This is a genomic window from Methylophaga sulfidovorans (genome assembly GCF_900114205.1).
In the GTDB taxonomy this organism is placed as follows: domain Bacteria; phylum Pseudomonadota; class Gammaproteobacteria; order Nitrosococcales; family Methylophagaceae; genus Methylophaga; species Methylophaga sulfidovorans.
The window spans coordinates 57,672-115,342 of sequence record NZ_FOSH01000006.1; the positions used below are offsets into that span (position 1 = coordinate 57,672).

61 protein-coding genes (1 of these 61 only partly in view) are annotated in these 57,671 nt (G+C 43.7%); 14 read left to right on the plus strand and 47 right to left on the minus strand.

What is annotated here, in order from left to right; translation table 11 throughout:
- The 7 genes in view from BM232_RS06360 to BM232_RS06385 are tightly spaced (at most 45 nt apart) and all read right to left on the minus strand, a layout consistent with a single transcriptional unit that may run on beyond the window.
- Positions 1–753 carry the 5' portion of a PfkB family carbohydrate kinase gene (locus tag BM232_RS06360; protein ID WP_091712509.1) on the minus strand. Its footprint begins 108 nt before the window's first position, so the window shows 753 of its 861 coding nt (coding positions 1–753); the start codon lies at positions 751–753; the stop codon falls past the left edge of the window.
- 45 nt (positions 754–798) lie between these two features.
- Positions 799–1,446 (minus strand): adenylate kinase, encoded by a 648-nt coding sequence (locus BM232_RS06365; protein ID WP_091712512.1) that lies wholly within the window; start codon positions 1,444–1,446, stop codon positions 799–801.
- Positions 1,447–1,483: 37 nt separating this feature from the next.
- Positions 1,484–2,335: an HDOD domain-containing protein gene (locus tag BM232_RS06370; RefSeq protein ID WP_091712514.1), complete on the minus strand. Its 852-nt coding sequence runs from the start codon at positions 2,333–2,335 to the stop codon at positions 1,484–1,486.
- Positions 2,332–2,475 (minus strand): hypothetical protein, encoded by a 144-nt coding sequence (locus BM232_RS14890; protein ID WP_177207271.1) that lies wholly within the window; start codon positions 2,473–2,475, stop codon positions 2,332–2,334. Before BM232_RS14890 ends, BM232_RS06370 begins: the two co-directional genes overlap by 4 nt.
- A 1-nt stretch (position 2,476) precedes the next feature.
- Positions 2,477–3,460 (minus strand): S49 family peptidase, encoded by a 984-nt coding sequence (locus BM232_RS06375; RefSeq protein WP_091712517.1) that lies wholly within the window; start codon positions 3,458–3,460, stop codon positions 2,477–2,479.
- Positions 3,461–3,500: 40 nt separating this feature from the next.
- Positions 3,501–4,163, minus strand: a complete 663-nt coding sequence (locus BM232_RS06380) for an HAD-IA family hydrolase (protein WP_091712518.1) — start codon at positions 4,161–4,163, stop codon at positions 3,501–3,503.
- Complete coding sequence (locus BM232_RS06385; RefSeq protein ID WP_091712520.1) at positions 4,160–5,116, minus strand: RluA family pseudouridine synthase; 957 nt, start codon at positions 5,114–5,116, stop codon at positions 4,160–4,162. Before BM232_RS06385 ends, BM232_RS06380 begins: the two co-directional genes overlap by 4 nt.
- A gap of 556 nt (positions 5,117–5,672) precedes the next feature.
- Here BM232_RS06385 and BM232_RS06390 point away from each other — a divergent pair.
- Positions 5,673–8,207 (plus strand): Rne/Rng family ribonuclease, encoded by a 2,535-nt coding sequence (locus BM232_RS06390; protein ID WP_091712522.1) that lies wholly within the window; start codon positions 5,673–5,675, stop codon positions 8,205–8,207.
- Positions 8,191–8,466 (plus strand): hypothetical protein, encoded by a 276-nt coding sequence (locus BM232_RS06395; RefSeq protein WP_007146681.1) that lies wholly within the window; start codon positions 8,191–8,193, stop codon positions 8,464–8,466. The genes BM232_RS06390 and BM232_RS06395 overlap by 17 nt, the downstream gene beginning before the upstream one ends.
- Here the strand turns inward: BM232_RS06395 and kdsB are convergent.
- The 7 genes from kdsB to BM232_RS06430 are packed head-to-tail and all read right to left on the minus strand — an operon-like array spanning position 8,452 to position 15,477.
- The gene (gene kdsB, locus BM232_RS06400) at positions 8,452–9,204 is read right to left on the minus strand and encodes a 3-deoxy-manno-octulosonate cytidylyltransferase (RefSeq protein ID WP_091712524.1); all 753 of its coding nucleotides are present in this window, start codon (positions 9,202–9,204) and stop codon (positions 8,452–8,454) included. The genes BM232_RS06395 and kdsB overlap by 15 nt on opposite strands.
- The gene (locus BM232_RS06405; RefSeq protein WP_091712526.1) at positions 9,205–9,384 is read right to left on the minus strand and encodes a Trm112 family protein; all 180 of its coding nucleotides are present in this window, start codon (positions 9,382–9,384) and stop codon (positions 9,205–9,207) included. It lies immediately after the preceding gene.
- The gene (gene lpxK, locus BM232_RS06410; RefSeq protein ID WP_091712528.1) at positions 9,377–10,360 is read right to left on the minus strand and encodes a tetraacyldisaccharide 4'-kinase; all 984 of its coding nucleotides are present in this window, start codon (positions 10,358–10,360) and stop codon (positions 9,377–9,379) included. The genes BM232_RS06405 and lpxK overlap by 8 nt, the downstream gene beginning before the upstream one ends.
- A gap of 5 nt (positions 10,361–10,365) precedes the next feature.
- Positions 10,366–12,120, minus strand: a complete 1,755-nt coding sequence (gene msbA / locus BM232_RS06415; RefSeq protein WP_091712530.1) for a lipid A export permease/ATP-binding protein MsbA — start codon at positions 12,118–12,120, stop codon at positions 10,366–10,368.
- A 3-nt stretch (positions 12,121–12,123) separates the two neighbouring features.
- Entirely contained in the window at positions 12,124–12,543 is a 420-nt protein-coding gene (locus tag BM232_RS06420) for an ExbD/TolR family protein (protein WP_091712532.1), read from the minus strand.
- On the minus strand, positions 12,518–13,174 hold the full coding sequence (locus tag BM232_RS06425) for a MotA/TolQ/ExbB proton channel family protein (RefSeq protein WP_091712535.1): 657 nt from the start codon (positions 13,172–13,174) through the stop codon (positions 12,518–12,520). The genes BM232_RS06420 and BM232_RS06425 overlap by 26 nt, the downstream gene beginning before the upstream one ends.
- Before the next feature lie 56 nt (positions 13,175–13,230).
- Positions 13,231–15,477 (minus strand): DNA internalization-related competence protein ComEC/Rec2, encoded by a 2,247-nt coding sequence (locus BM232_RS06430; protein ID WP_091712537.1) that lies wholly within the window; start codon positions 15,475–15,477, stop codon positions 13,231–13,233.
- Positions 15,478–15,521: 44 nt separating this feature from the next.
- Between BM232_RS06430 and BM232_RS06435 the strand changes: the two genes are divergently transcribed.
- On the plus strand, positions 15,522–16,058 hold the full coding sequence (locus BM232_RS06435) for a DUF2062 domain-containing protein (RefSeq protein WP_091712540.1): 537 nt from the start codon (positions 15,522–15,524) through the stop codon (positions 16,056–16,058).
- Here the strand turns inward: BM232_RS06435 and lolD are convergent.
- The 3 genes from lolD to rpiA all read right to left on the minus strand — a co-directional run bounded on the left by lolD (position 16,041) and on the right by rpiA (position 18,700).
- Positions 16,041–16,727, minus strand: coding sequence for a lipoprotein-releasing ABC transporter ATP-binding protein LolD (gene lolD / locus BM232_RS06440; RefSeq protein ID WP_091712541.1), 687 nt, complete (start codon positions 16,725–16,727; stop codon positions 16,041–16,043). The two genes, BM232_RS06435 and lolD, sit on opposite strands and share 18 nt — an antisense overlap.
- On the minus strand, positions 16,720–17,967 hold the full coding sequence (locus BM232_RS06445; protein ID WP_091712543.1) for a lipoprotein-releasing ABC transporter permease subunit: 1,248 nt from the start codon (positions 17,965–17,967) through the stop codon (positions 16,720–16,722). The genes lolD and BM232_RS06445 overlap by 8 nt, the downstream gene beginning before the upstream one ends.
- Before the next feature lie 67 nt (positions 17,968–18,034).
- Positions 18,035–18,700, minus strand: coding sequence for a ribose-5-phosphate isomerase RpiA (rpiA, locus tag BM232_RS06450; RefSeq protein WP_091712546.1), 666 nt, complete (start codon positions 18,698–18,700; stop codon positions 18,035–18,037).
- 162 nt (positions 18,701–18,862) lie between these two features.
- Between rpiA and ilvA the strand changes: the two genes are divergently transcribed.
- The gene (ilvA, locus tag BM232_RS06455; protein ID WP_091712548.1) at positions 18,863–20,377 is read left to right on the plus strand and encodes a threonine ammonia-lyase, biosynthetic; all 1,515 of its coding nucleotides are present in this window, start codon (positions 18,863–18,865) and stop codon (positions 20,375–20,377) included.
- A 46-nt stretch (positions 20,378–20,423) separates the two neighbouring features.
- Here the strand turns inward: ilvA and BM232_RS06460 are convergent, their stop codons facing one another.
- Positions 20,424–21,113 carry an SIMPL domain-containing protein gene (locus tag BM232_RS06460; RefSeq protein WP_091712550.1) on the minus strand — a complete coding sequence of 230 codons (690 nt, stop codon included), beginning with the start codon at positions 21,111–21,113 and terminating at the stop codon, positions 20,424–20,426.
- 157 nt (positions 21,114–21,270) lie between these two features.
- Between BM232_RS06460 and pgl the strand changes: the two genes are divergently transcribed.
- The 4 genes from pgl to BM232_RS06480 are packed head-to-tail and all read left to right on the plus strand — an operon-like array spanning position 21,271 to position 23,992.
- The gene (pgl, locus tag BM232_RS06465) at positions 21,271–21,981 is read left to right on the plus strand and encodes a 6-phosphogluconolactonase (RefSeq protein ID WP_091712552.1); all 711 of its coding nucleotides are present in this window, start codon (positions 21,271–21,273) and stop codon (positions 21,979–21,981) included.
- Between the two features lie 2 nt (positions 21,982–21,983).
- Positions 21,984–22,970 (plus strand): glucokinase, encoded by a 987-nt coding sequence (gene glk / locus BM232_RS06470; protein WP_091712555.1) that lies wholly within the window; start codon positions 21,984–21,986, stop codon positions 22,968–22,970.
- Positions 22,971–22,973: 3 nt separating this feature from the next.
- The gene (gene apaG, locus BM232_RS06475) at positions 22,974–23,354 is read left to right on the plus strand and encodes a Co2+/Mg2+ efflux protein ApaG (RefSeq protein ID WP_091712557.1); all 381 of its coding nucleotides are present in this window, start codon (positions 22,974–22,976) and stop codon (positions 23,352–23,354) included.
- 17 nt (positions 23,355–23,371) lie between these two features.
- Complete coding sequence (locus BM232_RS06480) at positions 23,372–23,992, plus strand: DUF2238 domain-containing protein (protein ID WP_091712560.1); 621 nt, start codon at positions 23,372–23,374, stop codon at positions 23,990–23,992.
- Here BM232_RS06480 and BM232_RS06485 read toward each other — a convergent pair.
- Positions 23,981–24,862 (minus strand): pentapeptide repeat-containing protein, encoded by an 882-nt coding sequence (locus BM232_RS06485; protein ID WP_177207272.1) that lies wholly within the window; start codon positions 24,860–24,862, stop codon positions 23,981–23,983. The genes BM232_RS06480 and BM232_RS06485 overlap by 12 nt on opposite strands.
- 65 nt (positions 24,863–24,927) lie before the next feature.
- Between BM232_RS06485 and BM232_RS06490 the strand changes: the two genes are divergently transcribed.
- The 3 genes from BM232_RS06490 (at position 24,928) to BM232_RS06500 (ending at position 28,907) form a co-directional block, all read left to right on the plus strand.
- Positions 24,928–26,613: a flagellar hook-length control protein FliK gene (locus BM232_RS06490; RefSeq protein ID WP_091712565.1), complete on the plus strand. Its 1,686-nt coding sequence runs from the start codon at positions 24,928–24,930 to the stop codon at positions 26,611–26,613.
- Positions 26,610–26,897 (plus strand): EscU/YscU/HrcU family type III secretion system export apparatus switch protein, encoded by a 288-nt coding sequence (locus BM232_RS06495; RefSeq protein WP_091712568.1) that lies wholly within the window; start codon positions 26,610–26,612, stop codon positions 26,895–26,897. The genes BM232_RS06490 and BM232_RS06495 overlap by 4 nt, the downstream gene beginning before the upstream one ends.
- A 192-nt stretch (positions 26,898–27,089) precedes the next feature.
- Entirely contained in the window at positions 27,090–28,907 is a 1,818-nt protein-coding gene (locus BM232_RS06500; RefSeq protein WP_091712570.1) for a putative bifunctional diguanylate cyclase/phosphodiesterase, read from the plus strand.
- On the opposite strand, the gene BM232_RS06505 is transcribed toward BM232_RS06500, so the two are convergent.
- The 24 genes from BM232_RS06505 to BM232_RS06620 all read right to left on the minus strand — a co-directional run bounded on the left by BM232_RS06505 (position 28,904) and on the right by BM232_RS06620 (position 48,188).
- A complete protein-coding gene (locus tag BM232_RS06505) occupies positions 28,904–29,275 on the minus strand; it encodes a DUF2802 domain-containing protein (RefSeq protein ID WP_091712573.1) in 372 nt (123 codons plus the stop codon). The genes BM232_RS06500 and BM232_RS06505 overlap by 4 nt on opposite strands.
- Before the next feature lie 29 nt (positions 29,276–29,304).
- Positions 29,305–29,487 carry a hypothetical protein gene (locus BM232_RS06510; RefSeq protein WP_091712575.1) on the minus strand — a complete coding sequence of 61 codons (183 nt, stop codon included), beginning with the start codon at positions 29,485–29,487 and terminating at the stop codon, positions 29,305–29,307.
- Positions 29,488–29,499: 12 nt separating this feature from the next.
- Positions 29,500–29,973: a chemotaxis protein CheW gene (locus BM232_RS06515; RefSeq protein WP_091712578.1), complete on the minus strand. Its 474-nt coding sequence runs from the start codon at positions 29,971–29,973 to the stop codon at positions 29,500–29,502.
- Between the two features lie 83 nt (positions 29,974–30,056).
- The gene (locus BM232_RS06520; RefSeq protein ID WP_091712580.1) at positions 30,057–30,818 is read right to left on the minus strand and encodes a chemotaxis protein CheW; all 762 of its coding nucleotides are present in this window, start codon (positions 30,816–30,818) and stop codon (positions 30,057–30,059) included.
- Positions 30,811–31,599 (minus strand): ParA family protein, encoded by a 789-nt coding sequence (locus BM232_RS06525; RefSeq protein ID WP_091712582.1) that lies wholly within the window; start codon positions 31,597–31,599, stop codon positions 30,811–30,813. Before BM232_RS06525 ends, BM232_RS06520 begins: the two co-directional genes overlap by 8 nt.
- A 2-nt stretch (positions 31,600–31,601) precedes the next feature.
- Positions 31,602–32,495 (minus strand): flagellar motor protein MotD, encoded by an 894-nt coding sequence (gene motD, locus BM232_RS06530; RefSeq protein ID WP_091712583.1) that lies wholly within the window; start codon positions 32,493–32,495, stop codon positions 31,602–31,604.
- A gap of 10 nt (positions 32,496–32,505) precedes the next feature.
- The gene (locus BM232_RS06535; RefSeq protein WP_091712585.1) at positions 32,506–33,246 is read right to left on the minus strand and encodes a flagellar motor protein; all 741 of its coding nucleotides are present in this window, start codon (positions 33,244–33,246) and stop codon (positions 32,506–32,508) included.
- A gap of 1 nt (position 33,247) precedes the next feature.
- Positions 33,248–34,303: a protein-glutamate methylesterase/protein-glutamine glutaminase gene (locus BM232_RS06540; protein WP_091712587.1), complete on the minus strand. Its 1,056-nt coding sequence runs from the start codon at positions 34,301–34,303 to the stop codon at positions 33,248–33,250.
- A gap of 8 nt (positions 34,304–34,311) precedes the next feature.
- The gene (locus BM232_RS06545) at positions 34,312–36,345 is read right to left on the minus strand and encodes a chemotaxis protein CheA (protein WP_091712589.1); all 2,034 of its coding nucleotides are present in this window, start codon (positions 36,343–36,345) and stop codon (positions 34,312–34,314) included.
- Between the two features lie 11 nt (positions 36,346–36,356).
- Complete coding sequence (locus tag BM232_RS06550) at positions 36,357–37,088, minus strand: protein phosphatase CheZ (RefSeq protein ID WP_091712591.1); 732 nt, start codon at positions 37,086–37,088, stop codon at positions 36,357–36,359.
- Positions 37,089–37,102: 14 nt separating this feature from the next.
- A complete protein-coding gene (gene cheY, locus BM232_RS06555; RefSeq protein WP_040576613.1) occupies positions 37,103–37,480 on the minus strand; it encodes a chemotaxis response regulator CheY in 378 nt (125 codons plus the stop codon).
- A gap of 28 nt (positions 37,481–37,508) precedes the next feature.
- Entirely contained in the window at positions 37,509–38,231 is a 723-nt protein-coding gene (locus BM232_RS06560; RefSeq protein WP_091712593.1) for an RNA polymerase sigma factor FliA, read from the minus strand.
- The gene (locus tag BM232_RS06565; protein ID WP_091712595.1) at positions 38,228–39,100 is read right to left on the minus strand and encodes a MinD/ParA family protein; all 873 of its coding nucleotides are present in this window, start codon (positions 39,098–39,100) and stop codon (positions 38,228–38,230) included. Before BM232_RS06565 ends, BM232_RS06560 begins: the two co-directional genes overlap by 4 nt.
- Positions 39,093–40,301 (minus strand): flagellar biosynthesis GTPase FlhF, encoded by a 1,209-nt coding sequence (flhF, locus tag BM232_RS06570; protein ID WP_091712597.1) that lies wholly within the window; start codon positions 40,299–40,301, stop codon positions 39,093–39,095. The genes BM232_RS06565 and flhF overlap by 8 nt, the downstream gene beginning before the upstream one ends.
- Positions 40,302–40,322: 21 nt before the next feature.
- Positions 40,323–42,410, minus strand: coding sequence for a flagellar biosynthesis protein FlhA (gene flhA, locus BM232_RS06575; RefSeq protein WP_091712599.1), 2,088 nt, complete (start codon positions 42,408–42,410; stop codon positions 40,323–40,325).
- Positions 42,411–42,416: 6 nt separating this feature from the next.
- The gene (gene flhB, locus BM232_RS06580; RefSeq protein WP_091712601.1) at positions 42,417–43,550 is read right to left on the minus strand and encodes a flagellar biosynthesis protein FlhB; all 1,134 of its coding nucleotides are present in this window, start codon (positions 43,548–43,550) and stop codon (positions 42,417–42,419) included.
- Entirely contained in the window at positions 43,543–44,325 is a 783-nt protein-coding gene (fliR, locus tag BM232_RS06585) for a flagellar biosynthetic protein FliR (RefSeq protein ID WP_091712603.1), read from the minus strand. The genes flhB and fliR overlap by 8 nt, the downstream gene beginning before the upstream one ends.
- Before the next feature lie 2 nt (positions 44,326–44,327).
- Positions 44,328–44,597 (minus strand): flagellar biosynthesis protein FliQ, encoded by a 270-nt coding sequence (gene fliQ, locus BM232_RS06590; RefSeq protein ID WP_091712605.1) that lies wholly within the window; start codon positions 44,595–44,597, stop codon positions 44,328–44,330.
- A 2-nt stretch (positions 44,598–44,599) separates the two neighbouring features.
- On the minus strand, positions 44,600–45,334 hold the full coding sequence (gene fliP, locus BM232_RS06595; RefSeq protein WP_091712608.1) for a flagellar type III secretion system pore protein FliP: 735 nt from the start codon (positions 45,332–45,334) through the stop codon (positions 44,600–44,602).
- Entirely contained in the window at positions 45,331–45,753 is a 423-nt protein-coding gene (gene fliO / locus BM232_RS06600) for a flagellar biosynthetic protein FliO (protein WP_091712611.1), read from the minus strand. Before fliO ends, fliP begins: the two co-directional genes overlap by 4 nt.
- On the minus strand, positions 45,753–46,211 hold the full coding sequence (gene fliN, locus BM232_RS06605) for a flagellar motor switch protein FliN (RefSeq protein WP_091712613.1): 459 nt from the start codon (positions 46,209–46,211) through the stop codon (positions 45,753–45,755). The genes fliO and fliN overlap by 1 nt, the downstream gene beginning before the upstream one ends.
- A complete protein-coding gene (gene fliM, locus BM232_RS06610; protein WP_091712616.1) occupies positions 46,208–47,230 on the minus strand; it encodes a flagellar motor switch protein FliM in 1,023 nt (340 codons plus the stop codon). Before fliM ends, fliN begins: the two co-directional genes overlap by 4 nt.
- Positions 47,231–47,232: 2 nt before the next feature.
- Positions 47,233–47,727, minus strand: coding sequence for a flagellar basal body-associated FliL family protein (locus tag BM232_RS06615; protein ID WP_091712618.1), 495 nt, complete (start codon positions 47,725–47,727; stop codon positions 47,233–47,235).
- A 50-nt stretch (positions 47,728–47,777) separates the two neighbouring features.
- Positions 47,778–48,188: a flagellar basal body-associated FliL family protein gene (locus BM232_RS06620; protein ID WP_091712620.1), complete on the minus strand. Its 411-nt coding sequence runs from the start codon at positions 48,186–48,188 to the stop codon at positions 47,778–47,780.
- An 83-nt stretch (positions 48,189–48,271) separates the two neighbouring features.
- Between BM232_RS06620 and asd the strand changes: the two genes are divergently transcribed.
- Positions 48,272–49,162 carry an archaetidylserine decarboxylase gene (gene asd / locus BM232_RS06625; RefSeq protein ID WP_091712623.1) on the plus strand — a complete coding sequence of 297 codons (891 nt, stop codon included), beginning with the start codon at positions 48,272–48,274 and terminating at the stop codon, positions 49,160–49,162.
- A 61-nt stretch (positions 49,163–49,223) separates the two neighbouring features.
- Here the strand turns inward: asd and zwf are convergent, their stop codons facing one another.
- Positions 49,224–50,693: a glucose-6-phosphate dehydrogenase gene (gene zwf, locus BM232_RS06630; RefSeq protein ID WP_177207273.1), complete on the minus strand. Its 1,470-nt coding sequence runs from the start codon at positions 50,691–50,693 to the stop codon at positions 49,224–49,226.
- A 79-nt stretch (positions 50,694–50,772) separates the two neighbouring features.
- Between zwf and glgA the strand changes: the two genes are divergently transcribed.
- Both glgA and ppc read left to right on the plus strand, forming a co-directional pair.
- A complete protein-coding gene (gene glgA, locus BM232_RS06635) occupies positions 50,773–52,236 on the plus strand; it encodes a glycogen synthase GlgA (RefSeq protein ID WP_091712628.1) in 1,464 nt (487 codons plus the stop codon).
- A 4-nt stretch (positions 52,237–52,240) separates the two neighbouring features.
- Complete coding sequence (gene ppc / locus BM232_RS06640) at positions 52,241–55,084, plus strand: phosphoenolpyruvate carboxylase (RefSeq protein WP_091712631.1); 2,844 nt, start codon at positions 52,241–52,243, stop codon at positions 55,082–55,084.
- Here ppc and BM232_RS06645 read toward each other — a convergent pair.
- Genes BM232_RS06645 through BM232_RS06655 form a run of 3 tightly spaced genes read right to left on the minus strand, consistent with a single transcriptional unit; the run spans position 55,081 to position 57,634 of the window.
- Complete coding sequence (locus tag BM232_RS06645) at positions 55,081–55,566, minus strand: paraquat-inducible protein A (RefSeq protein WP_281248275.1); 486 nt, start codon at positions 55,564–55,566, stop codon at positions 55,081–55,083. The two genes, ppc and BM232_RS06645, sit on opposite strands and share 4 nt — an antisense overlap.
- Positions 55,553–56,764, minus strand: a complete 1,212-nt coding sequence (locus BM232_RS06650; RefSeq protein WP_091712635.1) for a DEAD/DEAH box helicase — start codon at positions 56,762–56,764, stop codon at positions 55,553–55,555. Before BM232_RS06650 ends, BM232_RS06645 begins: the two co-directional genes overlap by 14 nt.
- Positions 56,765–57,634 (minus strand): SMP-30/gluconolactonase/LRE family protein, encoded by an 870-nt coding sequence (locus tag BM232_RS06655; protein WP_177207274.1) that lies wholly within the window; start codon positions 57,632–57,634, stop codon positions 56,765–56,767. It lies immediately after the preceding gene.
- Positions 57,635–57,671 lie beyond the last annotated feature (37 nt).

Below are 57,671 nucleotides of genomic sequence, written 5' to 3' on the forward strand. Positions count from 1 at the left end.
AATAATGCCTGCATTAAATGTATCACCAGCAGCTAGCGTATCAACTAGCTGTGGAGGAGGGAAGGCTGGGCTATTAATGATTTTATTGTTAGCTTTCAGCCAGGCGCCTACCTCTCCCCAGGTACAGGTCATAATACTTTCCATTGTTAAACTCTGAAGAAAGGATTGTGCAGACTTAAAACCCTGGTTCATCGCATACGGTTGTGAGAATAGAAGCACATCTGCTAAAGAAAACAGCTGCTCTATGCCATCACGCGGTTTCTCAATTTCCAGAGAGCAAGGCAGATGAGGAAAATGTGTTTTTAACCAGCTCAGCATTTTTTCTAATTCATGCACATTTCGGCCTTCAAAATGTACCCAGTCAAATGCGTTTAAATCGATCTGTGAGAAAAACTCAAAATCCAGTTCAGGGCAGTCCCGATAATGCACAATTGTTCGGCTTCCGCTCGACTCACTGACATTGATATAGGAGGTGGGTAACTTACCGTGAGGGATAACTTTACAATATCGAAGGTCAATCTGATGCTCCGCTAAGTCATTTTTGACAATAGCGGCATCGGTTTCGTCTATTAATACGCCCGACCATGCACATTGATGGCCTAACTGACTTAGTACAACTAGTGTATTGGTCGCATTACCACCACGTCTTATAGTCTGGCTGACGGCCCGAACTTCGTCATCTTCTTTTGGGTAGTGGCTCACACGATTGATAATATCAATCGTGGCGATACCGACAGCTAAAATATTGGCCATAAAGTAAAGCCGGCCCAGAAATGGGCCGGTTTGCGATGCTTACTGTTAAATATTGTCGAAAACAGCGCCAACAGCATTGGTGATTTCATCGATATCACCTGTGCCTGGAATAGCGTGTAGTTTGTGCTGTCTTTGATAGTAACCAACTAAAGGAGCTGTTTGTTCTTCATAGACTTTCAGACGGTTACCAATAGTTTCTTCGTTATCGTCTGCACGTTGAAATAATTCGCCGCCACAACTATCACATTGATCTTCTTTTTTAGGTGGTGACAGGTGAATATTATAAATGGCGCCACAATCTTTACAGGTGCGACGACCAGTTAAACGTTGCATTAACTCTTCAAAAGGCACATCCAGTAACACAACACCTTGTAATGGTTGACCCAGTTGTTCAAGCATACTGTCTAAGGCTTCAGCTTGTGCAATATTACGTGGGAAGCCGTCAAGGATGTAGCCATCTAGGGCATCATCTTCAGATAAACGCTCACGGATCAGACCGATGACGATATCATCAGATACCAGGGCACCCGCATCCATCGCACTTTTAGCTTGTTTACCTAGCTCTGTGCCAGCTTTCACTGCAGCACGTAGTAAGTCACCTGTTGAAATTTGAGGGATATTGAATTTCTTTGATAACACAACACCTTGTGTACCTTTACCGGAGCCTGGTGCACCGAGAAGAACCGTTCTCATTGTAAGCCTCTTGAATAGATTAGTATTATTTTGAAATTTAATGTTCGGTCATCATAACTGATTCCAAACGTTCGATCTGCTTAGCAACTTGTCTGAGCAAATCCGGAATCTGGTATTCATTTAAACCCAGTAAGTCCCATGCTGCTGGATCTAATGGGGGGGTATGACTATCACCACTATGTCCGAAGGGCACGGAAGATACCAAGATGTCAGCAATATGTACAACCGCGGCATCAATCATATATTCATCAGCTTCTGACGGTGAGTGATGGAAGCGGGCCACTTCCTGCAGTGATTTTGGTAAGCGCCATGCTTTTGTGAGTGCTTCACCAACATGGGTGTGATCAAACCCCATTGCTCGTTGTTCTGCTTCATAAATCACTTCATGACCGAACTCGGCACTATTGATGGCTTCGCGTGCTAACTCGGGCACCGTTTGATAGATAACCAAACTACCAATATTGTGCAGAAGGCCAGCAATAAAAAAGCGTTCACTTGAACGTTGACCACATTCTTCTGCCAACATTTTACTGGCAATCGCACTGGCAAAACTATGACGCCAGAACTCATCCATATTGATGAGCGATGTCGGAATTCCCGTGAAGGAGTTGAGTACGGATGTGGCCAGAATCAGGTTGGTTAACTCGCGAGTCCCGATGATGGTGATAGCACGCGAGATTGTATTAATTTGAGATGGAAAGCCATAAAAAGGGCTATTAACAATTTTTAATAAACGTGTGGCTAAGGCTGGGTCTGTATTAATAACAGCACTGATATCATCAATACTGCTGTCTGGATCTTCCATTAACTCATTGAGCTGAGTGTAGGTAGTGGGTGGAGAAACGAGTTCCAATGATTTATTGACCAAGGATTCGGCTGAGAGAGTCATGCTTGCTCCTCCTGCTCGTTCTCTAAATCCAGTTGCATTTCATACAAGGCCTTCATTAGCGGATGCGTCAGATCAACATAACGAAAACGCTCATCGCGTTCTTGTCGTTGGGCTTCGGTTAATTCAATGGTATCTGCCATATCAGTTCACACTCCATGATGCCTTCTCACTGACAAATTGAGAGATTGATGCGCCGAGTTTTCCTGCAAATTGGTCAAGATAGTTTGGACGTGGGGTGTAATCAACAATATCTTCAGCGCCTAAAATATCACGTGCAACGCTACTGGTATTGGCTAAACCGTCAACCAGACCAAGATTGACCGCTTGCTCACCTGACCAGAACAAACCTGAAAATAGATTATCATCCTTTGCTAGTCTATCTCCACGACCTGCTTTTACCACATCAATAAATTGTTGATGAATGGTATCCAGCATCTGGTGAGCATGCTTCAGATCTGATTCTTTCATTGGTAGGAACGGATCTAAAAAGGCTTTATGTTCACCAGCGGTTAGAGAACGTCGTTCAACGCCCACTTTATCAATTAAACCAGTAAAGCCAAAGCCATCCATTCTGACGCCAATCGAACCAACAATACTGGCTTTGTCAGCATAAATTTTATCGGCAGCTACGGCGATATAATAGCCACCTGAAGCACACACATCCTGAATGACAGCATAGACCGGGAAGTCAGGACGTGTTTTTTTCAGACGTTGAATTTCGTCATTCACAATACCTGACTGGACAGGGCTACCACCGGGTGTATTCATTCGCAGGATCAAACCTTTTGCTGACTGATCTTCAAAGGCGTTACGAATACCTGTGACAATATTGTCAGCACTCGCTTCTGAATCACTGGCGATTGGACCACTGATTTCGACCATTGCTGTATGCGGACCAGTTGCCGAAGACAGTTTAGATGGCGAGTAGCTCAGTATTAAAAAAGCGATAAGGTAGAGAAAAAGCAGGCCTTTAAAGACATAACCCCAACGACGTTTATTACGTTGTTCTCTGATTGCTGCAAAAGCTAAATCTCTCAGAACATTGCGTTCCCAGCTATGATCTTCCTTGTCGTTGCCTTTGTTTTCCGTACCGTTATTAGGTGGGAAGTCGCCGAATGTTGCCATATTGATCTATTCCTGAAAAAAACATAAGTATGCCATCATATCAAAACTCTGTGTCAGGGCGAGTTAACCATTTCTCGACTTGATAAAGATTATGCACAATGGCTTTTGGCTTAGCCGCTTTGAGGGTGATTTCTGAATGCGCGCCATGGGTGATACCCAAACTGTGAGCACCAGCATTATGAGCCATCATTAAGTCGAACTCGGTATCACCAATCATCAGGGTTTGTTCGGCATCGACACCAGCAAAATCCATCAGCTCCATCAACATCTGAGGGTGAGGTTTGGAATGACATTCATCTGCACAGCGGGTAGAGATGAATAACTCAGCCAGACCAGTTTGACTCAATGCTCTATCCAGACCTCGTCGACTTTTTCCTGTTGCAACGCCCAGAAATATTTCTTGCTCATTGAGTTGTTTAAGCAGATTTTCAGCATGTTCAAACAGAGGTGTTGTCTCCGGCGTATTTATCCAGGTCTGGCGATAGCAATCGGCTAGTGCATTCCAGGTAGCTGTATCGGCATCAGGGTATAAGGTTTGCACGGCTTCATTTAAGCCCAGGCCGATAATATGACTCACCTGACTGTCACTCAATGGCTCAAGTGATAATGTGTTGATGGCTTGATGCATACAATAAGTGATATGGCCTGTTGAATCCATCAAGGTCCCATCCCAGTCGAACACAATGAGTTGGTAACGGCTCATGACAGCTCCAGTTGTTTGATTACCTGTGCCAGCTTCTCTGGAAGCGGAGCTTCAAGTGATAGTGGCTCCTGAGTGATAGGATGGTGAATACCCAATCGCCAGGCATGCAGGAATAAACGTTTAAGACCAAATGTTTTCATTTGTTTATTAAATTCACGATCGCCATATTTATCGTCGCCAGCTACCGGATGACCAGACCAGGCAGAGTGAACACGAATTTGATGTGTTCTTCCGGTAAACAGTTTGACTTCGCTAAGCTGTGCAATGCCATACCCTTGTCTTTTTATAAACAGTGTCTTTGCTGATTTACCTTCCGGATCGACTTTAACCATACGTTCGCCTGAAGACACAGTGTTTTTTTGTAATGGCTGCTCGATATAAACTTCATCGCTGTTCATTTCATCTTTAAGCAATGTCAGGTAGCGTTTATCAATACCATCTGAAAGCATTTGTTGCTGGAGATTAAGCAGACTTTCGCGACTTTTTGCGATTAACAGGCAGCCTGAAGTATCTCGATCCAGACGATGAACTAATTCGATAAACTCTAATTCGGGTTTTATTAAGCGAAAAGCTTCAATGACACCAACTTGAATTTGTGAACCGGCATGAACAGCAAGACCCGAAGGTTTATTTAAGACGAGCATGGCATCATCTTCAAAAATGATACTGGCCAGTAGTTGTTGTTTCAGTGATTCATTAATCTCGGTGGGCGCCGTTTTTTCTGAAACCTGTAGTGGTGGTACCCGAATAATATCACCAGCCTCAATTTTATAGGTTTGTTTGATGCGTCCTTTATTGACCCGAACTTCTCCTTTACGAATAGCTCGATATATGCGACTTTTGGGCACACCTTTTTCAAGGGTTAGTAAAAAATTGTCGATACGTTGCCCGGCTTGAGAAGCACTTATTTCAAGAAATTGGACTTTTTGTAACTGTGGTTTGTGAGCTGCCATAGAATAGGTTTAATTTTTCAGTTGCTGAGATGGCAATAGACTGCTATATTCGATCGTTGGTCCGTGCGTAAAATGAGGTCAGTATACCTACTTTTGCCCACGTTGACTGATTTTTGCGTCGCGCCCTCCATAAATGAGGTTGATGCGGCGCCCGGTAAACAAATATATCTTGGCTGAACAGGGGTTCAGCAGGCGGACTCATAGGGAGTCCTTGTAAGAATATCAGGTTCCCATGTCTTGATTGCCATCAAAACGAGTAGAAAGACGCATCAGGCAGGACGACAATTTAAAGTAATTAATATAAGAAAAAACGGTTCAGGTACACAAAGCTTGAACAGGCTGAAAACCAATAAAAGTTGCAGAACCTTATTGCAACACGATGAAAGATACAAAGATGAATCATGAATGCCTTGATGGGGGGCACATGAATAAACAATACGATTTACAATTAATTACTGAATAACAGACATCGTCGCTCTGTAAAGCCCGATTGGCTATCGCGTCCGCTACGGTGGTGTGCGGCAGGATATGCGAACCTCAACATTGAGGTTAGTGCATGAAACGAATTTTAATTAACGCAACACATGAAGAAGAGTTGCGTGTGGCAATGGTCGATGGCCAGCGCCTGTTTGATCTGGATATCGATACGCCTTCCAGAGAACAAAAGAAAGGTAATATTTATAAAGGAAAAATCACTCGTGTAGAACCGAGTTTAGAAGCTGTTTTTGTTGATTATGGTGCAGAAAGACAAGGCTTCTTACCACTGAAAGAAATTTCAAAAACCTACTTCAAAAAGCGTGATGATAATGACGACAATAACGGTCGTCTGAATGTTCAGGACGTACTTTCTGTTGGTCAGGAACTGGTTGTCCAAATTGAAAAAGAAGAACGTGGTAATAAAGGTGCTGCGCTGACAACATTCATCAGTCTGGCTGGTCGCTATTTAGTATTAATGCCAAACAGCCCCCGTGCTGGTGGTATTTCACGTCGTATCGAAGGTGATGACCGTGCAGAGCTGCAAGAAGCCCTGCGCTCACTTGAAGTACCTGATGGTATGGGCATGATTGTGCGTACTGCAGGTGTGGGGAAACAACCTGAAGAATTGCAGTGGGATCTTGAATATCTTGTCCAATTATGGACAGCGATTGATGTTGCTGTAAAAGACCGCAGCGCGCCATTCCTTGTCTATCAGGAAAGCAATATTATCATCCGCGCATTACGCGATTATCTGCGTAAAGATATCGGTGAGATTCTGGTCGATTCGCCTGAAGTTTACCAAACAGGCTATGACTTTATGCGTATGGTCATGCCACATGAACTGAACAAGTTTAAGTTGTATCAGGACAAAGTACCGCTATTTACCCGCTATCAGGTTGAAAGCCAGATTGAGAGTGCTTTCCGTCATGAGGTTCGCCTGCCATCGGGCGGTGCATTAGTGATTGACCCGACGGAAGCGTTGATTTCTATCGATGTGAACTCAGCACGCGCTAATAAAGGTGGTGACATTGAGGAAACAGCCTTTAATACTAATCTTGAAGCGGCAGAAGAAATTGCACGCCAGTTAAGATTGCGTGATTTAGGTGGTTTGGTCGTTATTGATTTCATCGATATGGGCCCAAGCCGTAACCAGCGTGAAGTTGAAAATCGTTTACGTGAACATCTGAAAGCCGATCGTGCCCGGGTGCAAGTTGGCCGCATTTCTCGCTTTGGTTTGTTAGAAATGTCACGTCAGCGCTTACGTCCTGCACTGGGTGATGCTCATCAGGAAATCTGTCCTCGTTGTGCGGGTCTTGGCCATGTTCGTGGTGTTGAGTCTCTGGGCTTAGCGGTATTACGCCTTATCGAAGAAGAAGCAACAAAAGACCGTGTATCACAGTTAATTGTGCAGCTACCTGTTCCTGTTGCGACATTCATTCTTAATGACAAACGTACACAGGTCGATATCATTGAGAAGCGTCATGGGGTGAAATTGGTGTTAATTCCAAATCCACACCTGGAGACACCTCACTATGATATCGAACGCATTAAGGATGGCAGTGAGCGTAATGAAGTCAGTCATCAATTAATTTCTCCACCAGAACAGGAAGTACCGGTTGTGCTGCGTGATAAGCCAACGATGGAACAACCTGCGGTGAAAGGGATCTCACCTGCTGCACCAGCTCCGGTGATTGTTCGTGAGAAAGAGCCTGAACAAAAACCAAGCCTGCTTAAACGTCTGTTAAATGTGTTGACAGGAAAAAGTGAGCCAGAAAAGGAAGAAAAGCCAGTAGTGGATACTAAACAAGAAAAAAGCTCACAGGAACAACGTCCGCAGAATCGTCGGGGACGTGGTCGTTCAAAAACTAATGCAGCGGCGAATAATCAAGAGTCCACTGAAAATAACAGTGAGCGTAAAAAACCGCGTCGCAGAAATGATAAAAACACTGATAATACCGAGCAGAAAAAAGCAGAAGTGCCTGCTGCTCCGCCAGTGAAAGAAGATTCGGCAGCAGATAATAACGATGAGAAACAACCCCGTAATAGTAATGGTCGTCGTTCACGTCGTGGTGGTCGCCGTCGTCGTCCTGCACGTGCTGAAAATGGTTCACCTGAGAACAATACGGTTAATTCTACAGAGGTGGATAAAGGCAATATGGCGCCACCGCCGCCGCCAGAAATCGATGGTAACGCTATTCCTGAGCCTGAACCTGAAGTGAATGGCAATCTCATCAAAGCGGATAAAGAGCCGGAAGTGGATGGCAACAAAGTACCTGCCAGTAAGCCTCGTCGACCTCGTTCATCAGGCCCGACAAACAGACGCCGTCGTCCAAGTGATAAGGACAAAGCCGAAGCGGCAGCTGCTAGTGCAGCCAAAGAAGGTGATGTAGCTAAAGCTGCTGCTCCAGCTCCAGCTCCAGCTAAAGAAGGTGATTCTGCTAAACCTGTAGAAAAACCAGCTGCTAGTGATAAGCCAGTTGAAAAACAGGTGGAAAAACAAGCTGAAGAAAAGAAAGTGGTAGTAGAAAAAAGTCCTGCTTCGGATGATAATGGCCCTGAAAAGAAAACCAAGGCCAAATCTGAAGTGAGTGAGACGAATGCCACGCAAGAGTAATATTCTGCACGAAGAACTGCTGGCCTTAATCGGCCAGCAGGTTTCTTATCAACAACATCGTTGTGAGATTATTGAGCTGTTGGATGGCGCTGAATTAATCCTGCAAGTGTTAGAGTCAGGCCATAATATTCAGCCTAATCAATACGGAGAGGGTCACAGGCCTGTCCCGGTCACATATACCTTACCTGTCTTTGATGGTGAAGGAAATTTACACGCTGAACTGATTGCTGCAGGTCTGGATAAGCTACTCTGCCAATAAACGTCTGACTTCAAGTAAGTCTGCTTCTGTATCTACCCCATGTCCGGCACTAATTAAGGCTTCTGACATGTGTATTTTTTTACCGTGAAACAATACTCGCAATTGTTCTAAAGATTCTTCTGTTTCCAGTAAGCAGGGCGTCATTTCAGCATAGTTTTTCAGAAAAGCAGCTCGATACCCATATAAGCCAATATGGCGATAATGAGGGAGTTCTGTAGGCAAGGGTGATTTATGAAAATGATCACGCATCCAGGGGATTGGAGCCCGGCTAAAATATAAAGCATAACCCTGGCTGTCCATGACAACTTTGACCACATTTGGGTCAAACACCTGTTTTTCTTGATGGATTCGACTGAATAGTGAGGCCATATCGGCATCAGCATGCTGAGCAAGATCGGCTGCTACCTGATTAATCAGTAAGGCTGGCAAACAAGGTTCATCACCTTGCACATTAATCACAATATCGTCATCTTCAAGACGACGTTGTTGAACGACTTCCGCTAATCTATCTGTCCCGGAGCGATGAGTGTCTGAAGTCATGCAGACATCAGCATCAAAAGCACTAGCAGCCTCAGCAATGCGCTCATCATCCGTCGCGATAATCACTTTATCGGCATCACTTTCCAAAGCGCGTTCGTAGACATGCTGAATCATAGGTTTGCCAGCAATATCCAATAATGGTTTACCGGGCAAACGGCTCGATGCGAAGCGAGCTGGAATAACTATACTGAAACCCATTTAGACCTCTTCGTCCGCCGGCATTTGGCGTGCTTCTTCTATCAGCATGACCGGGATATCATCTTTGACAGGATAAGCAAGGCGGCAAGCCTTACAGATTAACTCCTGAGACTCTTTTTTATAATGCAGTTTACCTTTGCAGGCAGGGCAGGCGAGTATTTCTAAAAGCGCATTATCCATGAGAACGTTCCTTTAATTTTTGGTGAATAGCCGGAAATAGTGGGCTATCTAGCGTGGCTTCAACTGGTAAGTACCACATGTTTTTATTAGCAAAAGACTGACATTTTACGGCATCTTTCTCGGTCATTAGAATGGGCAGCTCATCATAAAATCTTAGATCTTCAGGTAAATACTGATGATGGTCAGCAAAGGCATGAGGGTGAACAATAATGTCAGTGGCGACTAATGCGTCAAAAAAACGTTTGGGATGACCAATGCCAGCCACAGCATGCACTTCTTTATGACGGAAATGCGTTAACGGCATTGTCACTGTCTCATCATGCACATTAACCCAATGCATGGCTTTTAACTGCATTGAAGGATTGTGCTCATCACCCGAGCCATTATAAATAATGAAATCAACAAAAGTCAGACGAGAGATTGGTTCCCGTAAAGGACCCACTGGCAGACAATGTTTATTACCAAAGCGTCTGCTACCATCAACAAGAATAATCTCTATATCTCGTTGCAATGCATAATGTTGAAGACCATCATCAGAAATCAGCACATCGCAATGATATTGACTCAATAAGTGAATAGCTGCCTGCGGACGGTCCGGATCAACGACAACAGGACAGCCACTGCGCTTAGCAATCAGTAAGGGTTCATCACCACATTGCTTGGCATTACTGTTTTTATGCACTTCCAATGGATATTTTCGACTTGAACCACCATAGCCACGACTAATGATGCCCGGTTTATAACCAGCCAGAGTTAATTGTTCAGCCAGCCAAATTACAAATGGGGTTTTGCCTGTGCCACCTACCGTGATATTACCCACAACAATCACCGGTACCGGCATTTTATGTGTGGTGAATAAGCCTTTACGATAAGCCCACTGACGGCATAGCACGATAAAGCGATATAACCAGCTCAGCGGTAATAAAAACCAGTATTTCGTGGCTGACTGATACCAGCTGTCAGTTAACCAGTGCATTGTGGCTAGTCATCCTGAAATTGCAGGCGATACAATTCAGCATAATGTTTTCCATTCGCTAATAATTCCTGATGTGTGCCTGTTTCAAGAATTTCACCGTCATGCATGACAATAATGATGTCGGCTTTTTCAATAGTGGATAGACGATGGGCGATGACCAGAGTAGTACGTTCACGCATCAATTCTTCAAATGCCGCCTGGATATGGCGCTCTGCTTCGGTATCAAGTGCTGACGTCGCTTCATCCAGAATCAATATTGGTGAATTACGTAACAGTGCCCTGGCAATCGCCAGACGTTGGCGCTGACCACCTGATAGCAGCACACCATTTTCGCCCACTTCAGTTTGCAGGCCTTGTGGCAATTTCTGAATGAACTCCCAGGCATGCGCTGATTTCGCAGCTTTTATGATTGCTTCTTCACTCACTTCACCTGCTTGACCATAACTAATATTGTTGGCGATGGTGTCATTGAATAATACGACCTGCTGATTAACCAATGATAATTGTTTACGTAAATCTTTTAGCGTGAGCTGACTGATATCTACGCCATCAATCAGAATCTGCCCTTTTTCAATATTATAAAAGCGGGCAAGCAGGCTGACTAAAGTCGTCTTACCACTACCAGAGTGGCCAACAAAAGCGATGGTTTGTCCCGGTGCAGCAGTGAAACAAATATCATTCAGAACACTGCCTTTGCCTTCGTCATAACTGAAACTGACATGACGATATTCAATCTGACCTTTGGCACGATCCATTGTCAGTGTGCCGCTGTCATGCTCTGGTTCTTCATCCAGTAAGGTAAAAATACTCTCTGCCGCCGCAATACCTGCTTGTAGTTTAGAGTTGACTTTTGTCAGGCGTTTTAACGGCGTGAGTAGCATAAACATCGCCGTGATAAAGGAAATAAAGCTACCAACAGTAATAGAATTGAGGACTTCAGGTAGGGTTGCCAGATAGATCACCATGGCAAGACCTAACACCGTAATCAATTGAATAACCGGTTCACTGGAAGCATCGGTGGCAATTTTTTTCATCTGTTGCCCACGATTTTTTCTGTTTATGCGATCAAAACGTGCTGTTTCATAAGCTTGACTGCCGAATGTTTTTACCTCTCGGTGTGCTTCAATAATTTCGCCACAAACATGACTGACATTGCCCATCGACCCTTGAATTTCTTTACTGATTCGGCGGAAACGGATACTGACAAAATAAACAAGGACGGCGACAAAAGGCACGGTAACTAAAATAATCAGAGACAGAAAACCGTTCAGGTAAATCATCCAGGCAATCAGACCGATAATCGTTAATGTATCCCTGATAACCGTCAAAATAGCATCGGTAGCGGCCCCAGCGACTTGTTCAACGTCATAAAGTAACTTCGACATGAGCTGGCCGGAGTTATTTTTATCGTAGAAACTGGCAGGCAGAGTAATGAGCTTCTCGAACATTTCTTCACGCAAGGTCTTGATAACATTCCTTGCAATCCAGCCAAGACCATAAGTCGTCAGAAAGTTAGCTACACCTCGAATCAAAAACAGGCCGATCAACATCAGTGGCACATACTTTATGGTGGTGGGATCTTTTTCCACAAAACTACCATCGAGCAGCGGTTTCATTAACGCCGCCATCCCGGTTTCTGTGCCGGCGAAAGCGACCATAGCAATAATGGATATTACAAAAGCCAGCCAGTATGGCTTAACGTAGCTTAATAAACGTTTATATAACTGGACTGCTGTCAGGGTGACAGGTGTTTGACTCATTGATTATTCCGCTGTTGTTTGACGTGTTGCCAGGGTCAGTTTGGTATAGCCCAATTGTTGAGCAGTATCCATGGCTGTGACGATAAGTTGATATTCAGCCTTGGCATCAGCACTGATAATCACATGGGGATCTTTTTGTTCACCGACAACACGTTTTAATGCCTCCGCTAGTGCGGCAGGGGTGACGTTGGCGATAGTCTGATCGTTCACAAGTACTTTACCATCTGCTTGTATCACAATATCTATAGGATCTGCCTGCTCGGCCATTGCTTCACCTGTGGCCTCTGGTAAATCCACTTTTAAAGAGCTTTCACGAATAAAGCTGGTGGAGACCATAAAAAACAATAAAAGTAGGAAAACGACGTCAATCATCGGTGTCAGATTGACATCCGGTTCCTCAGATCGTTTTGGTGATAGATTCACGTCTTGCTTCCTCATCTGGATCATACTGACGATCACCATGCAGAATCTCGATTAACTGCATGGCTTGCTCTTCCATACCAACCACGAGCATATTGATCTTACCGCGAAAATAGCGATAAAAAATAACACTGGGGATGGCAACGGCAAGGCCGGTAGCGGTGGTGATTAAGGCTTCTGAAATACCGCCTGCCAGGATTTCCGGATTTCCGACGCCAGCGGTGGTAATCACGGTGAATACTTTAATCATACCCAGTACCGTACCTAATAAGCCTAATAACGGTGAGATCGCTGCGATTGTTCCCAATGTGTTGAGGTTGCGTTCCAGTGCTACGGTGACATGACGACCAATGTCCTCAATGCTTTCTTTGGTTATTTCCCTTGAGCTATTGCGATTGACGAGTCCGGCAGCGAGAATCTGACCAAGAGGAGAATTGCTTTGCAGGGCTTTGATGCGATGTTCATCAACTTGATTAAATTTTAGCCATTGCCAGATCTGGGTGATCAATTCTTTAGGGGCAATGCGTTTTTTTTGAAGGCTCCAAAAACGTTCTGCGATGATAGCAATGGCGATGACCGAACAGATAAATAGCGGGATCATCAACCAACCGCCAGCTTTAAACAATTCCAGCATGATGTCAGTCTCAGTTGTTTAAACGAAAATAGCGTTCATGATACGTGAAAATTGTCTTACTCAGTAGCTTTCGACGTCCACAAATGTTCTTCATGCTGGCGCCACAAAACAGGAGCATCGCCATTGCGGAACAGGATAGCGCCATTCCAATCAGTTCTAAGAATTTCGCTGCCTACGACTTTGTAGCGCTGAACAATGTCTTTCACCGGAAAACCATAGCGATTACGAAAGCCAACAGAAAAGATGGCGTACCTGGGGGATACGGCATGCACGAATGGCATACTTGAGGAAGTTCTGCTGCCATGATGTGGCACAAGTAAAATATCGGATTTAAGTTCATCTCCATATTGCTGAACTAGTTTTTGCTCACTTTGTTTCTCAATATCACCGGGTAATAGGGCAGATTGATTTTTTCCTTGGATACGTAATACACAGGAACGCTCATTTTCTGAACCAGATTGTTCAGGAAATGGCTGTAATACAGCGAACTCAACACCATCCCACTGCCAGTGTTGCCCAGCACTACATAATAGGGTGTCGACATCACGGATGGTTTGGCTGGACATAATCTGATTCACCTCGGTGTTATTGATGACCCCGTGTAATCCGCCGATATGATCATTATCACCATGACTAATAAGTAAGGTATCAATCTGGTTAATAGCCCGGTAACGCAAGAAGGGGATAACAACAGCCTCACCCGTATTAAAACTATCGCTAAATTGAGGACCGGTATCGAATATTAGTGTGTGATGTTTGGTTTCTATCACCGATGCCAAACCCTGGCCTACATCTAAAACGCTCAGATAAAAATCACCAGAATCCGGGCGTTCGGTTTTATAAAACAGAAGTGGCATTAAAAACACCAACGCCAGATATTTTCCTGGATATCCTCTCGGCAGCAAAATTAATAAGATTGCCAGAATAAGCATGAACAGCAGTGGCCATGGATAAATAGGCGTATTCCAACTGGCAAAAGGCACATCACTTAAAAATGACAAAATATGCCAGAGGATATCGAGTAAAAAGTCAGCGGCGTAAAGCAATATTGCTGCTAATGATGAGCTGATAGGTAAAACGATCATTGCCAGAATAATCAGCGGTACAACCAAGATACTGACCAGTGGTATGGCAATCAGATTAGCTATTGGTGATATCACCGACACATCAGTAAAGAAGAAAACCAGTAGCGGGATTAATCCTAAAGCCATGACAAAGTGAATTTTTAACCAAGCAAGTCGAATAGCTGGAAAACGCTGGGTAAAACACATCAAGATAATGGCTACAGCAGCAAATGATAACCAAAATCCAGCGCTTAATAAGGCAAAAGGGTTAAGCAGCAAAACCATAATGCATGCGAGTGACAAAATATGTGAAGGGTAGACCTGACGTTTCAGAAACAGGGCTAACATGGCGAGACTTACCATTATCAAGGCTCGCTGTGTTGGAATAGATAAACCTGCAAGACAGGCATAAAAAATAGCTACCACCAGTCCAGCTACTGCGCCAATCCGATGTGCTGGTATATGAAAGGTGTTAAACGGTGAGTAACGCCATAGCCAACTTATCAGATAAAAACCCAAACCCGCGGCTAAGCCAATATGTAAGCCCGAAATCGCCATCAGATGACTTGTACCGGTTTGCCGTAAGATTTGCCATTGTGACGGGCTGATATCATCACGTTGACCAATCGCCAGTCCGAGTATCAATGGTAACTGGCTTGCTGCAGGAATAAGGGATTGGATCTGCTGTTGAAGCTGAAATCGCCAGTCGTTAATTTGCCAGTATGTGGATTTAGCCAGTCTCTGGTTGTCTGCTGCTTTTTTGATGTAACCCGTTGCGCCGATGTCTTGACTGAATAACCATTTTTCGTAATCAAAGCCACCAGGATTCATCATGCCAAAAGGTGGTTTCAGTTTAACCGTCAGTTGCCAGCGTTCTCCGGCTTTGGGGTAATGTTCAGGAGGGAAATACCAGCTTAGCTTTATTTTACTGGGTAAATCTGGGGCATCTGGCAGGAATTCAAAGCTAATATGATCAGGAAATGTTTCAGGAATTGAGGCAATAAGCCCTTGTATATGGGATACTTTTGCAGGCGCGTCCGTAGCCAGTTTATTTTCAATGGCGAATTGTGCTTGAAATGCACACCATAATAGTCCGACAATAAAACCCAATATCCATATTTTTCGATAGTAGATAAATGTCACTAAACACAGTAGTAACAAGCTTCCAGTTACTAAAGGATAGCTTACGTACAGACTAAACAATGTGCCGAGCAAAAATGCAATGGCAGTTTTATTCATATATCCCTATAATGACGCCCGACTTAGCATGTTACTGAGACGCCATGCCTCGTAAATTCCTAAAACGCATCATGCCAGATCACAACACGATGCGCGAACATCCACATCTGCGTAAGTTTGGTCAGAGATTAACTGAACCACGTTTATGGCATACCAACCGTCGTTCCATCTCTGGTGGCGTGGCATTGGGTCTATTTGTCGGATTTATGCCGATTCCTGGGCAAATGTTTGTTGCTGCCGCATTAGCGATTCTGTTTAGAGTCAATTTGCCGATTTCTGCAATGGGTGTTTGGATTACCAATCCTTTTACCATGGCTCCTATCTTTTTCTATGCCTATAAACTGGGTGCCTGGGTATTGAACGTGCCGATGGGCACACCTGCCTTTAGTCTGACCTGGGAATGGTTCTCAAAAGAGTTTTTATCGATCTGGCAACCCTTACTGTTGGGATGCACAATTTGTGGTGTGGTATCAGCAATAGCGGGCATTATTTTTGTACGCTTAGGTTGGCGATTAGTTGTTATCCATAGCTGGACACAACGTCAGCGCCAACACAAAAAGAAATCAGGCTCCGGAAGCTAAACAACCATCAATCAAGGTGAGTTGCTGATCCATTTTAGCTGCAAGTCCAGTGTCGTGGGTGACAATCACCAGTGCAGTGCCAAAATCCTCATTTAATTTCAAAATAAGCTCAAAAATACCTTGCGCTGTACGATGATCTAAATTACCGGTAGGTTCATCGGCCAGCAAACAAGCAGGTTCTGTAATTAATGCTCTGGCCAATGCTGCACGTTGGCGTTCGCCACCAGATAACTCGCTGGGTTTATGTTGAAAGCGATGAGATAGTCCAACTTTATCAAGTAACGCTGTCGCTTGTTCTTGTGCTAATGAGGGGGGCATGCCACCAATCACCAACGGCATGGCGACATTTTCAACTGCGGTAAATTCTGGCAACAAGTGATGAAACTGATACACAAAACCTAAGTGTTGATTTCGCAAACGGCTGGCAGCTTTGTTTTTCATGGCATGAATATCATTACCCTGAACCAGCACCTGGCCTTCGGTAGGTGAGTCTAAGCCGCCAAGAATGTGTAATAAGGTACTCTTACCCGAACCAGAACTACCGACAATGGCGATACGATCAGAACGATTGACCGTTAAGTTAATGTTATTCAGGACATCAGTTTTTAACTGACCATCCGTAAATGATTTTGATAATTGGCTGGCAGATAACACTGCTTGATTAGTCATAACGAAGCGCCTCGGCCGGTTTAATCTGTGATGCACGCCATGAAGGGTATAGCGTGGAAAGAATCGATAATACAAATGCCGTGATTGCTATCACACCGACATCACTCCATTCTAATTGTGATGGCAGACTACTGATGTAATAGACATCTGCAGGCATGAATTGATAGCCGATCAATTTTTCTAAACTGGCGATCAAAGACTCAATATTCCAGGCCAACAGCACACCACCAACAACCCCCATAGCGGTACCAATTAAGCCGATTAAAGTGCCCTGAACCATAAATATACCCATCACGCTGCGTGGACTCATGCCTAAGGTACGTAAGATAGCGATATCAGACTGTTTGTCAGTTACCATCATCACTAAGGTCGACACAATATTAAACGCGGCAACTGCCACAATAAGCATCAGGATGACAAACATCACCGTTTTTTCCGTTTTTAAGGCACGGAAGAAATTTGCATGCTGGAATGTCCAGTCAGCCGCACGGTAGTTAACAGGGACATCCTGCATTAATTTGCGTAACAGTTGAGGGGCTTTGAATACATCATCAAATTTTAAGCGCAAGCCGGTCACTCGACCGGGTATTTTGAATAATTTAGCGGCATCATCAATATTCATAACAGCCAGGCCACTGTCATATTCATACATACCTATTTCGAAAATACCCACCACCGTCAGACGTTTCAGTCGAGGTATGACTCCAGCTGGAGTTGGACTGACGTGTGGAGTGATCATGGTGATTTTGTCGCCGGTAGTCACACCCATAGCCGTGGCTAAATCTTTACCGAGCACGATGCCAAAACTGCCATCAGTTAAGTCGGCTAATTTGCCTTGAATAATTTTGTCGCCAATCGTGGAAACGGTTTGTTCCAATTTAGGGTCAATGCCTCGAACCAACGTGCCACGGACGCGACTTCCCTGGCTAAGCATGGCCTGACCTTCGACAAACGGAGCAGAAGCGATGACATCTGGATCATGTTTGATAAGGGTTTGTAATCCCTGCCAGTCTTTTAATGTGCCATCTTCGCCAGTAATAAAGGCATGGGAAGTCATCCCCAGGATGCGATCTTTCAGCTCTTTTTCAAACCCGTTCATCACGGAGAGAACCGTAATTAGTGCTGCAACACCTAAAGCAACACCCAACATGGAGGTTAATGAAATAAAAGAAATGAAATGATTACGACGTTTGGCGCGAGTATAACGCATGCCGATATAGAGACTGAGCGGTCTGAACATAATGTCGCCAATGATGAGAAAAAAGAAAACTGATCCCGCTGAGCAGGATCAGTCCATGTTTAGCCTTTTATGATTTCGCGAATACGGTTTTGGTTCCCTCTGGTGAACCTAGTAACAGAACATCGGCTGGACGCATCGCAAATAAACCGTTTGTTACCACACCAACGATATCGTTTAGTGTTTTTTCTAATTTGATCGGTTCCATGATATCCATACCGTGAACATCCAGAATCACATTACCATTATCGGTGATAACACCTTCACGATAGACCGGTTGACCACCCAGTTTGACGATTTCACGAGCGACATAGCTACGAGCCATTGGAATCACTTCAACAGGTAGCGGGAATTTACCCAATACATCAACCAGTTTTGAAGCGTCAGCAATACACACAAATTGTTTACTGGCTGCGGCAATGATTTTTTCACGTGTCAGAGCACCACCACCACCTTTTACCAGTTCCAGTAAATGATTAGATTCATCTGCACCATCGACATAAACTTCAATTTGATTGCAGTCATTTAAATCAAATACCTTGATGCCATTGGCTTCTAATTTTTGTGTAGAGGCTTCAGAGCTTGATACTGCGCCTTCGATACGATGTTTGATTGTCGCCAGCGCATCAATGAAGTGATTGACTGTTGAGCCGGTACCTACACCGACAATACCATCACCCTTAATGTACTCAAGCGCTGCCCACGCAGCTTGTTTTTTCATTTCATCAGCATTCATATGCAGCTTCCTTTGTTTCAAATCACTTAAAAATTATCCCGGCAATTATAGAGATAAATGGCGGTCAATGGTAACGTAAGCGATTGCTTAGAAAATGATGGCTGGATTTAGCTGTTTATAACTAAGCCTGTTTCTCAACATAACTGATTGATTTGGGCTGAAATGCTGACTGGATACGTAGAAAAAATTCTTAAAGCTCGCGTTTATGATGTAGCGAATGAAACACCTCTTGAGGTGATGCCTCGCCTATCGAAAAGACTTAACAATACGATTTTACTCAAGCGGGAAGACCTTCAGCCGGTTTTTTCATTTAAATTGCGCGGTGCTTACAATCGCATGAGTCAGCTATCTGCTGATGAACGTCAGCGCGGGGTCGTTTGCGCTTCTGCGGGAAATCACGCGCAAGGTGTGGCGCTGGCAGCAAGTAAAATGAATATTCCTGCTTTGATAGTTATGCCCAAAACCACGCCACCGATTAAGGTCGAGTCAGTCCGCGCCTATGGCGCTGAAATTAAATTACATGGCAACAGTTATGACGATGCCAGCACTTATGCCTTATCCGTTGCTGAGAAAGATGGCCGTACCTTTATTCACCCATATGATGATCCGGAAGTCATCGCCGGGCAGGGTACGATTGCGATGGAAATTATCCGTCAGCATCCAGAACCCATTCACGCTGTTTTTGTTCCTGTTGGTGGTGGTGGCCTAATTTCCGGAGTGTCGGCTTATATCAAAGCGTTTTGGCCTGAAATCAAAATCATTGCCGTCGAGCCGGCTGATGCAGCCAGTTTGAAAGCCGCGCTGGATGCAGATGAACGCGTTAAATTGGATCAAGTTGGTTTGTTTGCTGATGGTACTGCGGTCAGACAAATTGGTGTCGAACCTTTCCGAATCTGTCGTGAAACAGTGGACGAAGTCGTGACGGTCAGTAGTGACGAGTTATGTGCCGCCATTATGGATATTTTTCAGGACACACGTTCTATTGCGGAGCCCTCTGGTGCTTTGGCTGTAGCTGGTGTGAAAAAATATTTAGCGAACAACCCGATGGAAAATGAGCAACTCGTTGCCATCAATAGCGGTGCAAATATTAACTTTGATCGTTTACGTCATGTCGCTGAGCGATCCGAAATTGGTGAGCGCAGGGAAGTGCTGTTTGCCACGAAAATCGATGAGCAACCGGGCAGCTTCCAGAAATTCTGTAAAACACTGGGCGAACGAGGTATTACCGAATTTAACTATCGTTATGCTGACGACAAGCAAGCACAGGTATTTGTCGGCGTGCGCATGAATGGTCAGGAAGAAGAGCGCCAACAGTTATTTTCACAGCTGGATAATGCTGGCTATGACTGGGTCGATTTCACTGATAATGAAACTGCAAAATTGCATGTGCGTTATATGGTCGGCGGGCATGCACCTCAGGTCGATAATGAACGGTTAATTCGATTTGAATTTCCAGAGCGCCCCGGCGCCTTACTTCGTTTCCTAACCCGAATTGGGCAGCGCTGGAATATCAGTCTTTTCCATTATCGTAACCATGGAGCTGATTATGGCCGTGTGCTCGTGGGTGTTCAGGTTGGAGAAGACTATAAGCAGGAGTTTCAAACGTTTCTCGATACTTTGGGCTACACCTACTGGGAAGAAACAGATAATCCGGCTTATGAACTGTTTTTGAAATAATAAGGTATCCACGGCAGTGTTATGTACTGCCGTGGATATGAAGACTTTATTGATTAAGTTTGATACTGCCTCGCACATTGACTGAAACTTCGTTGCTACCACCCGCTAATGCGGCGGGAGCACCTTTCATCTGCATATCGGCTGACAGCATATTGGCACGTTCCATCATAGGCATGGGATTAAAGGCATTTCCATCAATCGAGATAGACACTATTTCGTAACCACTGCGATCAAATTCGTGGCTGATCAGTTTCGCTTTATCTTTAAATTTGCTGATTGCTTGTTTGAGTAATTCAGTTTTGACTTTTTCAGCCCGGTCATCCGACACCATAAACTGCATAGATTGGATATTAGCCAGGGTATTGATATCAGCAATAAATTGGCTCATTTGATCAAACTGACGTGTTTCCAGAGTCAGCTGTTGACTGACGCGCCAACTGGCAATTTTGCCATCATCGTAGATAGGCTGGGTGGAGTAGTTAGATGTTTCAGCTTTAATGGCTTTGAAATTTTTAACCGCATCCAGAACAAGGGCTGTTTTTTTATTCACCATATTAGTTAATTTGGCCGGGTCTTTTCCTTGCTCAAAAACCTGTAAACGGGTGATGAGCTCATCATTTTCAACGTCCATGCTGGCGCTGGTATCCAGAGTCACCATGCCCAGTTGTAGGCCGTCTTCAGCAAAACTGAGCGGGCTGATGGCTAAAAGCGAAATGAGTGCCAAAGTTTTTTTCATAGGTCCTTCCTTAATTGAATAAAAAATGCTGCGTCTTTTAAGACTAGCTCAAAAGCGTTAAGTTTTGATATATCATGCTTAAAATTCATTTGAGAACGGTGGTGATTAATCACTACTATTTCAACATAGTTTAAATAATCAGAAATTGAGGAACATAATGAAAGCAGAACAAAAAATCCTGCCTGATGCGACGAGCTTGATTACCGCTGCCGCAGAACATTTTGTCAGTACAGCACGATCAGCGATTGCAAAAAGAGGTGTTTTTTATGTCGCACTAGCAGGTGGTTCTACGCCAAAAGGTTTATATGAAAAATTAGCCACATCGCCATATATCGAACAGATTGACTGGGCCCGGGTACATTTGTTTTTTGGTGATGAGCGTTGTGTGCCTGCCACACATGATGATAGTAATTTTAAGATGGCACGTCAGGCTATGATCGATTTAATACCGATCCCATCAAAAAACGTGCATCGTATGCCAACAGAAAGTGGTGATGCAGCCGACGTGGCTGTGCGTTACGCTGATACCATGAAGACGGTTATGGATAGCGCACCGTTTGATTTAGTGTTGTTAGGCTTAGGCCCCGATGGTCATATTGCTTCACTGTTTCCGGAAACTCCGGCTTTGGAGGTAACTGATACACTTACGGCTAGCCTTTATGTCGAAAAATTTGATTCATGGCGCGTGACTATTACCTATCCCGTTATCAATGCTGCCCGTCAGGTAATTGTGTTTATTGCCGGTGAAGCAAAAGCTGCGATCGTTAAGGATATTACAAGTGATGCTTTATCCGGCTTACCAGTACAGCGCCTGGCGCCAGAAAATGATTATTACTGGTTTATGGATAAAGCCGCTGCGGGTCAGTAGTTATGTCACATATGCTAGCCGTCGATGTAGGTGGAACAAAAACACTGTTTGAGTTATCCGATACTGACGGTAATGTCATATACAAGCTTAGGTTAGATAGTCAACGCTTTGAGAGTTTTGATCTGATTCTCACTGCTTTTTTTGAGCAGATGCCACAAGCATATTCGATTGATTCAGCCTGTATTGCGCTTGCCGGCCCGGTCAGTGGCCAGTACGGACAAGTAACAAAATTACCATGGAAGTTAGATGCCAGCGTGATTGAGAAACAATTCTCAATCAAGCTGGTCACGCTTTGTAATGATTTTGAAGCGGTGGGTCACGGCATTGCCAGTCTTCAGTCTGAGGATTTTGAAACATTACAGAGCGGAGAGTCTAGTCATACATCGCCCCGCGTCGTATTAGGTGCTGGCACCGGATTGGGGCAGGCGATATTGATTCCTGATAATGGTGACTGGCGTGTTTTTCCGACAGAGGGAGGGCATGTTGATTTTGCTCCATTAGACCGGACACAACAGCTTTTTCTGGAGCATTTACAACAACGGCATGGGCATGTGTCTTATGACCGCATTGTCTGTGGTAGCGGGCTAGTCAGTCTTTATCATTTTCTGCGTGACTATAAACAAATCGACGAAAATAATGCCTTACGCCTGGCTATGGTCAATGGTGATGCTGCGTCTGCTATCAGTCAGTTTGCCATAGAACAGAATGATGTTTTAGCGAATGAAGCTCTAGAAATGTTTGTCGATATTTATGCAGCGCAAGCCGGTAATTTAGCGCTGACAACATTAGCCAGAGGCGGTGTATATCTGGTTGGTAATATCCTGCTGAAGAATATTGCTAAGTTCAGAGCGCCATCATTTATCAACAGTTTTGTTGAAAAAGGCCGCATGACGACGTTGATGAAGCAAATACCGGTTCATATTGTACTTGATGATGAAGTCGGTCTGAAAGGTGCGCGCTTATTAGCACAAAAAGCCATGTATAATTAACGCATGAATGAACAAAATAACGATATTTTAGTTGATGTAGAAACGACTTATCTGGATGCAGAGTCCGATCCAGAAAAAGCTCGCTATCTATTCGCTTATACCATCACCATCAAAAATCATAGCCAATCATCTGCAAGGCTCTTGTCGCGTTATTGGAAAATTACCGGTGGCGATGGTCATGAACAAGAAGTGGAAGGGGATGGTGTTGTAGGTCTTCATCCTTATCTTGCCCCTGAGCAGGAGTTCACATATACCAGTGCGGCTATGTTAGATACCCCTGTCGGTATGATGCAAGGTCACTACAAAATGATGGGCGATAATGGCGAACGTTTTGAAGTGAATATTCCTGCATTTACCCTGGCTGCGCCACGTAAACTGCACTAAGCCATAAGCTCTGCACAATGCTGACAAGTCATAATAAAGAAAAACTGATCTGGTTGGGATTAGTTTCTATTGCCTTACTTGTTTCTGCTATTGACCCGGTTGCTGATCGGTTGACCTGGTTTATGGAAACAGTGCCTGTCATGATCGCCATACCTATATTGCTTATCACGCATAAACAATTTCCCCTGACGATTATTTCCATTCGAGCAATTAGTATCTTTGCTTTTATATTGATTATTGGTGGTTATTACACGTATGCAGAAAATCCCTTATTTAACTGGATTCAGCAAGAGTTTGATTTAGCCCGCAACCATTATGATAGGTTGGGGCATTTTATTCAGGGTGTAGTACCTGCTTTGTTAGCCCGGGAAATTTTGCTGAGAAACTCACCGCTACAACGTGGCAAATGGTTATTTTTTCTGGTCTGTTCGGTGAGCTTGGCTATTAGTGCCTGTTACGAGTTTGTAGAATGGGCAGCTGCCGTTATTAATGCTCAGGCGGCTGAGGCATTTCTGGGAACACAAGGTGATAACTGGGATACGCAGTGGGATATGTTCTTAGCCTTAAATGGCAGTATCTTTGCTCAATGGGCTTTTGCTGGTACTCAGGACCGTCAGCTAAAAGAACTATTGCACTGATTGTCGGCATTCACCAACTGAGTCCTTGCCACATATCGTGCCATTAATCCAGATGGCACTATCTAACTTAACGCCTTCCAGATTAGCGCCATTGATATTAGCTCGGGTTAAATCGGCGTATGACAAATCTGCATAAGACAAATCGGCATCACCTAAATCTGCGTCTCTTAAGTTTGCGCCTTTCAGGTCTGCGTTAGTTAATAGGGCGTAACTCAGATTAGCCTTACGCAGATCACTATAAGCCAAATCTGCTCCCGATAAGTCACTATTCATCAAGTTAGTATTACTTAGGTTACTACCACGCATTAACGCCATGGAGAGATTGGTGTTAGTTAGATTTTGGCCTGAGAGCTGACAGTTATTCCAATTAGCCTTCGGTGTTGCTGGTGACTGGCAATCAGATTGTGGGGTAGGCAATGGAGTCGGAAACTCAATGGCTAAAATACTGACAATGGCAAGAACGATTAAAATAGAGACGCTAGGCCAGAATATTTTCTGGTTACGGTTTAAGTAACGGTGCATGAGTATTCGTCGCAGATAACGTCGTTTCAGCTCTATCTCCGCTTCCTCTTCACGCCGTTCGCCTTTACGCTGTTGTAATACTGACTCATCGACTTCGGTATCCGTTGTATTACGCCGATCCAGACCTGTACGCTCATCTAAATAGCCTTTTACAGGCTGATCTTTTGCTGGGGGAGTAGCGAAATCAACAGAATCAGCAAAGCTATGCCAATGACGACGATCACGAGAGACCTCATCTTCTAAAGCAAGACGACCAACTTTTAAGTGATTGCTGATAACGGAAGCGGTAAACGGGCCAGAAATTTTTCCCTGCTTATGAATGTACCATTGTCCATTTTTATGTTTCATTGCCATTGCTCTTAGCAATAACCAGATTGCTATACTAGCATCATGTCGAGTTAGATAGTGACTTTATGCAGATAAATAGATCTCAACAGCCGAATACTGAAGTGATTGTAAATGCCTCTACAAAATTAGCGGATGCACTTCCTGTCGGCCAAAAAGTGGAGGCGACAGTGATCGGAAGAGTTAATGCCGATCAGATTAAACTTCAGCTTGGAGACAAGGTTTTTCAAGTCAATACACAGCAAGAGTTGGCACCAGGGCAAAAAGTCATTCTGCAGAAATCTGTCGACGCTGGTCAGCCAGTCATTCAATTAACCCCAGCTTCTGTACAAAAAGTCGATCTGGAACCGATGACATTGGCAACGCTGTTAAAAGCTAGGCAGGTCATTGCCGCCGATGTGGTTAAAATACTTGCGCAAAATCGCTTGTTAGTCACGCCTAAATTTATTACTGATGCGACGGTGACTCAGCCTCAGGCTAATCAGCTTGCTCAATTAAATAATGCTTTACCTAAGCTAATGGAAATTGATGTCAGTGGCATCAATCAGCTTTTTAAAACGGGGGATAAACTCGCTGTTGAGGTATTAAAGACACTACCGTTATCGGTCAAAATCATGCCGGATGCTGCGACTCGCGAACAGGGGGTGATGAATTATCAGCGAGAATTATTGCCTTTATTACAGAATCTGATAACCAAACCGACAAACCTTAATTTGTCATCGGCTACCACACAATCTCTGCCAGAACCTGTACGACAGGCATTAAGCAGTTTGATACAAAATGTGGTGGATAAGAGCACCTTACAGCAGCCGGAAAAACTGCAGCAAACGATTAATAACAGTGGTGTCTTTCTTGAAAGTCAGTTAAAACAAACAACCGCTCAGCCGGATTTACAGCAGAACCTGAAAGGGAATTTACTACGTTTAGCAGATGTGCTGAGAACACAATTGCAATCACCATTATTACCCAAATTACTGGATAACCCTGAGTTGATAAAACAATTACCGGTGGAGGTGCAAACCGCTATCAGGCAAATATTATCCACACCTCAGGATATGCGAGCTCTCCCGGCACAGGTATCACCGGCACTAGCTAATCGAGGACAAACACCAACGCAGTTACTATTCAGTTTACTGGCAGGATTAACTACAGCGTCCAGCCCAGATAAACCACAAGTACCCGTAGCCACAAGCCCGGCACCGACCACGACCGCACCTATAGTGAATATGGCGACAAATGCACAACAAGCTGTTTCACGAGCAATTGAGTTTCAAATGATGCGTGATTTATTACAGGATGTTGAGTCAGTCACTGCGAAAATTCAGTTTAATCAATTGTCGATGGTGCAAGATAATGATCTCAATACCAACGCCAATGTCTGGTTATTTGATCTTCCGGTTAAGGAAAAGCAGCAACTGGAAATGCTGCAGATGCGGATTGAGCAGCAATATACAGGGAATAGTAAAGATAAGGATTCAGCGATTTGGCAGGTACAACTCAATCTTGAAACTCAGAATTTAGGTCCTATGCAGGCCAGAATCACATTACATGCCTTGGACGTGAGTGTAGTGTTATTAGCTGAACGCCAGCAAAGCGCCACATTATTGACAAGTTATTTAGATCGTTTGGATGGACGTTTAAATGATATAGGGCTTAATGTCAGTCATTTAAGTTGTAGACAAGGGATCGTAAAGCCTGTGACACCGACAGTAATGACAGAGCACAAAGATTATCTGGTGGATATTTCAGTATGAGTGAGAAAGATGTTCTGCATGCCATAGCGCTTCAATATGATGGTGAAAATGCGCCTATTGTTACTGCCAGCGGCCAAGGTGATATTGCCGAAGAAATTATTCGCATAGCTCGCGAACATAATATCCCGTTACGTGAGGATGCGCTGTTGACTGAGTTATTGAGTGAACTCAAGCTTGGGGAAGAAATTCCCCCGATGCTTTATAGAGCAATTGCTGAAGTTATTGCCTATGCGTACTTGGTGTCAGGAAAAGTTCCTGTAAATAAAAGAGAAAATAAAAACTGAAGCTGAAAGTCAGCATTTTTATCCGAGACTATTTTCCATAAACACGCTTATAAACTTTATAATCAGCATTACAAAAATAACATTAAGTGTTGATTTTAATATATATATCCGATATTGTCGGTGCATGTTTAATTTCCGGTCTACATAATGTAGCTCCCCTAACTGATGAAAAATAAAATCAAGGAAACGTTGATGCGTGAGATAGCACTTGATCAGAAATCTGATCTACCTGCTAGCATAGCTTCAGTTACAGAACTCCTTGATGCAAAAATCATCATTGGCGGCCGCCAACCAGCCGAAACGGCATTTACAAAAACCCTGCTTGAGATTAGTGGTTTTAAGCGTATTCAAAGTGCGACTGATACTGATGGTGTTATGTTGTTACTCCGCCAGAGTATCGATAACGATTTGTCAGATATCGACTTACTGATTTTAGATAATGATTTACCTGGAATTTCTACCAAAGATATTCGTATGGTGATGGATCAGTTTGATGAATGGCGCTTAATCCCCATCATTTCTTTATGCAGGCAATCAATCTGGGATCATGCTCAGCTGCTCACTGATTTAGGCCATGGTGTGACTTCGCTGCTTTATCACCCAATGACGGCTGAATCATTGCCTCCAGCGATTATGACGGCATTGGCTGTTAAACGGGAACGCGATAAAACGTTTAAACGACAAACAGAGCTTGAAGATGAGCTTGCTAACCTGAAAGTGATGGAAGCGCGCTTACAGTTTTCTGTTAATCACGATGATTTAACTGGCTTGGCTAATCGACGACGTTTGGAAAATGCACTTGATATGACCTTGAGTCAGGTGCGTAATTTTATGAGCGTCAGTGCGCTTTTTTATATTGATTTAGACAGCTTCAAAGTCCTGAACGATGCCGAAGGGCATGAAGCCGGCGATACGCTGCTAGTACAGGTGGCTAATTCCCTGAGACGTTATTTTAATATCAACGATATTTTGGTACGTATTGGTTCGGATGAGTTTGCTGTACTGGTTAATAATACAAATAAAGAAACAGCGATAAAATTAGCCGAAGATTTACGTAATCTGTTTGACGGTTATGATTTTGAACACCATGGACATCATTATCACCTGTCAGCGAGCATCGGTTTAAAAATTATTGATGCGGATAATGCCACCACGGTAGGTGAAGTGTTATCACATTCTAATCAGGCTTGTTATACCGCGAAAACACGCGGACGTAACAGAGTGCATTTATATAGTCCTGATGATCGTGAAATGCATACCTTACGCCACAGTGTGGAATGGGCACCAAGAATTCGGGCCGCGTTAAAAGAAGGCTTGTTTTTATTGGAGTTCCAGCCAATTTATTCACTGGAGGCTGAACAAGTCTCTCACTATGAGTGCCTGATTCGCATGCGTGGTGAAGGCAACGTTATTTTTTATCCTAAAGAGTTCATTCCTGTTGCCGAAGCAATGGGCTTAATACACCAAATTGATTTTTGGGTGGTAGCGAAAGTCTTTGAGCTTATAGTGAATATGCCGGAGAATCTATCATTTGCTATCAATCTCTCTGGTAATGTATTTCTTGATGAGAATTTATACAAGCTAGTAAGAGATAAACTCAGTCAGACTAAGATAGATCCGAATCGTATTGTATTTGAAATTACCGAAACCTATGCTATATCTAACTTTGAGCAGACGAGAAGGATGGTATCGGATTTGCGGGCACTGGGATGTCGGTTTGCACTTGATGATTTTGGGGCAGGCTTTAACTCGTACAGTTATTTAAAACATTTCCCTGTCGATATTTTGAAAATTGACGGCGGATTTATCACCGATTTGGATAATGACCCGGTCGATCAGCAATTAGTGAAATCCATGATCGATATTGCTCATAGTCTTGGTAAAAAGACGGTGGCCGAGTTTGTCGAAAGAAAAAGCACTTTAGAATTATTAAAAAATTATGGCGTTGATATGGTTCAAGGCTTTTTAGTGGGTAAACCGAGCGCTAAGATACCTAAACCAAAAGATTAATGTACGCTACGCTGTCCATGTAATGTGGTAATCAGATGAGCCTCTTCATCGCTTAGATTACAGTTGTTTATCAGTTGTTGAATATCCGCCCCTTTCTTTGCTAAGCGAATTGCATGATCGTAACCTGGTTGATGGTTAGCGCTCAAATCTAGGCTACGTTGATGATCACGAATTTTGCTCAGTGTTTGTTCGAATTTATGAATACGTTCATCTGTTCCAGCAGCGCCAGAGCATAATGCAGTGATTTGATTTTGCAGGTCATGAATACGTTTAGCTTGTAATTGATGCATTTTCAGCAGGCGCATGGTAGCAAGGCCAATGACCAGGAATACGGCACTCATTACAGTAAATACGACGAAAATAGTCATGGTTTTACTCCTCAGACATCTGTCTGAACTTAAACATACTCATCAATAAACTCGCCTTTATCATCCTCTTTTGGATGCGGTTTCTCATCTTCTTCCGGCGTCTCTTTTTTCTTTTTATGTTGATCCTGTGGAGCAGGCTTATCCTCATCAGAAACAGGATGGATAACCGGCAAGGGTGTGGTCGGCTGGATAGGGTTGATATCATCAGCCATACTCATTATCCCTTAAAAACCAGAGATATCAGCAATCTCTTCATCGTTTAATAATTTATTGACGTCGACCAGAATCAACAAATATTTCTCACGCTTGCAGACACCTTGAATAAAGCGTGAACTGTCATCACTGACGTTCGGCGCAGTGTCAATTTCAGACTGGCGTAAATAAACAACTTCTGCCACACAGTCGACCAGCATACCGATAACGTGACCAGACACTTCTACAACGATAATCCGAGCTCGATCATCAGGTTCAATTGCATTTAAACCAAAGCGCATACGGGTATCAATGACGGTCACCACATTGCCACGTAAATTAATAATACCCAGTACATAAGAAGGCGCACCTGGTACTGGCGCAATTTCGGTCATGCGTAATACTTCCTGCACCTGCATAACGTTAATACCATAGTATTCGTCTTCGAGTTGGTATGTGACCCACTGTAATATAGGGTTTTCGTTACTATTATCTTTCTCGCTCATGTTTTATGACCTTCTGATATGGCTGTCATTTTTATGACAGCGAGCTGCTGATAAAGGATATGCAGACATCATGCCACTTAATATCACTCTAAGGCATTAATGATGGCAGAGATATCCAAAATACTGTGCATTGTTTCGCTCAGTACGCCTGTAAACCATGGTCGCTGACTTGTATCATGTCGCCAGTTAATTTCACCACTGTTTTTATTGATAATTTGCTCAATGTTATCGCATGCGATACCTGTACGTCTGTCATTGACCAGGAGTATATAGTTTGCTTTTAAAGCTGTTTCTTTGTTGGGTGTATGTAACAGCGTTCTTATATCAATAACATTGGTATTTTGACCATTATCGCTAAATAAGCCGACCTCCCATGATTTGCGTCCAGGAATCTGGCTCAAGCCATGTGAAGGCCAGCGAATAATATTATCAAGTGCATCTACTTTGATAGCGACTTTCATGCCACCGATATCACATAATAATATTTTGAGAACGATATTCTGTATCGGTATATCGTCTGCCGGTGTTTCTATCGTGATATCAGTTTGCGTCTGCTGTTCTATTGCTGACTCAGCTTCGCTGTTCACCTCTTCAGATTGAAGTTCCTCGGTGTTTATTGGTGTAGATATAGGCAATAGAGTGGTTGCTGGGGGTACGACGTCGTCAACTGGCTGAATAATGTCTTCTGACGGAAATATGACAGTTTGTTTCAATGTCGGTTTGCTTATAGGCATTTCTGAGCGTTCTACAACGTCCTCACTCGAGGACTGGGTGGAATCTTCCAGCATCTCATTGAAATAAGCAGATAAAGCTTCCCGCTGTTCATAAATTTTTTTCTTAGCCATTGGATATACTCACTTCTGGCTCAGTCAACATATTCAGTAACTGCTTATAGGCTCGTGTGCCCGCGCTATCAGGAGACATTTCTGGTAAAGGTAGTCCAAGCTTACTGGCTTCACGAAAGCCGATATCAACGGGTACAAAACTTTGCCAGACATTATCTCCATAACGTTTATGTAATTCTGCCAAGCAATCGATGGCCGCTTTTGTTCGACCATCATGCATGGTGGGTACTATAAAATAGGGCAGGGCACTTCGACGCGAATGATTAATCATCGAGACGGTATGTAACATATGCTCAAGGCCTTTGAGCGATAAAAACTCAGTCTGTACTGGAATAATCAATTTATCGCAGGCTGCCAGTGCATTGATCATTAAAACCCCAAGCATAGGTGGGCAGTCAATGAGGACGTGCTTAAACCGATCTTTGAAAAAGCTTAATGTTTTGCGAATCACCAAGCCTTTACCCTGTTGTGCACCTAGCTGCCGGTCAAGCGTTGCCATCGCGGTGGATGCGGGTAATAAGAAGATATTATCGTGACGTGTTTTTTTCAGGCTCTTTAAAATAGCTTCTTTTGGTGTGTTATCTAATTGCTGAAACAGGGTGTAAATACTGGTTTCAATGCTGTCAGGATCATAACCAAGATACGTCGTCAGTGAGCCATGAGGATCAAGATCGAGCATCAGCACTGGTTCACCTTTTTGAGCAAGTAAGCTGGCAAGCGACACTACCGTCGTCGTTTTTGCTACACCACCTTTTTGATTACATATTGCCCAGACAGCCATGATTATTGTTCACCTGTATTATTTTGGCCTGACTGGTTTGTGCCAGAACTACTAGTAGTTGATGCTTTCGATGAAGGAGTGCCAGCGCTGGAATCATGGAATACATTGATATCGCGACGACTCAAGTCATTACCCAAAACCACCAATACGACCCGGCGATTTTTCTGCCGGCCTGCTTCAGTGTCATTATTCGCAATCGGTTTATATTCACCATAGCCAATAGCCGACATACGGTCAGGTTGAATACCGTATCTGTCCAGTAGATGCACAACACTGGCAGCACGAGCTGCTGACAATTCCCAGTTTGAAGGAAAGCGCGGTGTATTAATGGGATTATTGTCAGTAAACCCTTCAACCTGAATAGGATTTGCTGATTTTTGTAAGATACTGGCGATCTCGCCCAGAACAGGTATAGCAGGGCGGGCCAGTCTGGCTTCACCACTTTCGAATAAAACCCGGGACTTTATTTCCAGCTCCAGCCAGTCTTCACCTTGTTTTATCGTAACATCGTCAGATTTAATCCAATCGGATAGGGCAGAACTGAACTGTTTGGATAAATCGTTGATAGTTCGGATATCATCATCTGTGGCTTTAGGCGGAAAATTTGAGACGACTTCCGGTAATGGTGTTTCTGGTACTGCTGGTGTGAGAGGTTCAATCACCACCTCACCTTTACCCCGACTCACTTCGCCAATTTGTATTGGATCTTTACTACGGACGGGTTGAGAGAAGACTGCTTCCAGGGTATCTGAAAGTACCCGATACTTACCTTCATTAACGGAAGAGATAGAATACATCACGACAAAAAAAGCAAATAAAAGGGTGATAAAGTCAGCATAAGAAACTAGCCAACGTTCGTGATTTTCATGTTCTTCATGTCTTTTTCGACGAGCCATAGATCATCACTCAGTTTAAATAGGCTTGAAGGCGACTTTCGATGTTTCTTGGATTATCACCATCAGCTACACCAATTAATCCTTCAATCAACATCATTTGAAGACGACTACGTTTATTAATCAGCGCTTTTAGCTTGTTACCTATAGGTAGAAATAATAAGTTAGCGAGGCCTACACCATAAATTGTGGCGACAAAAGCGACAGCAATGCCAGAACCAAGTGAGGCTGGATCTGCCAGATTTCCCATAACATGAATCAGTCCCATAACGGCACCAATAATACCGATAGTAGGTGAGTAGCCACCCATAGCCTCAAACACTTTAGCTGCCTGGAAATCATCTGATTCCTGAATATCCAGATCATTTTCCAAGACTTCCCTCAAAACTTCCGGCTCAATGCCATCCGCAATCAATTGCAGGCCTTTTTGCGTGAAGAGATCGCTTTCTTCAATCGCCATAGATTCCAGTTTGATTAATCCTTCTCGTCGTGCAACCTGATTCCATTCCAGTATTTTTTCTAATTGCAGGCGAGGTGATAATTTGGGTGGTTTGATGATCCATAGAGACATTCGCATGGCGCGCAGAAATGTATTCATCGGTGTTTGCAACATAACTGCACCAAGCGTACCGCCCATCACAATCAATAGAGCAACAGCATTAAGAATGGTGTCTATATGACCACCTTCAAGATACTGACCTATCAGTATGGCACCGAAACCAATGATGAGTCCGATGATACTCAAAATATCCATATCAACTCAGTTCCGCCAGTTGTCGACCAATATCGTTGATATCAAGAATTTTGTCAGCAAGGCCGGCTTTAGCGACAGCCATTGGCATGCCATAAATCGTACTGCTTTCTTGATCCTGAGCCCAGACAGTGCCGGTTTTTTTCTTGATATTTTCACAGCCATTACGGCCATCACTACCCATGCCCGTTAAAATCACAGCCAGAGTTTTCGCCCCGCAAATACTCGCAACAGAATCAAATGTCAGATCAACGCAGGGTTTATAGGTTTCATTTACATCACCGGCTTCAATACTAAGATAGAGATGATTGGGGCGACCTTTAAGCAACATTTGTTGGCCGCCGGGTGCCAGGTAAGCGGTACCTGCTTGCAAGTGTTCGCCATTTTCAGCCTGTTTTACCCGAATGGCACATTGTGTATTTATGCGTTCTGCAAATGAGGGGGTAAACGTTGCCGGCATATGTTGAATTAGTAAAATAGGGCAGGGAAAACTCGCTGGTAATTGTGTTAATACTTTTTGTAAGGCGACGGGGCCTCCCGTCGATGTGCCAATGGCAACCAGTTCTGGCGTAGTATTTAAGGATTTATCAGCTTTGACTGGCACCGATGCCTGGCTTTTTACTATTCTACTTGTCGTTGATAAATCTGACTGACTGGCATGGAAACCACTGGATAGTTGATAGATTCGCTGACAAAGCTTACGCTGGGCTTCGACTTTATCACTGGATAAATCTTCAAAACGCTTCGGTAAAAAATCAGTCGCACCGGCTTCCAGTGCATCTAGTGTTGATTTTGCCCCTTCCGTTGTCCAGGTCGACAACATGAGTACAGGTGTATTACGAATCGCTTTTATTTTACGTACTGCAGTAATGCCATCCATCACTGGCATTTCTAAGTCCATTGTCACCACATCCGGGTGGTGACGTTGTACTTCTCTAATAGCTTCTTCGCCATTACTGGCGGTAGCAATTACTTGAAGTCGCGGATCGGTTGCTATGATTTCAGCAAGACGTTTACGGAAAAAACTTGAGTCATCGACTATCAGAACTTTAACCGTCACACCTACTCCTAATATCCACGGTTAGCATGGACTTTCATTAATTCTGGGAAATCCAGAATTAATGCGATGCGGCCGTCACCAGTAATAGTCGCGCCAGCAAACCCATGAGTTCCTTGTAACAAAGCTCCAAGCGGTTTAATAACAACTTCTTCTTGTCCCAGCAATACATCAACAACAAAGCCGACACGCTGAGTACCCACATTCACGATAACAACATGTTCAATTTCAGGTTTTTTCACATCAGTACGGCCTTTGGTCAGCCATTTGCTGAGATAAAATAAAGGTAAGGCTTTATTTCTCACCATAATGGTTTGTTGACCATCCACCACATTGGTTTTAGACAGATCGAGATGGAATATCTCATTCACGTTCACCAACGGGAATGCAAAAATTTGTTCACCCAACATCACCATCAATGTCGGCATAATGGCAAGTGTCAGAGGGACCTTAATGGATAGTGTTGTACCAACACCAACCTCAGACTGAATATCAATAACGCCATTCAGTTTCGATATGCTGGTTTTCACCACATCCATGCCAACACCACGACCGGAAATATCGGATATTTCCTGTTTCATTGAAAAGCCGGGGGAGAAAATCAGTGAAAAACACTCGGATTCAGTAAGTCTTGCCGCGGTGTCTTCGTCCATCATGCCTTTTTCAACAGCTTTACGACGTAGAGTTTCAGGATTCATACCTGCACCATCATCCGCGATGGTCAGTAAAATATGATCACCTTCTTGAGCGGCTGAAAGTAACACTTTACCTTGACGTGGTTTACCAGCTGCTTCACGTACATCGGGCATTTCAATACCATGATCAACTGCATTTCTGACTAAATGCACAAGTGGATCGGCCAGTGCTTCGACTAAATTTTTATCGAGATCGGTTTCTTCACCACGAAGTTCGAGATCAATGTCTTTTTTCAGGCTTCTGGCGATATCACGCACAACACGGGGGAAACGACCAAATACTTTTTTGATTGGCTGCATACGTGTTTTCATTACAGCGGTCTGCAGATCCCCTGTGACGACACGTAGATTATTGACAGCTTTAGCCATCTCTTCATTGTCAAAAGCTGACTCAAGTGTACTTATACGGTTTCTGACCAGTACGAGTTCACCCACCATATTCATGATTTCATCAAGACGGCTTGTATCGACACGTACACTGGTATCAGCGGCTTGTTTAGCAGGAGCCGCTTTTGCTTCAACCTTTTCAGCCGCAGGCGCTTTTTCTGCAGGTTTAGGTGCAGAAGCTTTAGTTTCGGCCGTTTTATCTGATGGCGGTGGACTAGCTGGTTTAGGTGTTGCAGGTGGGGGAGTGGGGTTTTCAGCTTGTACTTTTTTCGCTCCCTGTAGTTCGTCCAGAAGTGCCTCAAACTCCTCTTCAGTTATATCATCACTATCTGATGAGCTTGATGACGGTGTTGCGGGAGCAGGAGCTGGTGCGTCTGCTTTTTCTGCGTCTTTAATACCAGGCGCAGAATTACCATGGAGTTGGTCTAACAGTGCTTCAAATTCATCGTCTGTTATTTCATCATCTGCAGCAGCACTAGCCGGTTCAGCTTCTTGAGGAGGGGCAACTTCCTCAACTTTTTGCTCTTCCACGACTTCTGGCTCTGGCTCTGGTTCAGGCGCAGCCACAGCTGAGTCACTATTAATATATGCAGATAACTGTTTAATAATTTCATCATCAGCAGGGCTTGGATATTCACCAGATTTGATTTCAGCAAACATGGTGTTAAGAATATCGAGCACTTTGAGGAAGGTATCCATCATATCGGCATCGACAAAGCGTTCACCTTGTCTTAACAGATTGAATAAATCCTCACTCTTATGACAAAGATTAACCATTGCTTCCAGACTAAGAAAGCCTGCACCGCCTTTAATGGTATGAAAACCACGAAAGATGGAGTTAAGGAGATCAGCATCCTGTGGACTATTTTCTAGTTCAACAAGCTGCTCATTGAGACCTTCTAATATTTCTTCTGCTTCAACAAGAAAGTCTTGCAGGATTTCATCATCTGTGTCCAGCGCCATGAATCATTTCCTCAGAAGCCGAGGCTAGATAACAAGTCATCCACATCATCCTGGTTATTCACCACGTTTGGGTTGTCTTGTGCATTTATCTGCGGACCTTCAGCTTTAATTGGGTCAATTTCTTTTTTATTTGGAGACTGTTTTGGTTTGCCAGCAACTTTCACTAACTGCACTAAACTGTCTTCCACTTCTTCTACCAAGCTAATAACCTGACGAATTACCTGTCCGGTTAAATCCTGGAAGCCCTGAGCCAACATCATTTCAGATAAATTGTGATGAACCTGATCTGCGTGCTGTTTCACTGTCGGTAAATAGTTTTCGATTTCTTTTACCAATAAGCGAAACTCTTCTGCATTCATTTCCTTTTTCCGAAAACGGTGCCAGCTCTCATCTATCTTTTCGGCAGTATTTCGGAGTTCTTGAGCCAAAGGTAATGTGTTATCGATATAACCTAAGGTTTTGTGTGCCGCTTCTTCTGTGGTGGTGATGACATAGTTAAGCCGGTCACGTGTGTTGGGCATATCATTCTGGGTTAGATCGATGAGTTTTGCATCAAGATTGAAGTTATTCAAAGAATCGTGAAGTTCACGTGTAAGCTTGCCTACTTCTTTGAATAAATGACTTTCCTGTGCTTTTGCCAGAATAGTCAGTTGTTCCTCAGCAGCGCTTTCATCATTCTTTTCAAACGCCTCGACGAGGGCTCGTGCTGCTTCTAATTGGATTGCCTGATTTGCTGAAGCCATGAGCCGAGTGCTCCTTATTGTGCGTTGATGCGTTCAAAAATCTTTTCGATTTTTTCCTTAAGCGTTGCTGCAGTAAATGGCTTGACGATATAACCATTCACCCCAGCTTGAGCCGCTTCAATGATCTGCTCACGTTTTGTTTCAGCAGTGACCATCAGAACTGGTAATGATGAAAGCTTTTCATCTGCCCGAACAGTTTTAAGTAAATCAATACCTTGCATGCCAGGCATATTCCAATCGGTGACCAGAAAATCAATTCCACCTGCCTGCAGAATAGGTAAGGCTGTTAAACCATCATCAGCTTCTTGAGTATTATTAAATCCCAGATCTCGTAACAGGTTTTTTATTATCCGACGCATTGTGGAAAAATCATCTACGATCAGGATCTTCATATTTTTATCCAAAGCACACCTCCAAAATTTACATAATCCAGTCACGAAGTTTGGCGCGAAGTCGGATCACAGTTTGACTATGAATCTGACTGACTCTGGATTCACTAACCCCCAGAACCTCGCCGATCTCCTTTAAATTTAATTCGTCATTATAATACAGGCTCATTAATAAGCGCTCCCGCTCTGGTAGTGTGTCTATGGCTTGTGCCAATGCCTGCTGGAAATCATCATCTTGAACTTCATCATCGGGTCCGCTTGGGCCGACAGAGATTAGGTGAGCGTGAGTTTCATCATTATCAGTAAACTCATCAAGGCTGAAAATCTGATAACCACTCGAATCGTTTAACTGTTGATAGTATTCATTGATATCAATGCCAAGTGCGCTTGCTACCTCACTGTCAGAGGCATTTCGCCCTTTTTCTTGTTCTATTTTATGCATTTGCTCGGCAATTTCTCGGGCTTTTCTATGAACAGACCTAGGTGCCCAATCATTACGACGGATTTCATCCAGCATCGAACCTCGTATACGAATACCGGCATATGTTTCAAAACTTGCACCCTGAGCTGAATTATATTGATGGGATGCGTCAAGTAAGCCAATCATACCCGCCTGGATCAAATCTTCTACATCAACAGATGCTGGCAGCCTGGCGATCATATGATAAGCAATTCGCTTTACCAAAGGCGCGTGCTGTTCAATCAATTCTGATTTACTTTGACCCGATGTGTACATGACAGCTCTGTTGCTCATACCATTTCCATACTTGCCTGAATGAGTCTTTCAACAAAAAATTCCATGTGTCCACGTGGCTGTTTCTGTACTGGCCAATACTCTATTTTTTTGGCTAAGTGATTAAACGCTGTAGCCGCTTTGCTACGTGGAAATGCTTCTACTACACTGCGTTGTTTCTTGACAGACCGTCTTAAATCCTCATCAAACGGTACTATACCCATAAAATCCAGGGTAACGTCGAGAAAGCGATCACAGACTAATGAAATTTTATCAAATAGTTCACGACCTTCTTGTACACTTCTACACATATTTGTCACGATATGGAAGCGTTCAACTTGATGTTCACGACTGAGTAATTTAATTAATGCGTATGCATCCGTGATAGAAGCGGGTTCATCACATACCACCACAATGACTTCCTGGGCAGCTTTACTGAAGCTGATAACACTGTCAGCAATACCTGCAGCACTATCAATAAGCAATACATCAATATGCTGATCCATTTCGCTGAAGGCTTGTATCATGCCAGCATGTTCAGCACTGCTTAGCTCTGCCATTTTTTTCACGCCAGAGGTTGCAGGAATGATTTTTAGACCAGAAGGGCCCTCAACCATAATTTCATTCAGTGTTTTAGTGCCATCCAATACATGAAGCAGATTAAATTGAGGATGGAGCCCTAACATAACGTCGATATTTGCCAAACCTAAGTCAGCATCAAGCAGGACAACTTCTTTGCCCAATGCAGCTAAAGCAACACCCAGGTTAACGGTGACATTGGTTTTACCCACGCCACCTTTACCACTTGCAATCGCAATGACCTTCACTGGTCTGGCTGCTTGCGCCATTTTACGAAGGCCAACAGCTTGATCTTGGGTATTTTCAGCCATAGGCGGCAAAACCTCCATAACTGGATACGGTTTGAGGATCCAGTTGTTGCTCATCATTCATCAACTCGCTGGCCTGATTAACAAGTGTATTAGGCCGGGCAAGACTCAGATCCTCAGGAACCTGCTGGCCGTTAGCAATATAAGCCAATGGTAAACGATGCCGTACTAAGGCCGAAACGGCACCACCAAGACTGCTGGCTTCATCTGTTTTTGTCAGGATACAGCCGCTCAAGTTCAAGTGAGAATAGGCATTAATAATATCATCCATAGCACTTGCTTGAGTGTTTGCTGACATAGTTAAGTATGTTTTGACACGAGGTGATTGCTGTTTAATCACAGCAAACTTCTCTGTCAGTTTTATATCTCGTTGATTCATTCCCGCAGTATCTATCAGGATAAAGCGGCGATCAAGCAGGTCATTGAGTGTTTCAGTCAGTTCAGCATGGGTTCTGGCCACTCTGACAGGCACGCCTAAAATCCTGGCGTAGGTACGTAATTGTTCTTGTCCACCAATGCGATAGCAGTCAGTAGTAATGAGGGCAACCTGCCGGGCACCGTGCTTTAGAGCACAACGAGCGGCTAGTTTAGCAATGGTAGTGGTTTTGCCAACACCTGTTGGTCCAACCAGGGCATAGATGCCACCTTGCGATAATATATCTTCTTCAGTGAGATGAATTTGAGAAGCTAATTGTCCAAGACAATGACGCCATGCCGTCTCTAAATCATCAATACCTTGTATTTTTGCGGTAATAGATTTGGCGAGTTCGACATCAATGCCCATTTGCATAAAGCGCTTCAGTAACTGTACCTGAGTTGGATTTTGACGTTCCATATCTTTCCAGGTCAGATCGGAAAGCTGGTTTTGCAGCATATTACGCAAACCAGCAATTTCTTTACGCATCTGGACTAAAGTGGGTTCCTGAGACCAGATATTTTGTTTCGGAGCGGGCTGAGAAGGCTCAAAGGTATTACTTTCAAGACTTGGGTTAATCTCTACCCTTGGCGAAGTTTGAGGTTGTGGTGCTTCTTCTACCTGAGACTGACGACGGAACTGTGATTCGTCATAATCTGTGGCTGCGACAATTTCTATCCCACCATCTACACGGGTGTTAGAGAGAATGACTGCATCCGGACCAAGAACATCTCTTACTTCGCGGATAGCTTGACGTACATCAGCTGCCTGGAAACGTTTGATTTTCATACATCAACCTCAAACTCTAATTCATCGGCCGATATTGGCCACTATTCTTATTTGTTTGTCATCCGGTATTTCGTTATAGGACAACACATTCAAACCGGGAATGGAGTGGCGAATAAAACGAGAAATCCAACTTCTCAAGCCTGCCTGAACTACCAGAATAGCGGAGTCACCCGTCATTTCTTGTCTTTGAGTAGCTTCCTGCAAGTTTTTGTGCATATTCTCCGCCAGTCCTGGTTCCAAGCTGGCACCACCTTCTCCCGATGCCTGTAAAGTTTTTAGCAATATCTGTTCCAGTTCTGGATCCAAGGTGATAATTGGCAGATCAGTACGAGTGCCATTGATATGTTGAATAATGGAATGACTAAGCGCCATACGTGTTGCAGCTGTGATGGCTTCAGGATCAGGATTGCGACCTGCCTGTTCAGAAATTGCTTCGGTAATGGTACGGATATCCCGGACAGGAATATTTTCTTCCAGCAGGTTTTGTAAGACTTTCTGTACCGTACCTAATGGCACAGTATCAGGTACCAGCCCCTCAACCAGTTTAGGTGCAGATTTTCCAAGGTTATCAAGTAAGTGCTGGACTTCTTCACGACCCAGTAAATCATGGGCGTGGTTATTTAGAATCTTACTTAAATGGGTAGCAATAACCGTATCGACATCAACAACGGTATAACCTTGAGCTTGTGCATATTCTCGTTGGCCAGTTTCTATCCAGATAGCATCAAGGCCAAAAGCAGGGTCTTGTGTTTTGATGCCTTCAAGATCACCAAAGACCTGGCCTGGGTTGATAGCAAGCATTCTGTCCGGATGTACTTCAGCTTCGCCGAATGTCACCCCAAACAGCGTGATTTGATACGCTGTTGGCGCCAGATCGAGATTATCGCGGATATGAACAGGCGGGATTAAAAACCCCATTTCCTGAGATATTTTCTTACGTATACCCTTGATTCTATTCATTAATTGTCCACCCTGGTTTTTGTCTACCAGAGGGATGAGACGGTAGCCAACTTCCAGGCCAATAGGATCAACCGGACTAAGATCATCCCAACTCAGTTCACGTTGTTCTCTAGCGGCTTCTGAAGTCGGTTGTTGAGCGGTGGCTAACTCAGTTTCTGTGGCAACTTTTTGACGCTGATGAATTATAAAGGCACTGGTGCCACCGATAGCAGCCAAAATCAGGAATGGGATGTTCGGCATACCAGGAATTACACCCATGCCACCAATAATGATAGAAGTCACTGCTAGTGTTTTCGGATTGCTTAATAACTGACTGACAATCTGCTGCCCCATATCTTGTTCTTTGGTGGAGCGTGTAATCAGCAGGCCAGCAGCTGATGCCAGTAATAATGAAGGTAACTGAGCAACCAGACCATCACCGATAGTTAAGAGTGTGTAGTTCTGGGCTGCCTGAGAAAAACTTAAATCGTGTTGGGCAACGCCAATGATGAAACCGCCAATAATATTGATAAACAGGATTAAGATACCGGCGACAGCATCACCACGGACAAACTTACTGGCACCATCCATGGAACCGTAAAAATCCGATTCCTGCATAATTTCTTCACGACGGCGACGCGCTTCATCCTGATCGATAAGACCAGCATTTAAATCAGCATCGATCGCCATTTGCTTACCTGGCATGGAATCCAGAGTAAAACGAGCACTAACTTCTGCAATACGTGTGGCACCTTTGGTGACAACCACAAAGTTAATAATAACTAGGATAGCGAATACAACAAAGCCGACCGCATAGTTACCGCCGATAACGAATTCACCAAACGCTTCAATAACGTTACCAGCCGCTGCTGCACCAGTATGGCCTTCAAGCAGAATGATACGAGTCGAGGCAACATTTAATGCTAAACGCAGCAGGGTGGCGATTAACAAAATACTGGGAAAGGCAGCAAAGTGCAGCGGTTTAAGCATGTAAATGCTAGCGAGCACAATCACTAGTGATAGAGCGATATTAAAGGTAAATAGCATATCCAGCATAAATGCTGGTAAAGGAAGGATAACCATGGCCAGCAATGCCACCAATAGCATTGGCGTGGCTAATTGACCGTTTACAACTGATTTAAAACGGGCAGCCAGTACGTTGTTTTCCATGTAGCGTTAATCTCGTCTAAATTCTTCAGGTATTGGCAAATCTTCTGGATTCAAATGCGGTTTCTTGCCACCTTGTTTTCGGTAGCGACGCAATTGGAATACAAAAGCCAGTACCTGAGCTACTGCAATATATAGACCAGATGGAATTTCTTCGCCGATTTCAGTTGAATAATAAACAGCACGAGTCAGTGGTGGTGCCGCCAGAATAGGGACTTCATTATGTTGTGCGACCAGTCGAATTTGTTGTGAAATTAAGTCTGCGCCTTTAGCGACAACAATAGGTGCGCCAGGACGAGCTTGATCATAGCGAAGAGCGACGGCGTAATGTGTCGGATTGGTAATAACAACATCTGCAGAAGGGATATCCTGCATCATTCGCTGCTGAGACATCTGAATCTGCATTCGTCTGATGCGGCCTTTCACTTCAGGATTACCATCAGTTTGTTTCATTTCATCTTTGACTTCCTGCTTGGTCATCCGCAGCTGACGGTTGTGATTCCACAACTGAAATGGCACGTCGATAAGGGCAATCAAAATCAAACTGGCTGTGATAGCAAGAAATACCCACAACGTTAAATAACCTAAATCTGTCATGGCAACGTTCACTTCCTGACTGCCAAGCGTCAATAATTGGTCACGTATTCCCCACAGAATTGCAGTCGATATAGCACCGATAAGAATAAATTTACCTAATGCTTTGCCAAGTTCAGCTAAACCCTGGGGGCCAAAGACACGTTTGAGACCTTTGATGGGATCCATTTTTTCTGGTTTAAATGCCATGGCCTGTGTGGAAAAATTCCAGCCACCTATCAATGCAGGCGCAGCTAACGCTGCAAGTACGGTTATAGCGAGGAACATGCCCAAATCAAAAGAAATGATTTCGATCATATGCATGAAATGATGCACCATTGCCATCGGATCAAATATTTGTTTTTGGGTCAATGTAAAAGATTCATTCATGACTGCAGCCATGTCCGAAACCAGACTGCCACCCATAAAAAAGAGGGCGATGGCACTGGCAATCAGAACCATCACGGTAGTTAATTCTTTTGAGCGTGGAACCTGGCCTTTTTGGCGGGCGTCTTCTAAACGCTTGCCGGTAGGTTGTTCTGTTTTTTCTTGTCCGGTTTGCTCAGCCATCCTGAACCACCATTACCCTTATCAGTTGTAATATGTGATCTGTCATTTCCAGTAAGTGATCAGCCACTAATGGCAGTGTTACAAACATAATGACAAACCCCATTACAATGGTCATCGGAAAACCGATAGAGAATGGACTGATTTGCGGTGCTGCACGCGATAAGATGCCAAACGCTAAATTGACCATCATAATAGAACCTATCGCAGGTAAAGCAATAATGACGCCAGCAGCAAACATCCAGCTTGCCTGAGCAGCAATATCTCGTAGATCAGTAGGTGTTAAGCCACTTGCTGAAATCGGCATGGTGACAAAACTTTCTGATAACACCTTAATCAGAATCAAGTGGCCATCAACGGTGATAAAGAGCAGTGTGATAAAAATCAGATAAAACTGACTGATCACCGGCACGAGTACGCCGTTTTGCGGATCAACCATAGAGGCGAACCCCAGGCCCATCTGCATAGCAATAATTTGTCCAGCCACAATAAAAGCATTGAACAGCAACTGCAGCATAAAACCCATGCAGGCACCGATTAGAATTTGCTGAGCAATGATCAATAAACCTTCTACGCTCAGAGGTTCAACGCTGGGCATATTGACGGGGGTATTCGGTACCAGAATGATACTGATGGCTAAGGCGATGATGATACGGGTGCGTGTACTGAGAAAGTTACTACTGAAAATGGGGGCAACCATGACCATGGCTGCAATACGAATAAAGGGCCACATATAAAGCCCTAGAATACCGGTAATCTCAGCGGTGCTGATTTCCATCATTAACCGATAAGAAACGGTATTTCTTCATACAGACGGCGAGTGAAGCCCAGCACCATTTCCAGCATCCATGGTCCAGCCATCACCAGGACAAGTAAGGTGATAAACAGTTTAGGAATAAAGCTCAGTGTTTGTTCATTAATTGAGGTCGCGGCCTGGAACATACTGACCAGCAGACCAATCAATAAGGCTGGTAATAAGATAGCAGCGATCAATATCGAGATGATCTGTAAGGTTTGCTGCATTATGGTGAGAACTGTTTCTGGCGTCATAATTACACGTAAAAGCTCGAAGCTAAAGTACCCATAAGTAGTGCCCATCCATCAATAAGTACAAATAACATTAATTTAAATGGCAACGAAATTAACATAGGGGAAAGCATCATCATCCCCATCGCCATCAAGACACTGGCAACAACTAAATCAATAATCAGAAATGGAATAAAAATCAGAAAACCAATCTGAAATGCAGTTTTGAGTTCACTGGTGACAAACGATGGCAGTAACAAACTGTAGGGAATATCCTGCGGTGTTTGCATTTCTTTATAACCGCCAATCGAAGCAAATAAAGCAATATCACTTTCCCTGGTCTGGGCGAGCATAAACTCTTTAAAAGGTTGCCCGGTTCTTTCAATAGCTTGAGTGAATTCGATGTCACCATTCATATATGGCGTAATACCATCGTTATAGGCATGATTAAACACCGGATGCATGATAAAAATAGTCAGAAATAAGGCTAAGCCAATTAATACCTGATTGGATGGCGTTGATTGCACACCAATTGCCTGCCGCAATATGGCTAATACAATAATAATCCGGGTAAAAGAGGTCATCATCATTAAAGCGGCGGGCAGTAATGTGAGTGCCGTCATCAACGCCAGAATTTGTAAGGTGACGCTATAGCTTTGGCCACCTTCGCCATCAGTAACCGTTACAGCTGGAATACCGGGAGCAGCGAGGCTGATTAGTGGAAATACCAGTAATAATATACTCAGTAACAGCCGAATCATGCGTCACCTCGTTGCATTAACTGGCGCAGTTTATTGGCAAATTCATTAGGTGATGAAGATTCGGTTTCTGTTAATGGTGTTTCCAGTTTGTGTAGGGTATTAATCTGTTGGGCTGTGACTCCCAGTAATAATTGTTCTTCACCAATTTGAACCAAAATAACTCGTTCTCTGGTGCCAAGCGGAATGCCTGCAATAACCTTTAATTTACCGTTGGCGGCAGCGTGGAAATGATTTGTCCGTTTCAATAGCCATGCAACGGCGACAATACAGGCCAGAACCAGTAACAAACCAAATAAGGTTTGCAATAAATTAAGAGCCGACAATGGTGATTGATTCAGGCTATGAGTCGCGGACTCGGTTGCAGCATAGCTGGTTACTGAAAGGCTCAAGCCTAATATGAGAAGCCAGAGTTTTTTCATCAGCGCAATTTCTTGATACGTTCTGATGTGCTGATAATATCCGTCAGACGAATACCAAACTTATCGTTAACTACAACCACCTCACCATGGGCAATAAGTGTATCGTTGACAAGGACATCCATCGGTTCACCAGCCAGTCTGTCCAACTCAACCACTGACCCCTGGCTTAGCTGTAAAAGGTTACGAATACTGATTTTGGTACGACCAATTTCCATTGAGATAGTGACGGGGATATCCATCACCATATCCAGATCGACATCTGATTTTGGTCTTCCTTCATCATCAAGCTTGGCTACCGGGGCAGGATTAGCTGTTTGACTGGCTTCTGATTCAGCTTGCTCTTCTAATGCGGCTGCCCAGGGATCCTCTTCAGCCCCATCGGCATCACCTTGTTGTTCCAGTGCAGCCGCCCATTCGTCAGCCAATTCCTGATCTTGTGTTTGGGTGTCTTCACTCATAATTTTTTACCTTTTTTCAGGTGGATTGTTGAACTTGTATCGTGAGGATGTTCAATAATTTCCATAATTTTTAATGCTGTTTTTTCATGATGTTCACCGTATGTGGCACGAAACATCGGAATGTCTTCTACCATGGTAGTGACTTGTTTTGGCATATCAATAGGGATGATATCGCCTGGTTTCAATTTCAGTATCTGTCCAAGTGATAACTTGGCTTGAGCTAAGTTTGCCCAAAGCTCTACATCTGCCATCATAATTTCTTCACGCATGGATTTTTCCCAGCGTCCATCATCCATGCTGCGATCACTTTGTAAGCCGGTATCCAGCAACTCACGAATAGGTTCGAGCATAGAATAGGGGAAGGTAATGTGTATATCGCCACTGCCTCCGTCTAAATCGACATGGAAGGTGGAGATAACCACGACTTCACTTGGACTGACAATATTGGCAAATTGTGGATTCACTTCGTGGTTAACAAATTCGAATTCCACGGGCATAACAGGCGACCAGGCCTCAGTCAGATCTTTGAAGCACAGATTGAGCACCATATTGATGACACGCAGCTCCGTTGAGGTGAACTCTCTTCCTTCAATACGTGCTTGAAAACGACCGTCGCCACCAAAGAAATTATCTAAAAACGTAAAGACCAGCTTGGGCTCAAACACTACCAAGCCTGTGCCTCTGAGCGGATGCAGATGAATTAAGTTTAAGCTGGTCGGAACAAATAACGTATGTATGTATTCCGAGAACTTCATGACTTGTACACCCCCCACTGAGATTTCAGCAGAGCGGCGCAGCATATTAAACAGACTGATTCTTAAATAACGACCAAAACGCTCATTAATCATTTCCAGCGTTGGCATCCGGCCACGAATGATGCGTTCTTCATTGCCGAAGTCGTATGGTCGGGTGCCTACATTGGCATTATTGTCTGCTGAATCAGTTTCAAGATCGCCATCGCCCAAGCCATTTAGCAGCGCATCTACTTCATCTTGTGAAAGGATGTCATGAACAGCCATAGTTATTGCATTATGAAGCTAGTAAAGTAAACGGCTTCCAATTGTCCATCAACGGAAGATTCATTTTTCAAGATTTCATTTATTGTGTTTAAAGAAGCTTGTTGTAAAGCTTTTGTACCTTCAACAGTCTGTAGTTCGTCATAATTTTGACTAAAGAACAGCATATTCAGCTCATGTTGAATCGCTGGCAGATTAAGTGTCACCGCATCAATCACATCCTGAGAGCGGGCTTTAACCTTGAGTTTAATCTGCATGTATTTCACTTCGCCTTTGCTTTGCTCAGAGAAATTTACAATGAAGGGCTCTTCAATAGCGTAATAAATAGGCGGTTGTTTGACCTCAACTTTGGCTTCCTCAGTTTCATCACTTCCGCTCATCATAAAAAAGGCTGCTACACCACCGCCAATCAGCACTAATGCAGCTATGATAATAATCAGCAGTTTTTTCTTACCGCCTTTGCCTTCAGTAATTTCAATGTCTTCGCGTTCTTCAGCCATAGTATTGTCATTCCATTTTGATAGTTTAATCTAAGCAAAGAGCGTGCCGCTTATTGGATAATAAAGCTCGTAAAATAGACTTTTTTAATGTCACTGTTGCCTGTTTCTTCTTCCAGCACTTTTTGTACACGCTCGGTTGCAAGGGAATCTAATTTTTCTCTGCCTTGTAGTGTTGTCACTGATTCGTATGTCTGTTGTGAAAATAATGTTCTCAGCTCATCTTGAATCATGGGTAGGTTGAGTACTGCACTATCCATCGCTTCCTGGCTGGTGGTCATTAAAGCGACTTTGATTTGCAGATAACGTGCGCGCTTCTGACTCTGATTAACAAAGTTAATCGTAAAGGGCTCTTCAATTTTGTAATAAACAGGTGGCGTTTTCTCGCTTTCATCAGCAGCATAGATTGGTGTCACTAATAGATACATTAATAAGACGGTGATTAGCGACAGCGACTTCTTCATTGCTTGTTATACTCCATGATTTATTTCGATAAAGGTTTACACAGAATTATGACAAGCTTGGGCAATTGGTTAAAGAGGCAAGCATGAGTAAAACGCAAAAACACCAACCACCTTCTTGGTTCAGCAAACTATCTGATATGGTTTTGACGCTACCACAATATGTGATTCCACAGCATACCTTATCCGTCATCATGCATGCGCTGACTCGTAGCAAAGTAACATGGTTTAAGAATGCTTTTATTCGTTTTATTACCTGGAAGTTTGACGTTAATCTGAGTGAAGCAGCGGTGTCTGAACGTGATTTTTACCCAAGCTTCAATGCTTTCTTTACTCGTGAACTCCGCCAAGGCATTCGTCCGGTTGCCGCTGGTAAAGACGTTGTGGTATCACCCGTCGATGGTGCCGTGAGTCAAATAGGCCCCATTATTGATCAGACTATTGTTCAGGCTAAGGGTAGAAGTTACAGCGTTGAAGAATTATTGGGTGGAGATAAAGTGTTAGCTCAGCGCTATGACAATGGACAGTTTGCTACTATTTATTTGTCGCCCCGAGACTATCATCGTATCCACATGCCGGTAGCAGGAAAGCTAAAGTCAATGCGCTACGTGCCTGGCAAGCTATTTTCGGTTAACCCTCGAACTGCAAGAGCGGTACCCAGATTATTTGCTCGTAATGAACGTGTTATTTGTGTGTTTGATACTGAATTTGGCGAAGTTGTATTGGTCTTAGTTGGAGCTATTTTTGTTGGCAGTATGGAAACGGTATGGGAAGGTCAGATAACACCTCCCTATGGCAAAACAATACAAGATTGGACTTATGAAGGTGATGAAGCGCTGTCATTTGAAAAAGGTCAGGAAATGGGTCGATTCAATATGGGCTCGACAGTAGTGATGTTATTACCTGCTGGTATGAAGTCATTTAATCAAGAATGGCAGCCAGAGAAAAAAATTCAACTGGGACAGGCGATGAATTAAGTTTGTTTGCAGATGAAATAAAAAAGCCGGCTTAAAGCCGGCTTTTTTGTTGTACAACAGATTAGATATTATTACGCCATGCGTGGCATGAGTTGTCCTGAATACGACTGACTTCTTCAGGGCCCCATGTACCAGCAGGGTAAGTGTGGACAAAGCTTTTATCTTTGGCCCATTTTTCGATGACAGGATCAACCACTTTCCAGGCCAGATTGACTTCATCAGCACGTAAGAACAATGAACGGTCACCTAAAATAGCATCCAGAATCAATGCTTCATAGGCATCTAAACTATGTTTGGTGTCTTCAGTTTCTACCGTTTCAAGTGCCACCGTGTGATTGTTTAATTCTAACCCAGGTTGTTTTGCTTGCAGTTCAATACGCAAAGTATTGTCTGGTTGCAGACCCATGACAATCCAGTTGGCATGACTGTCACCAATGACGGTATCTTTAAATAACTCTTGTGGTGGTTTCTTAAAGCGGATGGCAATCATCGCTTTAGATTCAGGCATGCATTTACCCGTTCTTAAGTAGAACGGCACACCACGCCAGCGCCAGTTATCAATATAAAGCTTCATAGCAGCGTAAGTTTCCGTCACGCTGTCATTAGGTACTTCATCGTCTTCCAGATAACCCGGTTCTTTTTTACCATTCAGTTCACCAGCCGCATATTGTGCGCGGAACGCATGATCATCAACGATATCTTCAGTAATAGGGCGAATGGCTTTTAAGACTTTTACTTTTTCATCACGTAGAGACTCATCACCTAAATCTGCTGGTGGTTCCATTGCAACCAGTGCCATCACCTGCATCAAGTGACTTTGAATCATATCGCGCAAGGCGCCAGATGTATCGTAGTAACCGGCACGGCCACCAACGCCTTGTTGTTCGGCGTGGGTAATCTGAACGTGATCAATATAGTTACGGTTCCATAATGGTTCCAGTAACAAGTTAGCAAAGCGGAATACAAAAATATTCTGTACAGTGCCTTTACCCAGATAGTGATCAATTCGATAGGTTTGTTGTTCAGTGAAGTTCTTGCGCAAAATGCCTTCTAATTCATCGGCGCTCTTCTGGTCGTAACCAAAAGGTTTTTCGACCACTAAGTGACGCCAGCCATTGTCTTCTTTATTCAGGCCAACGGCGGCTAACTGATCACCAACCACACCGAATAGCGCAGGTGCGATAGAGAGATAGAAAACAATGTTTTGTGAGAAATTATTTTCTTCTGTGGTAATTAATGTATTCAATTCGTGATAGCTGAACGCATCGTTAATGTCACATTTGAAATAATGAATACGATCTAAGAAAGTATTTAGAAGGTCACCATTTACACCGCCACGGGCTTTAGGACTAACAAATTCTGTGACTTGTGCTTTCCAGTCTTCTTGACTGGAGTCGCGACGACCCATACAAATAATGCGTGTATCCGCTGTTAAGCGTTTTTCCGCATCTAGATGGTATAAAGCAGGCAATAACTTTTTCTTAGATAAGTCGCCTGTGGCGCCAAAAATAACAATGGTACAAGATTGCATGATTTCTCCCGTTGCAGGCTATTACTGAGCCGTTGACCGTATATAATTTGAAGAATTGTACAATTTTTGGGAGATAAGCGTGCGAAAAATTCTTTTTGCCAGTAGTGAAGTACATCCATTAATGAAAACTGGCGGCTTGGCTGATGTTTCTGCCAGCTTACCGAATGCTCTGGCACAACATGGACAAGATGTCAGAATTTTTATGCCTGCCTATCGTCAATGTCTGCAAAAAATTGAAAAAATTCAAATAGTCGCAACATTGAAACTAGATGGTTACCACTTACCGGTAGAGATCATCGAAGCGCAACTCCCGGGTACCGAGGTTCTTGTATGGTTATTAAATTCACCATATCACTTTGACCGGAATGGTGGTCCTTACAGTCACCCTGATGGTCACGACTGGGAGGATAATGCGGCGCGGTTTAGTCTGTTTTGTCGGGCTATTGTCGCTTTAGCTATGGATGAGGCCGGGCTGAATTGGAAACCGGATATTTTGCATTGTAATGATTGGCAAACCGGTCTCGCGCCTGCTCTTTTGTCGTTGAGAGAGGAAAAGCCGGACACTATTTTCACTATCCATAATATGGCCTATCAGGGATTATTTGAACGCCCGGTTTTTGATGCACTCGACTTACCTGAAATACTCTGGTCTGTTGAAGGGTTAGAGTTTTACGGTCTGATGTCATTTATGAAAGCGGGCCTGATCTTTAGTGACCAAATTACAACGGTCAGCCCAACTTACGCCAAAGAGATTTGCCATGCCGAATTTGGTTATGGCTTAGAAGGTTTATTATCTTACCGTGCTGAACACGGACGCTTAAGCGGTATCTTAAACGGTATCGACTATGACGAGTGGAATCCGGCCACTGACCCTTACTTAAATTATCACTACTCGGTAAAAACACCCAATCGGAAAAAGAAAAATAAGCAAGCGCTACAACAACAGTTTTATTTGCCACAGTCCGAGCAGACATTATTTATTGGTCTGATAAGCCGTTTGGTGTCACAAAAAGGCATTGATCTCTCGATTCAGGCAGTAACACGCTTACTGGAACAAGGGCAGGATATACAGCTAATTTGTCTGGGAAGTGGTGAATCAGACTTTGAACAAGCATTACGTGTACTTCGCGCCCGTTTTCCTGATAAAGTGGCATTAACAATTGGCTATAACGAAAAGCTTTCGCATCAGATTGAGGCTGGCGTTGATGTATTTTTAATGCCGTCTCGTTTTGAGCCTTGCGGTCTTAACCAGATGTATAGTCTGCGTTATGGTACTTTGCCAATTGTACGGAATACCGGTGGCTTGGCTGATACCGTCGTTGATGCTAACGACGACAACCGTAAATCCGGCACCGCTAATGGATTTTGTTTTGACGAGGCTTCAGCAGAAGCTTTATATGAAACACTGGAACGTGCTATCGCCCTGTTTCAGCATCCGCGGATATGGCGAAAACTGATGATCACCGCAATGGAGGGGGATTTCAGTTGGGAAAATAGCGCCAATATCTATATCGATCTCTATCACCATGTAAACGAACGTTGAAACTATGACAGATTATGAACCTGTACTAAGTACAGTCGAGCAATTATCTATGCTTGACGATAAAGAGCTGCGCCAACACGTCCGATTTCTTGGCCATATCCTTGGTGAAGTGATTGATGAGCGTGCGGGCCGTGAGGTCTATGAGACGGTAGAGCGATTGCGTAAGGGCTTTATCAATCTACGCAAGGATGATAACGCCTTATTACGTACAGAATTATTAAGTTTTCTAAATACTCTGGATGTTATAACACTGCGTGAAGTGATTCGGGCGTTTAATTTGTACTTTAGTCTGCTGAATACGGCAGAAGAGGCTTTTAACTATCATAACCGACTGATTCAATTACGTAATGGCCGTGATTTATGGCACGGTTCGTATCTTGATACCTTGACCCAGTTTAAACAGGAAGGCGTCACCCTCGAGCAGTTACAGCATATGATGGACACTATGGTTTATATGCCAGTGTTTACCGCTCATCCGACTGAGTCAAAACGTCGGACCTTGATGGAAATCCTACGTCGCATTTTCTTACTTGATGAAAAGCTGACCAATGATCCACTAACGGCATTTGAAGAAGAGCGCACCCGTTCAGAGATAAAAAAACAGGTGCAACTGCTGTGGTCAACCGATGAGGTGCGGGCTGTTAAACCGACAGTTCGTGATGAAATTAAAAATGGTTTGTATTATTTCAATGTAAGTTTGTTTGATGCCGTACCCAGAAGTTATCGCAATATGGAAAATGCGATTCGCCGTGTTTATAAAGATGAAATCGCCGAAGGTGCGACATTCAAGGTGCCAGGTTATATTCAGTTTGGTTCATGGATTGGTGGTGATCGTGATGGCAATCCCTTCGTGACGGCTGAAACGACGGATATGGCCATTCAACTTCAGAAACGTACTGTGATTCGTCGTTATCTGGAAGATATCACTAAACTGAGTTACCAACTCACGCATTCACAACCTTTGTGCCAAATCAGTGACGAATTAGCGGTAAGTATTGATGAATCTGAGCAACGTTATGCTGGCGCATTCAGAGCAAAACCGGATCGTTTTCTGAATGAACCTTATCGTCGCAAACTGTATATGATGCGGCATCGACTGGAAGATAATTTACGTCTACTACAGCAATACTTTCGTCCAGATCTTGAACCCACCGCGCTGGGACTCGCCTATCAAAATGAAGACGAATTATTGCAGGATCTGCGCTTAATTCATCAGTCCTTGGTATCACATGGTGATGCGGATCTAGCTGGCAGTGAACTGACCGACTTAATTCGTCTGGTTGAAACATTTGGATTTTATTTATATCACCTTGATGTGCGTCAGGAATCTACCTTACACACAGAGGCAGTAGCTCAGGTTCTTCGACAAACGGGTTTATGTGAAGACTATCAACAGCTGGATGAAACACAACGTCAGTCTTTACTTACCGATCTACTGGCAAGACATGAATTACCTCCATTGCCTGAGTTAGAAGGGCAAAACAAAGAAATATTATCAGTGTTTCAACTGATGAATCGTTTACAAAAAGAAGTCAGCGCTAATGCGTTTGGCAGCTATGTTATATCGATGACACATCAGGCCAGTCATATTCTCGAAGTATTAACACTTGGCCGTTTTGCTGGTTTATGCGGTTATCAGGAGAATGGCGAGACGTTCTGCCTGCTCCGTGTTTCACCTCTGTTTGAAACCATTGAAGATTTATCACATATTGAGCCTGTGATGTCAGCATTGCTGGAAAATGAACATTATCGTCGTTTATTAACTGCTTCAGGCAATTTACAAGAGGTCATGCTTGGCTATTCTGATTCTTGTAAAGATGGCGGTATTCTGGCTTCGGTATGGAATTTATATCAGGCGCAGCAAAGAATAAGTCATCTGGCTGAACAACATGGTGTGAAATGCCGTATGTTCCATGGCCGTGGTGGCACGATTGGTCGTGGTGGTGGCCCAACCCATGATGCGATTATGTCTCAGCCAGTGGGTACCGTGCAGGGACAAATCAAATTCACTGAGCAGGGCGAAGTGTTGTCGTTTAAGTATGGCAATATTGAAACCGCCGCCTATGAATTAGGCATGGGCGTGTCTGGATTAATGAAAGCTTCACGGAGCCTGGTGGCCGAGACCGGTCATGATGAGCCGGTATTTATGGATGTCATGCAACAACTTACGGTAGTGGGTGAGCAGAGTTACCGTAAATTAACAGAAGATACTGCGGGTTTTCTGGATTACTTTTATGAGGTGTGTCCGGTTACAGAAATCGGCATGATGAATATTGGTTCCAGACCATCACATCGTAAACAGGGCGATCGTTCGAAAGCGTCTGTACGAGCCATCGGCTGGGTATTCTCCTGGGCACAGTCACGACATACCTTACCGGCATGGTATGGCATTGGCACAGCACTGGAAAAATGGCATCAGAACGATCTCGAGAAAATTGAAATATTACGCAGAATGGCGAAAGACTGGCGTTTCTTTAGTGCTTTATTGAGTAATACTCAGATGTCATTATCGAAAGCAGATATGAATATCGCCCGCCGTTATGCCGCTCTGTGTGAAGATGCTTTTCAGGGTCAGCAAGTGTTCGAGGTGATTTCAGCAGAATATCATCGCACGGTGAAACAGGTGTTGCTGGTGGTCAATGAAGATAAGTTGATGTCGGAAACACCTGCACTGCGGTCGTCTTTGCGTAGACGTGAACCATATCTGGATCCGATCAACTATATTCAGATTCTGTTATTACAGCGTTATCGTGAGAATGCATTATCTGAAGAAGAGCGGGATAAGTGGCTGGATCCGCTGTTACGAACCATTAGTGCAATTTCGGCGGGAATGCGAAATACCGGCTAGTCTGATGACTTGCTACGTAATGCGTTCACCGTCAGTTGTGTGGTCAGCATAATCAGTAATACGGCTGCGCCAAATACATATAAACCGGGGTGAATCTGAATACTGGCTATCGCCCCGAGTTTGACGGTAACAATCAACATGGCGACCACCATGACATCAAGCATGGCCCAACGCCCATAGTCATGCATAAGGTTTAATAATTTTATTTTGACTGGAGTAGGGTGGTTATCAGCGAATAATAATCGAAACAGCAAGCTGATTTTAGCGAAAGGCATGACAATGCTGAAACTACCGATGATGAAAAATAACAGGTATTTTTGTGCTTTCCACAGTTCAGTGATACCGGAAATCACAGAGAAATCATCACTGATAAGCAGAAATTGCGTAATTGTCAGCATGGGCATAAATAACCCCGCTATTAATAACACGCTACTTATAACTAATAAGCAGCGTAACAGATTGACTGATTTATTCCGGAGCACGATCTTTTTTAGCGATATAGCGACTGTCTGCTGATTTTTTGCTTTTTTGTTTATTGGCTTTGCCTTTGGGAGCCAGGCCTTTCATTTTCACTACCGGCAGTGTTTGGCCGATATGATGTTGGATACGCTCGAGATTCTTTTGATCGTGCGCTTCGACTAAGTTCACCGCAATACCTGATTGTCCGGCACGGCCCGTTCTGCCCACACGATGGATATAGATATCGCCTCGAAATGGCACATCATAGTTAATAACATGGCTGACCTGCGGTAAATCCAGACCACGAGAAGCAACATCAGTCGCCACTAATACCTTAGTTTTACCTTGACGAAACTTGCGGGTACGTTCGCGACGATCTGCCTGAGAGAATTCACCATGCACGACCTGGGCAGAAATGTTTTGTGATTGCAGGTAATCAGCCACTTCATCAGCCCGTTCTTTTTTATTACAAAAGACCAAAGCACTTTTACAGTCATCTGAATTAATCACGGCAGTTAATAAAGCCTGTTTATGTTCGCGATTATCTGCCAGGTAAACACGTTGCTGTACTTGTTCAGCATAGTGATTTGAGGCATTTACATCTACTCGTGTCGCATCGGGTAATAAGGTATTAGCAAAAATCTCAACACCGGCACCAGCCAGGGTTGCAGAAAATAAGCAGGTTTGGAAAGCGGTTGTGATGGAGGCTAACAATGTTGCAACATCGGGGCCTTGTCCCATATCCAGCATACGATCGGCTTCATCAATTACCACAAACTCAATCAATGATAAGTCTGCCTGATCTTGTTCTACTAAGTTTAATAAACGACCAGGCGTCGCGATAATGACATCACAGCCTTCATCTAAAAACTTTTGTTGTGCTGCAGGTGCCTGACCGCCTGTAATCATGGCGATATCAATAGGATCCTGTTTACTAAATGTCTTGAGCACATGTTGAATCTGGAAAGCCAGTTCTCGTGTCGGCGCCAGAATTAAGGCAACAGGTTCATGTGAACGCTGCTTTCTGTCCCAAAGCTTTTGTAATAAAGGCAGAACAAAGGCAGCCGTTTTTCCTGTGCCGGTAGCTGCGCAAGCCAGTACATCCTGACCTGCCAGAATAAGTGGAATTGTTTCTGTTTGTATAGGAGTGGGTTCAGTAAAGCCCTGAGCAGAAATTGCACTTAACAGGCTGTCTTCTAGTAAAAGATCTTCAAATGACATTTAACGATTTATCCGGAATGCGGTGATGACGTTGTCCATCATCATCGGAACAATAACGAGGTCTTTCTCTGGCATCACAGTATGATCCGCACTACCTTGATTAAACTCTATCAAGGTCTCACTATGACCTTCAGGGGTGATTTTCAATAAACGACCATTTAACCAGTCAGTGACCAGATAATTACCCTGACCATCTGCTTCAATACCATCGAGGTTACCTGCAGGAGATTTATCTCCCAGACTTTTCATTTGGTGAGTAATGAGATCAATGATTTTTAAATGGCCCGGCGTTTCAGTTTCAAAGCCATTGGTCATATGACCCCAACTGGCCACAATTAAATTATTGTGCTCTACCAATAGTCCGTTAGGTGCTTCCAGCGCAGGATCTTCCATCCAGATATCAAACTTGTCATCAGATAAACGATAAATACGATCTGTCATCATATCGCTGACATAAACATGTTCCTGTTTATCTACCGCGACATCATTAAGAAATTTTGCCCCTTCGGCTGGATAACGTTTAATAATGCGTTGTTCGGCAATATCAATGACAACTAATTCATTAATGTCAGAAACATAGAGTTTATTGCCATTAAGAGTCAGGCCTTTTGGCGCATTGAGTCCATCCAGCCAATGTAGTTTTTTTATCTGGCCGTCTACGGATAACTGGCTGATAAAACCATTGCCATCGACATCAAGCGGACCACCATTTACATTCGAGACATATAACAATTTTGTTATCGGGTCGTAGATAACGGACTCAGGGTTTTTGAGTTCTGCCGGGCTCGTCCATACTGGTGTCAGTATAGTATTGGCAAAAACATGCATTGACATAAACAGGCCGGTCAGCATGATAGTTAACCGTTTCATTGTATTCTCCATTAACAATCTGAGTGCATGATAACAG

Bases quoted from the DNA above. Each gene is read 5' to 3' on its own strand.
- BM232_RS06365 (WP_091712512.1), bottom strand. From the start codon at position 1,446: ATGAGAACGGTTCTTCTCGGTGCACCAGGCTCCGGTAAAGGTACACAA.
- BM232_RS06370 (WP_091712514.1), bottom strand. From the start codon at position 2,335: ATGACTCTCTCAGCCGAATCCTTGGTCAATAAATCATTGGAACTCGTT.
- BM232_RS14890 (WP_177207271.1), bottom strand. From the start codon at position 2,475: ATGGCAGATACCATTGAATTAACCGAAGCCCAACGACAAGAACGCGAT.
- BM232_RS06375 (WP_091712517.1), bottom strand. From the start codon at position 3,460: ATGGCAACATTCGGCGACTTCCCACCTAATAACGGTACGGAAAACAAA.
- BM232_RS06380 (WP_091712518.1), bottom strand. From the start codon at position 4,163: ATGAGCCGTTACCAACTCATTGTGTTCGACTGGGATGGGACCTTGATG.
- BM232_RS06385 (WP_091712520.1), bottom strand. From the start codon at position 5,116: ATGGCAGCTCACAAACCACAGTTACAAAAAGTCCAATTTCTTGAAATA.
- BM232_RS06390 (WP_091712522.1), top strand. From the start codon at position 5,673: ATGAAACGAATTTTAATTAACGCAACACATGAAGAAGAGTTGCGTGTG.
- BM232_RS06395 (WP_007146681.1), top strand. From the start codon at position 8,191: ATGCCACGCAAGAGTAATATTCTGCACGAAGAACTGCTGGCCTTAATC.
- kdsB (WP_091712524.1), bottom strand. From the start codon at position 9,204: ATGGGTTTCAGTATAGTTATTCCAGCTCGCTTCGCATCGAGCCGTTTG.
- BM232_RS06405 (WP_091712526.1), bottom strand. From the start codon at position 9,384: ATGGATAATGCGCTTTTAGAAATACTCGCCTGCCCTGCCTGCAAAGGT.
- lpxK (WP_091712528.1), bottom strand. From the start codon at position 10,360: ATGCACTGGTTAACTGACAGCTGGTATCAGTCAGCCACGAAATACTGG.
- msbA (WP_091712530.1), bottom strand. From the start codon at position 12,120: ATGAGTCAAACACCTGTCACCCTGACAGCAGTCCAGTTATATAAACGT.
- BM232_RS06425 (WP_091712535.1), bottom strand. From the start codon at position 13,174: ATGCTGGAATTGTTTAAAGCTGGCGGTTGGTTGATGATCCCGCTATTT.
- BM232_RS06430 (WP_091712537.1), bottom strand. From the start codon at position 15,477: ATGAATAAAACTGCCATTGCATTTTTGCTCGGCACATTGTTTAGTCTG.
- BM232_RS06435 (WP_091712540.1), top strand. From the start codon at position 15,522: ATGCCTCGTAAATTCCTAAAACGCATCATGCCAGATCACAACACGATG.
- lolD (WP_091712541.1), bottom strand. From the start codon at position 16,727: ATGACTAATCAAGCAGTGTTATCTGCCAGCCAATTATCAAAATCATTT.
- BM232_RS06445 (WP_091712543.1), bottom strand. From the start codon at position 17,967: ATGTTCAGACCGCTCAGTCTCTATATCGGCATGCGTTATACTCGCGCC.
- rpiA (WP_091712546.1), bottom strand. From the start codon at position 18,700: ATGAATGCTGATGAAATGAAAAAACAAGCTGCGTGGGCAGCGCTTGAG.
- ilvA (WP_091712548.1), top strand. From the start codon at position 18,863: ATGCTGACTGGATACGTAGAAAAAATTCTTAAAGCTCGCGTTTATGAT.
- BM232_RS06460 (WP_091712550.1), bottom strand. From the start codon at position 21,113: ATGAAAAAAACTTTGGCACTCATTTCGCTTTTAGCCATCAGCCCGCTC.
- pgl (WP_091712552.1), top strand. From the start codon at position 21,271: ATGAAAGCAGAACAAAAAATCCTGCCTGATGCGACGAGCTTGATTACC.
- glk (WP_091712555.1), top strand. From the start codon at position 21,984: ATGTCACATATGCTAGCCGTCGATGTAGGTGGAACAAAAACACTGTTT.
- apaG (WP_091712557.1), top strand. From the start codon at position 22,974: ATGAATGAACAAAATAACGATATTTTAGTTGATGTAGAAACGACTTAT.
- BM232_RS06480 (WP_091712560.1), top strand. From the start codon at position 23,372: ATGCTGACAAGTCATAATAAAGAAAAACTGATCTGGTTGGGATTAGTT.
- BM232_RS06485 (WP_177207272.1), bottom strand. From the start codon at position 24,862: ATGAAACATAAAAATGGACAATGGTACATTCATAAGCAGGGAAAAATT.
- BM232_RS06490 (WP_091712565.1), top strand. From the start codon at position 24,928: ATGCAGATAAATAGATCTCAACAGCCGAATACTGAAGTGATTGTAAAT.
- BM232_RS06495 (WP_091712568.1), top strand. From the start codon at position 26,610: ATGAGTGAGAAAGATGTTCTGCATGCCATAGCGCTTCAATATGATGGT.
- BM232_RS06500 (WP_091712570.1), top strand. From the start codon at position 27,090: ATGCGTGAGATAGCACTTGATCAGAAATCTGATCTACCTGCTAGCATA.
- BM232_RS06505 (WP_091712573.1), bottom strand. From the start codon at position 29,275: ATGACTATTTTCGTCGTATTTACTGTAATGAGTGCCGTATTCCTGGTC.
- BM232_RS06510 (WP_091712575.1), bottom strand. From the start codon at position 29,487: ATGGCTGATGATATCAACCCTATCCAGCCGACCACACCCTTGCCGGTT.
- BM232_RS06515 (WP_091712578.1), bottom strand. From the start codon at position 29,973: ATGAGCGAGAAAGATAATAGTAACGAAAACCCTATATTACAGTGGGTC.
- BM232_RS06520 (WP_091712580.1), bottom strand. From the start codon at position 30,818: ATGGCTAAGAAAAAAATTTATGAACAGCGGGAAGCTTTATCTGCTTAT.
- BM232_RS06525 (WP_091712582.1), bottom strand. From the start codon at position 31,599: ATGGCTGTCTGGGCAATATGTAATCAAAAAGGTGGTGTAGCAAAAACG.
- motD (WP_091712583.1), bottom strand. From the start codon at position 32,495: ATGGCTCGTCGAAAAAGACATGAAGAACATGAAAATCACGAACGTTGG.
- BM232_RS06535 (WP_091712585.1), bottom strand. From the start codon at position 33,246: ATGGATATTTTGAGTATCATCGGACTCATCATTGGTTTCGGTGCCATA.
- BM232_RS06545 (WP_091712589.1), bottom strand. From the start codon at position 36,345: ATGGCGCTGGACACAGATGATGAAATCCTGCAAGACTTTCTTGTTGAA.
- BM232_RS06550 (WP_091712591.1), bottom strand. From the start codon at position 37,088: ATGGCTTCAGCAAATCAGGCAATCCAATTAGAAGCAGCACGAGCCCTC.
- cheY (WP_040576613.1), bottom strand. From the start codon at position 37,480: ATGAAGATCCTGATCGTAGATGATTTTTCCACAATGCGTCGGATAATA.
- BM232_RS06560 (WP_091712593.1), bottom strand. From the start codon at position 38,231: ATGAGCAACAGAGCTGTCATGTACACATCGGGTCAAAGTAAATCAGAA.
- BM232_RS06565 (WP_091712595.1), bottom strand. From the start codon at position 39,100: ATGGCTGAAAATACCCAAGATCAAGCTGTTGGCCTTCGTAAAATGGCG.
- flhF (WP_091712597.1), bottom strand. From the start codon at position 40,301: ATGAAAATCAAACGTTTCCAGGCAGCTGATGTACGTCAAGCTATCCGC.
- flhA (WP_091712599.1), bottom strand. From the start codon at position 42,410: ATGGAAAACAACGTACTGGCTGCCCGTTTTAAATCAGTTGTAAACGGT.
- flhB (WP_091712601.1), bottom strand. From the start codon at position 43,550: ATGGCTGAGCAAACCGGACAAGAAAAAACAGAACAACCTACCGGCAAG.
- fliR (WP_091712603.1), bottom strand. From the start codon at position 44,325: ATGGAAATCAGCACCGCTGAGATTACCGGTATTCTAGGGCTTTATATG.
- fliQ (WP_091712605.1), bottom strand. From the start codon at position 44,597: ATGACGCCAGAAACAGTTCTCACCATAATGCAGCAAACCTTACAGATC.
- fliP (WP_091712608.1), bottom strand. From the start codon at position 45,334: ATGATTCGGCTGTTACTGAGTATATTATTACTGGTATTTCCACTAATC.
- fliO (WP_091712611.1), bottom strand. From the start codon at position 45,753: ATGAAAAAACTCTGGCTTCTCATATTAGGCTTGAGCCTTTCAGTAACC.
- fliN (WP_091712613.1), bottom strand. From the start codon at position 46,211: ATGAGTGAAGACACCCAAACACAAGATCAGGAATTGGCTGACGAATGG.
- fliM (WP_091712616.1), bottom strand. From the start codon at position 47,230: ATGGCTGTTCATGACATCCTTTCACAAGATGAAGTAGATGCGCTGCTA.
- BM232_RS06615 (WP_091712618.1), bottom strand. From the start codon at position 47,727: ATGGCTGAAGAACGCGAAGACATTGAAATTACTGAAGGCAAAGGCGGT.
- BM232_RS06620 (WP_091712620.1), bottom strand. From the start codon at position 48,188: ATGAAGAAGTCGCTGTCGCTAATCACCGTCTTATTAATGTATCTATTA.
- asd (WP_091712623.1), top strand. From the start codon at position 48,272: ATGAGTAAAACGCAAAAACACCAACCACCTTCTTGGTTCAGCAAACTA.
- zwf (WP_177207273.1), bottom strand. From the start codon at position 50,693: ATGCAATCTTGTACCATTGTTATTTTTGGCGCCACAGGCGACTTATCT.
- ppc (WP_091712631.1), top strand. From the start codon at position 52,241: ATGACAGATTATGAACCTGTACTAAGTACAGTCGAGCAATTATCTATG.
- BM232_RS06650 (WP_091712635.1), bottom strand. From the start codon at position 56,764: ATGTCATTTGAAGATCTTTTACTAGAAGACAGCCTGTTAAGTGCAATT.
- BM232_RS06655 (WP_177207274.1), bottom strand. From the start codon at position 57,634: ATGAAACGGTTAACTATCATGCTGACCGGCCTGTTTATGTCAATGCAT.